This window comes from Streptomyces sp. NPDC051822, from assembly GCF_044452745.1.
Taxonomy (GTDB): domain Bacteria; phylum Actinomycetota; class Actinomycetes; order Streptomycetales; family Streptomycetaceae; genus Streptomyces.
In genome coordinates, this window is record NZ_JBITBZ010000003.1 from 643,886 (window position 1) to 701,556 (window position 57,671).

General features: G+C 70.7%; 45 protein-coding genes and 3 pseudogenes (1 of these 48 cut by a window edge). 23 read left to right on the forward strand and 25 right to left on the reverse strand.

Features of this window, described 5'->3' with window-relative positions; genetic code table 11:
* Positions 1 to 929 precede the first annotated feature (929 nt).
* Complete coding sequence (locus ACIA8N_RS13410; RefSeq protein ID WP_365787950.1) at positions 930 to 1,511, forward strand: DUF6328 family protein; 582 nt, start codon at positions 930 to 932, stop codon at positions 1,509 to 1,511.
* A gap of 90 nt (positions 1,512 to 1,601) precedes the next feature.
* Here ACIA8N_RS13410 and ACIA8N_RS13415 read toward each other — a convergent pair whose 3' ends face one another.
* From ACIA8N_RS13415 to ACIA8N_RS13425, 3 genes are all read right to left on the reverse strand, one after another.
* Positions 1,602 to 1,775 (reverse strand): CsbD family protein, encoded by a 174-nt coding sequence (locus ACIA8N_RS13415; protein ID WP_365787633.1) that lies wholly within the window; start codon positions 1,773 to 1,775, stop codon positions 1,602 to 1,604.
* Positions 1,776 to 1,870: 95 nt separating this feature from the next.
* A complete protein-coding gene (locus tag ACIA8N_RS13420) occupies positions 1,871 to 3,601 on the reverse strand; it encodes a thiamine pyrophosphate-dependent enzyme (protein WP_365787635.1) in 1,731 nt (576 codons plus the stop codon).
* Between the two features lie 32 nt (positions 3,602 to 3,633).
* Positions 3,634 to 5,226: an FMN-binding glutamate synthase family protein gene (locus ACIA8N_RS13425; protein WP_365787638.1), complete on the reverse strand. Its 1,593-nt coding sequence runs from the start codon at positions 5,224 to 5,226 to the stop codon at positions 3,634 to 3,636.
* A gap of 143 nt (positions 5,227 to 5,369) precedes the next feature.
* On the opposite strand from ACIA8N_RS13425, the gene ACIA8N_RS13430 reads away from it, so the two are divergent.
* Both ACIA8N_RS13430 and ACIA8N_RS13435 read left to right on the forward strand, forming a co-directional pair.
* The gene (locus ACIA8N_RS13430) at positions 5,370 to 5,741 is read left to right on the forward strand and encodes a hypothetical protein (RefSeq protein WP_365787640.1); all 372 of its coding nucleotides are present in this window, start codon (positions 5,370 to 5,372) and stop codon (positions 5,739 to 5,741) included.
* A 107-nt stretch (positions 5,742 to 5,848) separates the two neighbouring features.
* On the forward strand, positions 5,849 to 6,010 hold the full coding sequence (locus ACIA8N_RS13435) for a hypothetical protein (RefSeq protein WP_030552721.1): 162 nt from the start codon (positions 5,849 to 5,851) through the stop codon (positions 6,008 to 6,010).
* A gap of 102 nt (positions 6,011 to 6,112) precedes the next feature.
* On the opposite strand, the gene ACIA8N_RS13440 is transcribed toward ACIA8N_RS13435, so the two are convergent.
* Complete coding sequence (locus tag ACIA8N_RS13440; protein WP_365787643.1) at positions 6,113 to 6,367, reverse strand: DUF5133 domain-containing protein; 255 nt, start codon at positions 6,365 to 6,367, stop codon at positions 6,113 to 6,115.
* A gap of 283 nt (positions 6,368 to 6,650) precedes the next feature.
* On the opposite strand from ACIA8N_RS13440, the gene ACIA8N_RS13445 reads away from it, so the two are divergent.
* From ACIA8N_RS13445 to ACIA8N_RS13460, 4 genes are all read left to right on the forward strand, one after another.
* Entirely contained in the window at positions 6,651 to 10,403 is a 3,753-nt protein-coding gene (locus ACIA8N_RS13445; RefSeq protein WP_365787645.1) for a HAMP domain-containing protein, read from the forward strand.
* A gap of 115 nt (positions 10,404 to 10,518) precedes the next feature.
* Entirely contained in the window at positions 10,519 to 13,014 is a 2,496-nt protein-coding gene (locus ACIA8N_RS13450; RefSeq protein ID WP_365787647.1) for a SpoIIE family protein phosphatase, read from the forward strand.
* 55 nt (positions 13,015 to 13,069) lie between these two features.
* Entirely contained in the window at positions 13,070 to 13,438 is a 369-nt protein-coding gene (locus ACIA8N_RS13455) for an STAS domain-containing protein (RefSeq protein ID WP_365787649.1), read from the forward strand.
* A gap of 64 nt (positions 13,439 to 13,502) precedes the next feature.
* On the forward strand, positions 13,503 to 14,678 hold the full coding sequence (locus ACIA8N_RS13460; RefSeq protein ID WP_365787651.1) for a PP2C family protein-serine/threonine phosphatase: 1,176 nt from the start codon (positions 13,503 to 13,505) through the stop codon (positions 14,676 to 14,678).
* A gap of 118 nt (positions 14,679 to 14,796) precedes the next feature.
* Here ACIA8N_RS13460 and ACIA8N_RS13465 read toward each other — a convergent pair whose 3' ends face one another.
* On the reverse strand, positions 14,797 to 15,309 hold the full coding sequence (locus ACIA8N_RS13465; RefSeq protein ID WP_365787653.1) for a MarR family transcriptional regulator: 513 nt from the start codon (positions 15,307 to 15,309) through the stop codon (positions 14,797 to 14,799).
* Positions 15,310 to 15,404: 95 nt separating this feature from the next.
* Between ACIA8N_RS13465 and ACIA8N_RS13470 the strand changes: the two genes are divergently transcribed.
* Positions 15,405 to 16,628, forward strand: coding sequence for a GAF domain-containing SpoIIE family protein phosphatase (locus tag ACIA8N_RS13470; RefSeq protein WP_365787655.1), 1,224 nt, complete (start codon positions 15,405 to 15,407; stop codon positions 16,626 to 16,628).
* A 113-nt stretch (positions 16,629 to 16,741) separates the two neighbouring features.
* Positions 16,742 to 17,227 (forward strand): ATP-binding protein, encoded by a 486-nt coding sequence (locus ACIA8N_RS13475; protein ID WP_365787657.1) that lies wholly within the window; start codon positions 16,742 to 16,744, stop codon positions 17,225 to 17,227.
* 38 nt (positions 17,228 to 17,265) lie between these two features.
* Here the strand turns inward: ACIA8N_RS13475 and ACIA8N_RS13480 are convergent, their stop codons facing one another.
* Positions 17,266 to 17,523: a WhiB family transcriptional regulator gene (locus ACIA8N_RS13480; RefSeq protein ID WP_365787659.1), complete on the reverse strand. Its 258-nt coding sequence runs from the start codon at positions 17,521 to 17,523 to the stop codon at positions 17,266 to 17,268.
* Between the two features lie 267 nt (positions 17,524 to 17,790).
* On the opposite strand from ACIA8N_RS13480, the gene ACIA8N_RS13485 reads away from it, so the two are divergent.
* Together ACIA8N_RS13485 and ACIA8N_RS13490 are read left to right on the forward strand one after the other, a co-directional pair.
* On the forward strand, positions 17,791 to 18,216 hold the full coding sequence (locus ACIA8N_RS13485; RefSeq protein WP_365787661.1) for an SsgA family sporulation/cell division regulator: 426 nt from the start codon (positions 17,791 to 17,793) through the stop codon (positions 18,214 to 18,216).
* Positions 18,217 to 18,398: 182 nt separating this feature from the next.
* On the forward strand, positions 18,399 to 19,256 hold the full coding sequence (locus ACIA8N_RS13490) for an RNA polymerase sigma factor SigF (RefSeq protein WP_399416298.1): 858 nt from the start codon (positions 18,399 to 18,401) through the stop codon (positions 19,254 to 19,256).
* Positions 19,257 to 19,346: 90 nt separating this feature from the next.
* On the opposite strand, the gene ppk2 is transcribed toward ACIA8N_RS13490, so the two are convergent.
* The 3 genes from ppk2 to ACIA8N_RS13505 all read right to left on the reverse strand — a co-directional run bounded on the left by ppk2 (position 19,347) and on the right by ACIA8N_RS13505 (position 21,550).
* On the reverse strand, positions 19,347 to 20,306 hold the full coding sequence (gene ppk2, locus ACIA8N_RS13495) for a polyphosphate kinase 2 (protein ID WP_365787665.1): 960 nt from the start codon (positions 20,304 to 20,306) through the stop codon (positions 19,347 to 19,349).
* Positions 20,303 to 20,746, reverse strand: coding sequence for a hypothetical protein (locus ACIA8N_RS13500; protein WP_365787667.1), 444 nt, complete (start codon positions 20,744 to 20,746; stop codon positions 20,303 to 20,305). Before ACIA8N_RS13500 ends, ppk2 begins: the two co-directional genes overlap by 4 nt.
* 123 nt (positions 20,747 to 20,869) lie before the next feature.
* Positions 20,870 to 21,550 carry a DUF4230 domain-containing protein gene (locus ACIA8N_RS13505; RefSeq protein ID WP_399416300.1) on the reverse strand — a complete coding sequence of 227 codons (681 nt, stop codon included), beginning with the start codon at positions 21,548 to 21,550 and terminating at the stop codon, positions 20,870 to 20,872.
* 298 nt (positions 21,551 to 21,848) lie between these two features.
* Here ACIA8N_RS13505 and ACIA8N_RS13510 point away from each other — a divergent pair, with 298 nt between their 5' ends.
* Entirely contained in the window at positions 21,849 to 22,424 is a 576-nt protein-coding gene (locus tag ACIA8N_RS13510) for a VanZ family protein (protein ID WP_365787668.1), read from the forward strand.
* Positions 22,425 to 22,604: 180 nt separating this feature from the next.
* Here the strand turns inward: ACIA8N_RS13510 and ACIA8N_RS13515 are convergent, their stop codons facing one another.
* Both ACIA8N_RS13515 and ACIA8N_RS13520 read right to left on the reverse strand, forming a co-directional pair.
* On the reverse strand, positions 22,605 to 23,861 hold the full coding sequence (locus tag ACIA8N_RS13515) for an NAD(P)/FAD-dependent oxidoreductase (protein WP_365787670.1): 1,257 nt from the start codon (positions 23,859 to 23,861) through the stop codon (positions 22,605 to 22,607).
* A 299-nt stretch (positions 23,862 to 24,160) separates the two neighbouring features.
* Positions 24,161 to 24,328: pseudogene (locus ACIA8N_RS13520) on the reverse strand (cryptochrome/photolyase family protein); the annotation flags it as partial.
* Positions 24,329 to 24,791: 463 nt separating this feature from the next.
* Here ACIA8N_RS13520 and ACIA8N_RS13525 point away from each other — a divergent pair.
* A complete protein-coding gene (locus ACIA8N_RS13525) occupies positions 24,792 to 25,694 on the forward strand; it encodes an NAD-dependent protein deacetylase (protein ID WP_365781079.1) in 903 nt (300 codons plus the stop codon).
* Positions 25,695 to 25,968: 274 nt separating this feature from the next.
* On the opposite strand, the gene ACIA8N_RS13530 is transcribed toward ACIA8N_RS13525, so the two are convergent.
* Positions 25,969 to 27,396, reverse strand: a complete 1,428-nt coding sequence (locus tag ACIA8N_RS13530; RefSeq protein ID WP_365781077.1) for a pre-peptidase C-terminal domain-containing protein — start codon at positions 27,394 to 27,396, stop codon at positions 25,969 to 25,971.
* A 331-nt stretch (positions 27,397 to 27,727) separates the two neighbouring features.
* Between ACIA8N_RS13530 and ACIA8N_RS13535 the strand changes: the two genes are divergently transcribed.
* From ACIA8N_RS13535 to ACIA8N_RS13555, 5 genes are all read left to right on the forward strand, one after another.
* Positions 27,728 to 28,672: an ABC transporter substrate-binding protein gene (locus ACIA8N_RS13535; protein WP_365781076.1), complete on the forward strand. Its 945-nt coding sequence runs from the start codon at positions 27,728 to 27,730 to the stop codon at positions 28,670 to 28,672.
* 2 nt (positions 28,673 to 28,674) lie between these two features.
* The gene (locus ACIA8N_RS13540) at positions 28,675 to 29,637 is read left to right on the forward strand and encodes an amino acid ABC transporter permease (protein ID WP_365781075.1); all 963 of its coding nucleotides are present in this window, start codon (positions 28,675 to 28,677) and stop codon (positions 29,635 to 29,637) included.
* A complete protein-coding gene (locus ACIA8N_RS13545) occupies positions 29,634 to 30,398 on the forward strand; it encodes an amino acid ABC transporter ATP-binding protein (RefSeq protein WP_399416304.1) in 765 nt (254 codons plus the stop codon). The genes ACIA8N_RS13540 and ACIA8N_RS13545 overlap by 4 nt, the downstream gene beginning before the upstream one ends.
* Positions 30,395 to 31,609, forward strand: a complete 1,215-nt coding sequence (locus tag ACIA8N_RS13550) for a M20 family metallopeptidase (protein WP_365781074.1) — start codon at positions 30,395 to 30,397, stop codon at positions 31,607 to 31,609. The genes ACIA8N_RS13545 and ACIA8N_RS13550 overlap by 4 nt, the downstream gene beginning before the upstream one ends.
* Positions 31,610 to 31,770: 161 nt before the next feature.
* On the forward strand, positions 31,771 to 33,060 hold the full coding sequence (locus ACIA8N_RS13555) for a cyanophycinase (protein ID WP_365781073.1): 1,290 nt from the start codon (positions 31,771 to 31,773) through the stop codon (positions 33,058 to 33,060).
* A gap of 247 nt (positions 33,061 to 33,307) precedes the next feature.
* Here ACIA8N_RS13555 and ACIA8N_RS13560 read toward each other — a convergent pair whose 3' ends face one another.
* From ACIA8N_RS13560 to ACIA8N_RS13580, 5 genes and pseudogenes are all read right to left on the reverse strand, one after another.
* Complete coding sequence (locus ACIA8N_RS13560; RefSeq protein WP_365781072.1) at positions 33,308 to 34,189, reverse strand: MurR/RpiR family transcriptional regulator; 882 nt, start codon at positions 34,187 to 34,189, stop codon at positions 33,308 to 33,310.
* 192 nt (positions 34,190 to 34,381) lie between these two features.
* Complete coding sequence (locus ACIA8N_RS13565; RefSeq protein ID WP_365781071.1) at positions 34,382 to 37,342, reverse strand: hypothetical protein; 2,961 nt, start codon at positions 37,340 to 37,342, stop codon at positions 34,382 to 34,384.
* A 133-nt stretch (positions 37,343 to 37,475) separates the two neighbouring features.
* Positions 37,476 to 37,853 (reverse strand): hypothetical protein, encoded by a 378-nt coding sequence (locus ACIA8N_RS13570; RefSeq protein ID WP_365781070.1) that lies wholly within the window; start codon positions 37,851 to 37,853, stop codon positions 37,476 to 37,478.
* A 121-nt stretch (positions 37,854 to 37,974) separates the two neighbouring features.
* Positions 37,975 to 38,856, reverse strand: a complete 882-nt coding sequence (locus ACIA8N_RS13575; RefSeq protein WP_365781069.1) for a hypothetical protein — start codon at positions 38,854 to 38,856, stop codon at positions 37,975 to 37,977.
* A 292-nt stretch (positions 38,857 to 39,148) separates the two neighbouring features.
* Positions 39,149 to 39,238 (reverse strand): annotated as a pseudogene (locus tag ACIA8N_RS13580) (LPXTG cell wall anchor domain-containing protein); the annotation flags it as partial.
* Positions 39,239 to 40,241: 1,003 nt separating this feature from the next.
* On the opposite strand from ACIA8N_RS13580, the pseudogene ACIA8N_RS13585 reads away from it, so the two are divergent.
* A pseudogene (locus ACIA8N_RS13585) lies at positions 40,242 to 40,646 on the forward strand (transposase family protein); the annotation flags it as partial.
* A 127-nt stretch (positions 40,647 to 40,773) separates the two neighbouring features.
* Here ACIA8N_RS13585 and ACIA8N_RS13590 read toward each other — a convergent pair.
* Positions 40,774 to 41,793 (reverse strand): MASE1 domain-containing protein, encoded by a 1,020-nt coding sequence (locus ACIA8N_RS13590; RefSeq protein WP_399416307.1) that lies wholly within the window; start codon positions 41,791 to 41,793, stop codon positions 40,774 to 40,776.
* A 57-nt stretch (positions 41,794 to 41,850) separates the two neighbouring features.
* Positions 41,851 to 42,753: a PP2C family protein-serine/threonine phosphatase gene (locus tag ACIA8N_RS13595; protein ID WP_365781067.1), complete on the reverse strand. Its 903-nt coding sequence runs from the start codon at positions 42,751 to 42,753 to the stop codon at positions 41,851 to 41,853.
* A 638-nt stretch (positions 42,754 to 43,391) separates the two neighbouring features.
* On the opposite strand from ACIA8N_RS13595, the gene ACIA8N_RS13600 reads away from it, so the two are divergent.
* Together ACIA8N_RS13600 and ACIA8N_RS13605 are read left to right on the forward strand one after the other, a co-directional pair.
* Complete coding sequence (locus ACIA8N_RS13600) at positions 43,392 to 44,231, forward strand: SDR family NAD(P)-dependent oxidoreductase (RefSeq protein WP_365781066.1); 840 nt, start codon at positions 43,392 to 43,394, stop codon at positions 44,229 to 44,231.
* Positions 44,232 to 44,261: 30 nt separating this feature from the next.
* Positions 44,262 to 44,699, forward strand: a complete 438-nt coding sequence (locus ACIA8N_RS13605; RefSeq protein ID WP_365781065.1) for an NUDIX domain-containing protein — start codon at positions 44,262 to 44,264, stop codon at positions 44,697 to 44,699.
* A 69-nt stretch (positions 44,700 to 44,768) separates the two neighbouring features.
* On the opposite strand, the gene ACIA8N_RS13610 is transcribed toward ACIA8N_RS13605, so the two are convergent.
* On the reverse strand, positions 44,769 to 46,157 hold the full coding sequence (locus ACIA8N_RS13610) for a hypothetical protein (protein ID WP_365781064.1): 1,389 nt from the start codon (positions 46,155 to 46,157) through the stop codon (positions 44,769 to 44,771).
* Between the two features lie 584 nt (positions 46,158 to 46,741).
* Here ACIA8N_RS13610 and ACIA8N_RS13615 point away from each other — a divergent pair.
* A complete protein-coding gene (locus ACIA8N_RS13615; protein ID WP_365781063.1) occupies positions 46,742 to 47,878 on the forward strand; it encodes a site-specific integrase in 1,137 nt (378 codons plus the stop codon).
* Between the two features lie 233 nt (positions 47,879 to 48,111).
* Here the strand turns inward: ACIA8N_RS13615 and ACIA8N_RS13620 are convergent, their stop codons facing one another.
* Together ACIA8N_RS13620 and ACIA8N_RS13625 are read right to left on the reverse strand one after the other, a co-directional pair.
* On the reverse strand, positions 48,112 to 51,642 hold the full coding sequence (locus tag ACIA8N_RS13620; RefSeq protein ID WP_365781062.1) for a DEAD/DEAH box helicase: 3,531 nt from the start codon (positions 51,640 to 51,642) through the stop codon (positions 48,112 to 48,114).
* Complete coding sequence (locus tag ACIA8N_RS13625) at positions 51,627 to 52,526, reverse strand: hypothetical protein (protein WP_365781061.1); 900 nt, start codon at positions 52,524 to 52,526, stop codon at positions 51,627 to 51,629. Before ACIA8N_RS13625 ends, ACIA8N_RS13620 begins: the two co-directional genes overlap by 16 nt.
* 346 nt (positions 52,527 to 52,872) lie before the next feature.
* Between ACIA8N_RS13625 and ACIA8N_RS13630 the strand changes: the two genes are divergently transcribed.
* Positions 52,873 to 53,820 carry a Shedu anti-phage system protein SduA domain-containing protein gene (locus ACIA8N_RS13630; protein ID WP_365781060.1) on the forward strand — a complete coding sequence of 316 codons (948 nt, stop codon included), beginning with the start codon at positions 52,873 to 52,875 and terminating at the stop codon, positions 53,818 to 53,820.
* 159 nt (positions 53,821 to 53,979) lie between these two features.
* Here the strand turns inward: ACIA8N_RS13630 and ACIA8N_RS13635 are convergent, their stop codons facing one another.
* The 3 genes from ACIA8N_RS13635 to ACIA8N_RS13645 form a co-directional block, all read right to left on the reverse strand.
* A complete protein-coding gene (locus ACIA8N_RS13635) occupies positions 53,980 to 55,566 on the reverse strand; it encodes a hypothetical protein (protein ID WP_365781059.1) in 1,587 nt (528 codons plus the stop codon).
* A gap of 8 nt (positions 55,567 to 55,574) precedes the next feature.
* On the reverse strand, positions 55,575 to 56,924 hold the full coding sequence (locus ACIA8N_RS13640; RefSeq protein WP_365781058.1) for a restriction endonuclease: 1,350 nt from the start codon (positions 56,922 to 56,924) through the stop codon (positions 55,575 to 55,577).
* Between the two features lie 210 nt (positions 56,925 to 57,134).
* Positions 57,135 to 57,671: the final stretch of a hypothetical protein gene (locus ACIA8N_RS13645; RefSeq protein WP_365781057.1), read on the reverse strand. Its footprint extends 1,656 nt past the window's final position; only the last 537 of its 2,193 coding nucleotides appear in the window; its start codon lies off the right edge, out of view; its stop codon occupies positions 57,135 to 57,137.

The window sequence follows — 57,671 nt, forward strand, 5'->3', positions numbered from 1 at the left end:
CGCCGGCGCCCCGAGCCGGCGCCCCGAGCCGGCGCCCCGAGCCGGCGCCCCGAGCCGGCGCCCCGAGCCGGCGCCCCGAGCCGGCGCCCCGAGCCGGCGCCCCGAGCCGACTCGCCCCGGCGGGCCCGGACCGCCGAGCGGTCTTCTCGCATACTTCGGGTTTGACCCCGGCGAGAGCGGCAAGCCGAACTGATAGGCACCGGAAGCAAGGTGACGGACAGCCGGCCCGCGGAACCCACCCAGGAGGCGCTCATGTCGAACCCGACCCGAGCCCTCCTCCGTGTGGCGCCGTGGGCCGCGCCGGTGGGACCGACCCGGCCTCGCCGCCTCGCCCGCCCCTCCGGTGGCCCCTCGGGACCGGGGACGACCCCCGGGACCCACGGGCATCGGCGCGAGCCGCCGTACCCGGGTAACCCCACGCCGGGCATTACCCGCCCGCCCCGTCGCCCGACCAGCCCTCCGGTGACGCCGCCGTCGCGGCCGCCGGAGGCCGCAGTTCCGTCCGAGAACCCCAGTGCCTCGGGCCGGAGCGGAGAGAACCGCACCTACGCTCCCGCCGTGACCCCCGACGCACCGCGCGGACGGGACGGGCAGGAGGGGCTGCGCGGATGGGCCGACGGGCCCGCCGCCGGTGACCGCGGGTGGCCGCCCGGCGACGACGGGAACGCCCGTCGCGGACGGTGGCGTCACCACGCGCCCCCGCGAACGGCCGGTACGCCGCGGGCCTGACTCCGCCCCGTACCGCGCCGGACGGAAGCCCCCACGCTCGACGGGGGCTTCCGCCGTGCCCGCACCGCTCCAGGGCGCCGCACGTCCGCGCCGCGCCCCCGAAGAGATCCGGCCGGGGACGCCCCGTACCGCCCCGCGACGCGCCGAGCGGCCCCGTGGTGCGGGGCCGCTCCTGCCCCGTGATGCAGAGGAGGATCGTCATGAACGAACGCAACGGCGGTACGCCGGAGGACGAGCCGAGGGAGGCACGGCACGGCGGGAAGGCACAAGTGCCGGACGGCGGCACTGGTGCCGGCACCGGCTCCGGCGGGCACGACGGGCGAGGCGAGACGGAGGAGGAGCGCGCGGACCGGCGCTGGCAGGAGCTCCTCCAGGAGATCCGGGTCGCCCAGACCGGCGTCCAGATCCTCCTCGGCTTCCTCCTCACCGTGGTGTTCACCCCGCTCTTCCACGACCTGGAGCAGACCGACAAGACGATCTACCTGGTCACGGTCGTCCTCGGGTCGCTGGCGACGGGCGCGCTGATAGGCCCCGTCTCCATCCACCGGATCGTGTCGGGGCGGCGGGTCAAGCCCCAGGCCGTCGTCTGGGCCTCCCGGCTCACCTTCACCGGCATCCTGCTGCTGCTCGCGACGCTGACGGCCGCCCTGTTCCTCATCCTGAGGGTGGCGACGCACGACCCGTACGTGCCCTGGCTGGTCTCCGGCGTCCTCGCCTGGTACCTGATCTGCTGGTTCGCCCTGCCCCTGTGGGTCCGCACGCACTACGCCGACAGAAGCTGACCGGAGCACGACCAAGACGACGGAGAGGGGCGGCCCGCCGGATGGCGGGCCGCCCCTCTCCGTGCCGGACGAGGTCCGTCGTCCGTCGGATCAGTGCTTGAAGGCGTCCTTCGCCTTCTCCTTCGCGGCACGCGCGTCGCCCTTGGCCTGTTCGGCCCGGCCTTCCGCCTCGAGACGCTCGTCGTCGGTCATCCGGCCCGCCGCCTCCTTGACCTTGCCCTTGGCCTGCTCGCGCTTGGCCTTCATCTTCTGCTCACCGGACACGAGGGATCACTCCTTCTCCGTGCGACACATCTGACAACAGAACGCCTCGCCGGAATCGGTGAGATCAAACCCATGGAAATCCGGCGCTTCACCGCTCAGCCCGCACCGGAGGGGAGGTTCTCCTTGATCTTGGCGATGGCGAAGCCCCACCCCTGCGACACCGTCGGCTTCCCCGGCACGGCCACCTCCGAGGGGTTGGTCAGCACGTCGAGGAGGACGGGGCCGGGAAGGGCGAGCGCCTTGCGCACGGCGTCGTCCAGCTCGCCCGGCGCGGTGACGCGGATGCCGGTCAGCCCGAGCGCCTCGGCCACCGCGGCGAAGTCGGGGTTGTCCAGTACCGTCCCGAACTCGGGAAGCCCGGCCTGCTCCTGCTCCAGCTTGACCATGCCGAGGCGGCGGTTGTCGAAGACGACGAGCTTCACCGGCAACCGCTCGGAGCGGATGGTCATCAGGTCGCCGAGCAGCATGCCGAGTCCGCCGTCGCCGCAGAAGGCCACGACCTGCCGGTCCGGCGCCCACAGCTGCGCCCCGATGGCCTGGGGCATGGCATTGGCCATGGAGCCGAGGTTGTAGGAGCCGATCAGCCGTCGGGTGCCGCGCATCCGCACGAGCCGCGAGAGCCACACGGTGGCCATCCCGGTGTCCGAGGTGAAGATCGCGTCGTCGGCGGCGTGGCGGTCGAGGGCCGCCGCGAGAGCCTCGGGACGGATGTCCGCCTCCCGGTTGTCGAACATGGCCCGCACCCGGCCAAGGAGACGCCTGTCGTGGGCGGGGTCGGCGAGGCCGGCCTGGTCCTTCTGCCAGTCCGCGTACCGCTCGCGGGCCTCGTCGAGGTGGGAGCGCGACGGGACGGGCGCCAGCAGCGGCAGCAGGGCCCGCAGCGTCGCCCCCACGTCCCCGGCGAGCCCGACGTCCACCGGGACGCGGCGCCCGAGGTGCTCCTCGCGGGTGTCGATCTGCACGATCCGGCAGTCCTCCGGATACCAGTCCCGGTACGGGAAGTCCGTCCCGAGCATGATCAGCGTGTCGCAGGAGTCCATGGCGTGGGCCGCGGCCGGATTGCCGATGAGGCCGGTCTGGCCGACCTCGTACGGGTTGTCGTCCTCGAAGCCCTCCTTGCCCTTAAGGGTCAGCACCATCGGCGCCGAGAGCAGTTCGGCGGCGCGCAGCACCTCCTCGCGGGCCTCCCTGGCTCCGCGCCCGACCAGGAGGGTGACCCGCGATCCTTGGGCGATCGCCTCGGCCGCCTCGGCGAGCGCCGGGTCGTCGGGACGCGTGACGGCCGGGCGCGGCAGCGCGAACCGCGTCGGCCGGTCCTCCTCGACCTCCCGGTCGCCGAGGTCGCCGGGGACGGTCAGCACCGCCACGCCCCGCCCGGTCACGGCCGCCCGCACCGCGGACTCCAGCAGCCGGGGCATCTGGGACGGGGAGGTCACGGTGGCCCGGTACACGGCCACGTCCCGGAAGAGGAGGTCGTTGTCGACCTCCTGGAAGTAGTCCCCGCCCACCTCCGACAGCGGCACCTGACCGCAGATCGCCAGGACCGGAGCCCCGCTCTTGGCCGCGTCGTACAGGCCGTTCAGCAGGTGTACCGAGCCCGGTCCCACCGTGCCCATGCAGACGGCCAGTTCTCCGGAGAGCTGGGCGCGCGCTCCGGCGGCGAAGGCCGCCGCCTCCTCGTGGCGGAAGCCGGTCCAGTCGATGCCCTCCGTGGTCCGGATGGCGTCGGTGAGCGGGTTGAGCGCGTCGCCGACCACGCCGAAGACACGGCCGACACCGAGCTCCGCGAGCCCGTCGACGATCACCTGCGCGACGGTACGAGTCATGGGGTGTCCCTCCACTGTGGACGTCGACCGGTTCACCGGAGGGTGAACCGGTCCGGATGAGCTGCCTTCCAGTCGCCTGCCCACGTGTCCGGAACCGATGCGGGCGACAGGAGCAGACCGGGTTCGAGAGGTTCGTACAGCTCGGCGTGGGACCGCACGGCGTCCGGTCCGACCCGGCGCAGCAGCATGCCGGGCCCCAGCTCCCGGGGGCCGTCGGCACCCATGGCGGCCATGAGTGCGAGGGCGCTCCGGACGGTGGCCTCCTGGAAGCGCCGGACCCGCTCCGCCTTGTCCTGGACGTCGAGGGCGCGGGCGCGCCGTGGGTCCTGGGTGGCCACCCCTACGGGACAGGTGTTGGTGTGGCAGCGCTGGGCCTGGATGCACCCGAGGGCGAACATCATGGCCCGGGCGGAGTTGGTGTAGTCGGCGCCCTGGATCAGCCGCTTGACGATGTCGCTCCCGGTGGCGATCTTGCCGGAGGCGCCGATCCGGATCCGGTCGCGCAGCCCCGTGCCGACGAGGGTCCGGTGCACCGTGGTCAGGCCCTCGGTGAGGGGCAGGCCGACGGTGTCCGCGAACTCCAGCGGGGCGGCGCCCGTGCCGCCCTCCGCCCCGTCGACGACGATGAAGTCGGGCGTGAGGTCCTCCTCCAGCATCGCCTTGCAGACGGCGAGGAAGTCGCGGCGCGCACCCACGCACAGCTTGAAGCCGACCGGCTTGCCGCCGGAGAGCTCCCGCATCCGGCCGAGGAAGCGCACCAGTTCCCGGGGGGTCCGGTAGACGCGGTGGTACGGCGGGGAGACCACCGTGCGGCCCTGGGGGACGCCGCGGACGGCGGCGATCTCCCGGCCGACCTTGGAGCCGGGCAGTACGCCCCCGATGCCGGGCTTCGCGCCTTGGCTGATCTTCAGCAGGACGCAGGCGACCTGGTCGAGCGCGGCCTTCTCGGCGAACCGCCGCGCGTCGAAGCCGCCGTCCTCGGCGCGGCAGCCGAAGTACCCGGTCCCGATCTCCCAGACGAGGTCGCCGCCGGCGGCGAGGTGGTGCTCCGATATGCCGCCCTCGCCGGTGTCGTGGGCGAAGCCACCGCGCCGGGCGCCCTCGTTCAGGGCGCGGACCGCCCGGGCCGACAGGGAGCCGAAGCTCATCGCCGACACGTTGAGCAGGGCCATGTCGTAGGGCCGGGCGCAGTCGGGGCCGCCGATCCGGACCCGGGGCGGCTCGTCCGGCACCGGGCGCGGGGCCATGGAGGGGACCAGGTACTCGGTGCCGGCCCGGTCCAGCTCCAGCTCGGTGCCGAAGGGGTCCTCGGCGTCCGTCCCCTTCGCCCGCTCGTACACGATGGACCGGGTGTCCCGGTCGAAGGGCACGCCGTCGACGTTCCCCTCGACGAAGTACTGCTGCACCTCGGGGCGGATCGCCTCCATCGCGAACCGCAGGTGCCCGAGGAGCGGGTAGTTGCGCAGGATCGAGTGGCGCCGCTGGACGACGTCGTACGACGCGACCGCGGCGAGCAGCAGGGCGGGTCCGGCCGCGCACCACCACCACGGGGACACCAGGACGGCCGCGAGGCCGGTGGCGAGCGCGGTGAGAGCGGGGCAGAGCACGAGCAGTGACGTCACCATGGACGGCCGTCTGTCCCGCACCGGCGCGGTCAAGCGCGCGAGGGGAACGGGCGGGGGGAACGTGCGAGGGGAACGGGCGGGGCGGGACCGGTGGGCTCGGGTCCACCAGGTTTAGCGTGCGGGAGTCCGGCGAGACGATGCCCATGAGTGCTTCGGAGAACAGCGAACGGAACCAGTTCCCCTGGACCGGCCCCTACGCCGTCCCGGACTACCCCTTCCTGACGCGGGTGGACGACCCCGACGTGGACGAGAGGTACGAGCCGGCCGCTCACGGAGAGCCGCGCGTCCTGCCCGCGCCGTTCGCCCAGAAGGCCCGCGCGGCCGCGTACGTGGCACGCGGCGCCGGGAGCGACCTGTGGGCCGCCGCGCGTGCCCACCCGACCGTGACGGCCGGTGCCGCCGCCGGCACGGCGGCCGCGCTCGCCCTCGTGTACGGGTGGGGGCGCCGGGCCGGGCGCCTGGCCGCGCGGCGCGACCTCGGCCCGGTGGCCCTCTTCCTCGAACGCCGCGGCTGAGCGGGCCTTCCCGCCCTCGTAGGAGGCCGGTGCGTGTGTAAGCCGTCCCGGTCGTCCCTCTCCTTTCCGTCTACTTCTCGTCACCGTCCTTACGGAGGTTGATCCGCATGGTCCCCCTGCTTCTGGTACTGCTGCTCGCCCTGCTCCTCTTCGGCGCCGGCTTCGCCGTCAAGGCGCTCTGGTGGATCGCCGTCATCGTGCTCGTCGTGTGGCTGCTGGGCTTCGTGGCCCGGCCGAAGGGCGGCACGGGCCGCTGGTACCGCTGGTAGGCGGCCCCGCGGCGCGCGCCCGCCCCTGGCGTGCGCGCGCCGCCCGTCGGCGTGACCGAGCCCGGCACCTCCGTGCGGAGAGTGCCGGGCTCAGCCGTGTGCTCAGGCGCTCAGCACCGAGTCGTCTGCTCGGGCGCTCAGCACCGAGTCGTCCTCGGGGCGCGCGCCCGGCAGGCGATGGCGGGCCGCGATCAGCGCCGCGTCCACGTCACGCGTACCGGTGGAGACGCACAGCGTGTATGCGAGGTCGTCCATGCGCCGCCGTACTTCTTCGCGGCCGTTCTCGGCCTGGAGCACCTTGAGCGTCTCGTACTCCTCGATGAGATTGCGCAGGACCGCGGGATGGGCCATCAGCACGTACTGCTCCCCTCGTCGTCGGGGCGGGGGACCGCCCGGTTCGACGCCCGTGTACCCCGGTCCGGGTGTCGTATGCCCATCGCTTCGGGGCCGGAGAGGACGGGTTCCGGCCGGATGACCCGGCACCGCCCTCCTCTTGTCGATCACGGAGGGGTAGTGTCGTCATGATTGCCGTACGGCAACCATCGCGGCAGCCGGAAGCCCCCGGGGGAGCGGACGTCCGGCGCGCGGCGTGGGCCGCACGGTCCATGTGCGCACGCTTGGTGGGGAACGAGGATGGGGCATGTCTGAGACGACGACCAGGGGCTCCTCCGGCCGGGAGCACCCCGGACCGGCCGCGGTGGTCGAGCCTGGACTCCGTCAGCTGCTGGCCGGGCTCACGGCCGTGCGGGACGGCGATTTCGGTACCCGTCTGCCGGACGAGGCGGACGGGCTCATGGGCGAGATCTCGCAGGTGTTCAACGGGATGGTCGACCAGCTGTCCCTGTTCACCTCCGAGGTGACGCGGGTGGCGCGCGAGGTCGGCACGGAAGGGACGCTCGGCGGGCAGGCCGCCGTGCCCGGCGTCTCCGGCACCTGGGCCGACCTGACCGACTCGGTGAACGCGATGGCCGGCAACCTCACCACCCAGGTCCGTGACATCGCCCATGTGGCGACGGCCGTCGCCAAGGGCGACCTCTCCCAGAAGATCGACGTGGACGCGCGCGGCGAGATCCTGGAGCTGAAGAACACCATCAACACGATGGTCGACCAGCTCTCGGCCTTCGCCGACGAGGTCACGCGCATGGCCCGTGACGTGGGCACCGAGGGCATCCTCGGGGGACAGGCCGACGTGAAGGGCGTCTCCGGTACCTGGCGCGACCTGACCGACTCCGTCAACTCGATGGCGGGGAACCTCACCGCGCAGGTGCGGGCGATCGCCCACGTCGCCACCGCCGTCGCGGGCGGCGACCTGTCGAAGAAGGTCGACGTGGACGCCCGGGGCGAGATCCTGGAGCTCAAGACGACCATCAACACGATGGTCGACCAGCTCTCGGCCTTCGCCGACGAGGTGACCCGCGTGGCCCGCGAGGTCGGCACCGAGGGACGGCTCGGCGGCCAGGCCAGGGTGCCGAACGTGGCCGGCACCTGGCAGGACCTCACCGACAACGTCAACTCCATGGCGAACAACCTGACCGGACAGGTCCGGAACATCGCCCAGGTCACGACCGCCGTCGCCAACGGCGACCTGTCGAAGAAGATCGACGTCGACGCCCGGGGCGAGATCCTGGAGCTCAAGACGACCATCAACACGATGGTCGACCAGCTGTCCTCGTTCGCGGCCGAGGTGACCCGCGTGGCCCGCGAGGTCGGCAGCGAGGGCCGGCTCGGCGGCCAGGCCGAGGTCGAGGGGGTTTCCGGCACCTGGAAGCGGCTGACCGAGAACGTCAACGAGCTGGCGGGCAACCTCACCCGCCAGGTTCGCGCCATCGCCGAGGTCGCGAGCGCCGTCGCCGAGGGCGACCTCACCCGCTCGATCACCGTCGAGGCGTCGGGCGAGGTGGCCGAGCTCAAGGACAACATCAACGCCATGGTCGGCTCGCTGCGCGAGACGACGCGGGCCAACCAGGAGCAGGACTGGCTCAAGTCCAGTCTTGCCCGGATGTCCTCACTGATGCAGGGCCACCGCGACCTGGCCGTCGTCGCCGAACTCGTCATGGACGAGCTGACCCCGCTCGTGGCCGCCCAGTACGGCGCGTTCTACCTCGCGGAGGAGGGCGCCGACGGCGTCGAGCTGGGCCTCGTCGGCTCCTACGGACGCCCCGCGGGCGACGAGGACAGGGTCCGCTTCCGGCTGGGCGAGTCGCTCGTCGGACAGGCCGCCCGCAGCCGCCGCACCATCGCCGCCGAGAACGTGCCCGCCGACTACGTCAGGATCTCCTCGGGTCTCGGCAGCACGTCCCGGGGCAGCCTCGTGGTGCTGCCGGTCGTCGTCGAGGAGCAGGTGCTCGGCGTCATCGAGCTGATGTCCTTCAGCCCCTTCACCTCCGTGCACCGGGACTTCCTGGAACAGCTCATGGAGACCGTCGGCGTCAACCTGAGCACCATCGTCGCCAACGCCCGCACCGACGAACTCCTGGACGAGTCCCAGCGCCTCGCAGGCGAACTCCGCTCGCGCACCGAGGAACTCCAGGTACGGCAGGAGGAACTCCAGCGCTCCAACGCCGAGCTGGAGGAGAAGGCCGCCCTGCTCGCCACGCAGAACCGCGACATCGAGGCCAAGAACCTCCAGATCGAGCAGGCCCGGCAGGAGCTGGAAGACCGCGCCCAGCAGCTCGCCCTGGCCTCCACGTACAAGTCGGAGTTCCTGGCCAACATGAGCCACGAACTGCGCACCCCGCTCAACAGCCTGCTGATCCTGGCCCAGTTGCTGGCCCAGAACTCGCCCCGCAACCTCACGGCCAAGCAGGTCGAGTACGCCGGCATCATCCACTCGGCCGGATCCGACCTGCTCCAGCTGATCAACGACATCCTCGACCTCTCCAAGGTGGAGGCCGGGAAGATGGACCTCAACCCGGAGCGCGTGCCCCTGCGCAGGCTCCTCGACTACGTCGAGGCCACGTTCCGCCCCCTCACCTCGCAGAAGAGCCTCGCCTTCGCGGTCTCCACGGCCGCCGGCGTCCCCGTCGACCTCGTCACCGACGACGCGCGGCTCCGGCAGGTGCTGCGCAACCTGCTGTCGAACGCCGTCAAGTTCACCGAGCACGGCAGCATCGAGCTGCGCATCGAACCGGCCTCGGACGGCGAGTTGCCCGTGACCGTGCACCGCGGCGGCCCCGTCGTCGCCATCCGCGTCACCGACACCGGCATCGGCATCGCCCCCGAGAACCTGGAGGCCATCTTCGGCGCCTTCCAGCAGGCCGACGGGACGACCAACCGCAAGTACGGCGGCACCGGCCTGGGCCTCTCCATCAGCCGCGAGATCGCGCATCTGCTCGGCGGCGCCCTCACCGTCACGAGCGTGCCCGGCGAGGGCAGCACCTTCACCCTCTACCTCCCGGTCACCCGCACCGACTTCACCGAGCAGCCCGACCCCGCCGCCCCGCCGGCGGACCCCTCGGGGGTACTCACCGTCCCGGCCCCGGCCCGAGGCGCCGCGCTCGCGCTGCCCGGGGCCCCGACCGCCAGGCCGACCCGGCGCCTCCTCGTCATCGAGGAGCGTCCGCGCGGGCTCCTCGCCGTCGTCGCCGAGAACGCGGTCACCCAACTGGCCGCCGACGGCGGGCACACGGGCCGGGCGGACATCGAACTGATCGCGGTGGTCGGCCCCCAGGAGGCCGCCTCCGCGCTCGCCACCCAGCCGTTCCACTGCGTCGTGCTCGACGTCGACATGGCGGACGGCGACGCCCTGCGCTTCCTGGACGCCATGGACGGCGACGAGGCGCTGCGCACCGTCCCCGTCCTCGCCCACAACAACCGCCGGCTCCCCGCCGACGAGGAGGGCGCCCTCCAGACCCTCGCCCGCCGACGTCCGCTGGAACTCCTCTCCAGCCTCGACGAGCTGCGCGAGCGGATCGCCCTCCACCTGTCCGCGGAGCAGCCCGGCGACGTCGTGCCCCTGGTGCGCGGCGACCACTGGGCGCCCGCGCCCCAGGCCATCGACCCCACCCTGCGCGGCAGGACCGTCCTCGCCGTCGACGACGACGCCCGCAACCTGTACGCCCTCAGCGGCATCCTGGAGCTGCACGGCATCACCGTGCTGCACGCCGAGAACGGGCGGAAGGGGATCGAGACGCTCCTGGCGAACCCGGCCGTCTCCCTCGTCCTGATGGACGTGATGATGCCGGAGATGGACGGCTACACGGCGACCGCGCGGATCAGGGAGCTGCCGCAGTACGCGGACCTGCCCGTGATCGCCGTCACCGCGAAGGCCATGCCCGGCGACCGGGAGAAGAGCCTCGCTTCCGGGGCCAGCGACTACGTCACCAAGCCCGTCGACGCCGACGAACTCATCGCCTGCGTCCGCCGCTGGCTCGACGGCGGGGCGGCCTCGTGACCGTCCCCGCCCGACCGCCCCGCGCTCCCCGCCCGGCCCCGGAGCGCCGGACCGGCGCACCCCGGCCCCGTCCCCACGGCGGCCCGGGCACTGCCCCGACCGAGGAGTCGCCGACGTGAGCGGCCACCGCTTCCCGGGCGGAGACCCGTCCGCCGGCCTCCCCGAGGCAGGCGCCGCCGCGCCCCCGACCACCGGCACCGCCGTCCCGTACCCCGCCGACGGCGCGCCGGTCGTCCCGTACCCCGCCGACGGCCGGCTGGCCGCCACGGTGGAACGGCTGCGCGGCGAGGTGCGCGCCGCGCAGGCGGCGGCCGAGGGCCGCGCCCTGATCGAACTCGCCAAGGGGGTCATCGTCGAGCGCCTGGGCTGCGGCCCCGCCCAGGCGGCCCGCCAGCTCGCGGAGCTCGCAGACCGGGCCGGAGTGTCCCGGCTGGAGCTGGCCGCGGACATCATCAACCAGGCCGCCAGGGACCGGATGGCCGAGGCTGCGGACGAGTTCGTGAGGACGGCCGTCGGCGAGCCCGCCGCCACCGCCACTACCGCTACCGCCACCGCCACCGACACCTCGGTCGCCGTGCGGCTGCGCACGGCGGAGAGCGCGGCGCTCAGCGCCGGCGACACCCAGTCCGTCGCCGAGTCGCTGCTCCGGCACGCCCTTGAACCCCTGGGCGCCGTCGCCGTGGCGATCTGGACCACCGGCCCCGACACCTCGCTGAGCCTGCGCGGCCATGCCGGCTTCGGCCTCGACGAGGCGGCCCGCTGGCACTACGTGCCGCCGGGGGTGACCACCGCGGCCCGCCAGGCGCTCACCGGGCGCCGCACCGTCCGGTACACCTCCCTGGCGGCCGCGGGCATCCCCTCGATCGGCCGCGCGCGCCATCCCGACGGCGGCCGCGTCGTCGTCCCCGCCGGGACCGGCGGCCGCATCCACGGCGTCCTGGAGATCTGCTGGGCCCGTCCGCTCGACCCCCTGCCACAGGCCGTGGAACGCCAGATCGAGGCCCTCGCCGAGCTCTGTGCCCACACCCTGGAGGCGCTGCCCGAGGCGTCCCCCGGTGGCTCCTCCGGCCCCGGCGGCTTCCCGGTCCCCGGCGGGCACGGGGCACCGGCCCTCGCCGAACTCTCGGACGGGCTCTACGACCCCGCCCTCGTCCTCACCCCCCACCTGGACGAGGCGGGGAAGCTCGTCGACTTCCGCATCCGGCACGCCAACGCGCACTTCCGGGATCCGGCCGGACGGCCCCGCGGCTCCGTCGACGGGGCCCTGCTCCTGGAGGCGTACCCGGCAACGGCGGACGGCAGCGAACTCTTCGATCGGATCGAGCGGGTCTATGCCACGGGGGAGCCGTTTCGGGCCCGCCGGGCCCGGCTCACGGCCCTGGTGGACCAGGTGCCGCTCGCCTCGCTCGCCGACATCAGCATCAGCCGGTACGGCGCGAGCGTCCTGCTCATCTGGCGCGTCGAGGACGAGTCGGCGCGCCTCGCCGGCCTCCTCCAGCACGCCCAGCGCCTCGGCCGGGTCGGCGCCTTCGAGGAGGACGTGGTAGCCGGGGACATCACCTGGCACGGCCAGCTGTACGAGCTCTTCGGACGCATGCCGACGGAGCCGCCGGTCGCCCTCCGCGACCTCGCCGCCCACGCCCACCCCGACGACGCCGACACCATCCGCCGCTTCCTCCAGAGGGTGCTGCACCAGCGGCAGGTGGGCTCCACCGCCTTCCGCATGCTCCGCCACGACGGCGTCACGCGGCACATCCGGGTGACCGCCGAACCCGCCCTGGGCACCGACGGCGGTCTCCAGGCGGTCCGGGGCGCCTACCAGGACATCTCGGCGCAGCACTGGACCGAGGTCGCCCTCACGGCCACCCGCGACCGGCTGGCGGCGACGGAGGAGGAGGCCGAGGAACGCAACCGGCTCACCCTGCAGCTCCAGCACGCCATCATGCCGCCGGCCAAGCCGCCGCTCGACGCGCCGGGACTCGACGTCGCCGTGCGCTACCGTCCCGCCGAGTCCGAGTCCCTGGTCGGCGGTGACTGGTACGACGCGGTCGTGCTGCCGTCCGGGAAGGTGCTCCTGTGCGTCGGGGACGTCGCCGGCCACGGCGTGGAGGCCGCCACCGGCATGGTGGTGCTGCGCAACGCCCTCCGCGGCCTCGCCGTCACGGGCGCGGGCCCGGGTCAGCTGCTGTCCTGGCTCAACAGCGTCGCCCACCACCTCACCGCCCATCTGACGGCCACCGCCGTGTGCGGCATCTACGACCCCGGGAGCCGCACGCTGCGCTGGGCCCGCGCGGGACACCTCCCGCCGGTGCTGGTCCGCGGGGACGAGGCGTTCGACCTGCCGCTCCTGCGCGGGCTGCTGCTGGGGGCCCTCGCGGAGGCGGAGTACGAGGAGTCGGAGCTGCGGCTCGAACCCGGCGACACGCTGCTGATGTACACCGACGGGCTCGTCGAGCGGCGGGACACCGCCGTCCACGATTCCGTCGCCCAGCTGCTCACCGTCGCCCGGCAGCCGTCCGACAGCCTCGAACGCCTGCTGGACCGGCTGCTGGCGCGCAGCAAGTCGGACACGGACGACGACACGTGCGTGGTCGGTGTCCAGGTGTCATGACCCCGTCCGTCCGCCCCGGGACCGGCCCCACCCCCCCCCATGGAAAGCAGGGAACATGTCCGAGCGAGAACCGAACCTGAACGTCGACGTCGAGATCCGCGACGACCGCACGGCGGTGCTGACCGTCGAGGGCGAGCTGGACATGGAGACGGCCGGCCGGCTGCAGGACCTTCTGACGGAACAGTTCGGCCAGGGACGGCGCCGCCTCGTGCTGGACCTGTCCGCCCTCGGCTTCATGGACTCCTCGGGCCTGAACGTCCTGATCAGGGCGGTCAACAAGGCGCGGGAGACCGGCGGCGACCTGTATCTCGCCGCGCCGACCCCGGCCGTGCGCCGCATCCTGGAGATCACCGGCGTGACGACGACGATCCCGCCCCACGACGGCGTAGCGGACGCGCTGGCCGCGGCCGGCGGCGCGAGATAGCGGACGGGTGGCCGGTCCCGTGCACGGGACCGGCCCGGGGAAGAGGAAGAGGAAGAGGAGGACCGTGCACGAGATCGCCGAGCTGGAGCAGGCGCTCCGCCGGGCGGCTCCGCACCGGCTCGTGGAGGTCGTCGAGGACGCCCTGAGGGAGCACTGCGGGGCACTGCGGGTGGAACTCCGCCTGGCCGACTACGCTTTGCGCACGCTCCAGCCCGTCGGGCACGACTCCGGGGCCGATCCGTCGGTGCCGATCCACGGCAGTCCCCAGGGACGCGCCTTCGGCGCCCAGGAGCCGCACGTGGTCCGGGAGTCCGGGGCGCTCCGGGTCCACCTGCCCGTCACCGTCCGCGGGGACCGGCTGGGGGTGCTGACGGCCGAGCTGCCCCCGGAGGCCGACCTCGTGCCGCTGCTGCCGGGGCTCGCCCAGGTCTGCGAGGCGCTCGGCCACGAGATCCTGGTGGCGGAGCGCGACACGGACCTGTACGTCCTGGCGCGGCGTGCGACACGGCTCACGCTCGCCGCGGAGATGCAGTGGCAGCTGCTGCCCGGACGTTCCTGCGCCCGTCCCGAGTTCGCCCTCGCCGCCCATCTGGAGCCCGCCTACGCCATCTTCGGCGACAACTACGACTGGTCGGTCTCGGACGGCCGGCTGACCCTGACGGTCACCAACGGCATGGGGGAGGGCATCGAGGCCGCCCTGCTGACGAACCTCGCGATCAACGCGCTCCGCAACGCCCGCCGGGCCGGCCTCCCGCTGGCGGACCAGGCGGCGCTGGCGGACCAGGCCGTGTACGCCCATTACCGGGGCGAGGCCTTCGTGTCGGTGCTGCTGCTCTGCTTCGACCTGGCCACGGGCGAGGTGGAGGCCGTGGACGCGGGATCGCCCCGTCTGTGGCGGCAGCGGGGGCAGGCGGTGGAGTCCATCGGCTTCGAGGCGCAGCTGCCCCTCGGCATGTTCGAGGACTCCGTGTACGTGCCCGAGCGGTTCGCGGTGCGGCCCGGCGACCGGCTGCTGTTCGGCAGCGACGGCGTGTACGCGGCCGTCTCGCCGGCGGGGGAGAGCTACGGGGACCGGGCGCTGGCCCGCGCGCTGCGAGGGACGCGGCTGCTGCCGCCCACACACGTGCCGCAGGCGGTGCTCCGGGAGCTCGCCGTCCACCACGGCGGCATCCCGCTGGAGGACGACGCCCTGGTCGTCTGCCTCGACTGGCACGGCACCGCGTCAACAGTTGCTGCGTGACAACTGTATCCTTGGGGCAACACCTGGCGGGTGCGCGGAAGTACGCCGTCAAGGACGACCAGAGGTGGCAATGAGGACATGGGGTGTGCGCACGGCCGGAGCCGGCGTCGCGCGGGGATCAGGCCGAACTGACGTCCTTCAGCGGCGTGCGGGCGGGTGACGAGGCGGCCGCTCCGCCCCCTCCCACGGCCTCGTGGAAGCCGGTGAGCCCCCGTAGCAGCGCCTTGCGGCTCGTCGGTGACATGTCCGCGATGACCGCGAGCAGGGCCTCCTCACGCTGGGCCCTGAGGTCCCGCAGGTACGCCTTGCCGTGCGCGGTCAGGTGCAGCTCCAGCTGCCGGCGGCTCACGGGGCTGGGCAGCCGCTGCACGAAGCCCAGCGCCTCCAGCCGGTCGCACATGCGGCTCACCGAGGGCGGTGCGGAGCCGAGCAGCTCGCCCAGGGTGCGCAGGCTGATGCCCTCCTCGCGGTCCAGGCTGTACAGCACGCGCAGCTGACTCGCCGAGACGGGTGTCGACGACACCATGTCGCGGCCGCGCTCCCACAGCACCTCCAGCAGCTCGATGAGCTCCCGGGCGGACTCGGCCGTCCGCTGCGGTTCCCGCGGCGGCGGGGCGGGGTTGCCGTTCATGCCTGCCGACCCTCCTCGGACGTCCCGGGCCGGGAACAGCGGCCTTGCGACGGACCGGTCATCTCCACATCTCTCCAGAAGGCGGTACGGATCCGGTGGATCGACACGCGACAGTGGGAGGCGCACTGCGCGGGGCGGCACCACACCTCCTCCTGGACTCCCTCCGTACCAGTCTGGCGCACCAGCACGCCGCGACCTCCGCCGACCTGCTGCTCGTCGACTACGGATTCACGACCCTGCGCCCCGTGGAGCCCGTCCAGACACCTGCCGGGATGCCGCACACGCCCGTGGACGCGGGCCCAGCCGGCCGCGTCTTCCGCACCCAGCAACCATATCTTTTCCGTGATGGCGGGCCCACGGCGACCGTTTACCTGCCCGTCACGGTCCGCGGCGACCGATTCGGCGTCCTGGTCGTCGTCCTGCCCGCGGACCGGTCCACCCCGGAGACCACCGCGAGCCTCGCCCCGGTCGCCGAGGCCCTCGGACACGCCCTGCGCGTCGCCGACCGCCACACCGACCTGTACCGCCGCACCCGCAGGACGCACGCCCTCAGCGTCGCCGGGGAGATGCAGTGGGACACCCTGCCGGGCCGGGCCTGCGCCGGACCGGCCTTCGACCTCCACGCCCACTGGGAGCCCTCCTACACCTCCGGAGGACACCTCCTGGACTGGAGCGCCACCGACCGGCACCTGGTGATCGTCGTCGCCGACGGCGCCGGCCCCGGCACCCCGGCCGCCCTGGCGAGCACCCTCGCCCTGACCGCGATCCGCAACGCCCGGCGGGCCGGCCTCGACCTGGTGACCCAGGCCAGCCTCACCGACCAGGCGCTCTACGGGCAGTACCGCGGCGAGCACCCGCTCTCCGCCCTGCTGCTCCGGCTCGACCTGACCACCGGCGAGGCCGAGGTGGTGGACGCCGGGTCGCCGACGCTCTGGCGTGTCCGCTCCACCGTGACCGAGCGCATCGAACTGGACCGCCAACTGCCCCTGGGCATGTTCGAGGACACCGTCTACACCCCCCAGCCCTTGCGCCTCCTGCGCGGCGACCGGCTGGTCTTCGTCGCCCACGGCACCGGAGAGCCGACGGCCGGCGACGGGCACGAGGCGCCGGACGGTCCCGTCGCCCGCGCCCTCGCCGGCGCACGCCGCCGGAAGGGCGCGGACGTCCCCCGGGCCGTCGTACGGGCGCTGCGCGGGACACCCCGTGGCGCGCCGGACGCCGTCCTCGTACTCTGCCTCGACTGGCGCGGCCACGAGGCCGGAACCCCGGGCGAGGGACGGCGCGGGGTGCCCACCCCGACCGCCCCTGCGTCCCCTTGACGCGCTGTCGGCGGGTGTGATCCGCGCGCGGGCGGTGTGGAAACCATGAAGAGGGGAAATGCGGGTACGAGGAAGCCCAGCCGCCGACCCAGGACGAGGGGAGTGTCAGCGTCATGACGGACGCGATCACCGCGGAGCGCGCGGTTCCGGAGCCCCTGCTGTCCGCGGGTGCCCTCTACGACGACGCCTCCGGCGGCGGGGCGATCGCCTCTGCCCGCGCCTTCACGGCCGACTTCCTCGCGGCCGCCCCGATCGTGCTGCCCGGACCGGTCGTTCAGGAGCGCGTCGAGCTCGCGCAGCTGGTGGTCAGCGAACTGGTCACCAACGCGATCCGGCACACGGCCGGCCCCTGCCGGCTCCTCCTCGAACTGGGCCGCGACATCCTGGAGATCTCGGTCTTCGACCAGGAGGCCGCCGCCCCCGTGCCCCGCGGCCACGACCCCCGCCGCATCGGTCAGCACGGCGTCGAGATCGTCGTCGCCGTCTGCGAGAGCGTGACCGTGGAGCCCGCCCCCGAGGGGAAGCGGGTCCGCGCCCGCCTCTCCCTCCTGCCGGAGTACGCCGACACGGCGCCCGCGCCGGACCGACGATCGCGCTGACGCCACGCCGACGCACCGGCACCTGACCGGCGGGCCGGTCACCGGCGGTTGTCCGCCCTGAGGCGGGCCCGGCGTGCCAGCGAATGCCGCTCGGCCTCGGTCAGGCCGCCCCACACGCCCGAGGGCGGGTGCGGTTGCGCGAGGGCCGAGCGCAGGCACGGTTCGCGTACCGAGCAGCGCCCGCAGACCCTCTTGGCCTCCTCCGCCTGGGCGAGGGCGGGGGAGCCGGTCCCCACCGGGAAGAACAGATCGGGGTCGACCTCCTGGCAGGCCGCGGCCGTACGCCAGCTGTCCATGTGAGCCTCCTGGCACGTGAGTAGGGATTCGTGTCCCCGTTCGCCTGACCGTTCGTCCGTCCGTGAAACCCGGGTGTGACGGCGGCATCCCGAGCGGTGTGCCTCGAAGGGCGCGTGCATCGCGGGTCCCTGACGGACTTTCACGTTCTTCACCCGATCGCGACACCATCGGCACATCCAGCACGGCGGCACGAGGTGTAACAGGGGCGGGACGGGTCAAGCGGACACCGCACCCGCTCGCTGACAGCCTCTCAGCCGGAGGAACCCATGCCCCAGCACCCCGTCGCGCCGCTCCCCGCACCCCGCGTCCTCACCCAGCCCATGGCCATGGAACTGCTCACCCCGGACGTGGCGGTCCCGATCGACACCACCGTCGGCTACGACTCCCGCGACCCGCACGCCCTGAGCATCACCTTCCACCTTTTCGACGAGGACCCGGTGGTGTGGCGAGTCGACCGCGAGATGATCCTCACCGGATCGCGCCGGCCCACCGGCCACGGAGAGATCCGGCTCGGTCCCGCCCCCCACGGCGGACTCCTCCTGCGGCTCGGGCCGGCGGGACAGCGCGCCCTCGTCAGGTGTGAGCAGGAGGCACTCGGGCGCTTCGTGCGCGAGACCTTCGTCGCGGTGCCGCAGGGCACGGAGGAACGCCACATCGACTGGGGACCGCTGCTCGCGTCCCTGAGGCGCTGAAGTGCGCTACGCCGGACCGCCGTACGGGGCCGACACCCGTCCGCGTACGGGGTCCGCGGAGCGGCGCGACCAGTTTTGAGGTTCTGTCTGAAGTTGATGGGCGTGGACGTGAGAAGTGCGGGTAGGCGAGCACCCTCAGGGCTACGCGTCCCGATGAGGAATACACGTGAAAGGGGAATGGTGTGACGGTCACCACGATGTCGACCACGGGAGTCGAGTCCGGAGCGGGGACGCTGCCGCAGATCCCGGACACGTTGGCGGTCGCGCCCAAGGACGCGAGGGTCCTGTCGAAGGTCTTCTTCCAGGAGCTCGCGACGCTGGAGGAGGGGACGCACGAGTACCAGTACGCGCGCAACACCCTCATCGAGATGAACATGAGCCTGGTCCGCTACGCCGCCGGGCGGTTCCGCCACCGCGCCGACGAGATGGAGGACATCGTCCAGGTCGGGATGATCGGCCTGATCAAGGCGATCGACCGGTTCGAGCTGTCGCGGGAGGTCGAGTTCACCACCTTCGCCGTTCCCTACATCGTCGGCGAGATCAAGCGGTTCTTCCGGGACACCTCCTGGGCGGTACACGTACCCCGCCGGCTCCAGGAGGCCCGGGTGGAGCTGGCCAAGGCGACCGAGGAACTCAGCACCCGCCTCGGCCGGACGCCGACGGTCAAGGAGCTGGCCGACCTGATGAGCCTCACCGAGGAGGAGGTCACCGAGGCGCGGCTGGCCTCCAACGGCTACAACTCCTCGTCGCTGGACGCCGCCCTCGGCGGCGAGGACGAGGACGGCGACGCCTCGCTGGCCGACTTCATCGGCAGCGAGGACCCCGCCATGGCGCTGGTGGAGGACTTCCACTCGCTGGCCCCGCTCATCGCCGACCTCGACGAGCGCGACCGCCGGATCATCCATCTGCGGTTCGTCGAGGAACTGACCCAGGCTCAGATCGGTGAACACCTGGGCTGCTCGCAGATGCACGTTTCGCGGCTGCTCGCGCGCACCGTGAAGCGCCTGCGCGAGGGCCTGCTGGGCACCGGCGCCGGCTGATCCGGTTGGTCCGGCTGATCCGGCCGGCCGCACGGCTCCAGGGTTCCCGCACCGGACGCGTCTGCCGGTGCGGGAACCCTGGAGCCGTTCTCATGCGGGCGGGTGCTGGCCCCGGCCCACCGGAGGCCCGGCCAGCGGCGTGGGGGAGAGCGCCGACGGCTCCTCTCCCGGTTCCAGGAGGGTGTCGGCGGCCCCCACGATCAGGGGATCGGGCCGGCCGACGACCTCGGCGTCCTTGTTGGCGTAGTCGACCCGCCACAGCAGATAGCGCATCGCCTCCAGCCGCCCCCGGCGCTTGTCGTTGCTCTTGACGACCGTCCACGGCGCGTCGGCGGTGTCGGTCGCGCGGAACATCTCGATCTTCGCGGCGGTGTACGCGTCCCACAGGTCGAGCGAGGCCAGATCCGTCGGCGACAGCTTCCACTGGCGGACGGGGTCCACCTGCCGGATCGCGAACCGGGTGCGCTGCTCAGCGCGGGAGACCGAGAACCAGAACTTGACCAGGATGATGCCGTCCTCGACCAGCATCGACTCGAAGGCCGGGCACTGCCGGAGGAAGAGCGCGTGCTCCTCCTCCGTGCAGAAGCCCATGACCTTCTCGACACCCGCGCGGTTGTGCCAGGAACGGTCGAAGAACACGATCTCGCCGTGCGCCGGCAGGTGCGGGACGTACCGCTGGAAGTACCACTGTCCCGCCTCCCGCTCGGTCGGCTTGTCCAGGGCGACGATCCTCGCCCCACGGGGGTTGAGCCGCTCCGTGAAGCGCTGGATCGTGCCGCCCTTCCCCGCGGCGTCCCGCCCCTCGCAGATCACGACCAGCCGGGCCCCCGTCTCCCTGACCCAGCGCTGCAGCTTCAGCAGCTCGATCTGCAGGACCCGCTTGGTCCGTTCGTACTCCCGGCGGCTGACCTTCCGGTCGTAGGGGTAGTTCTCGCGCCAGGTCCGGATCGGTCCCCCCTGCGCGTCCAGCAGGACGGGCTGCTCCGGCTGGCTGGTGTCCACCCTCAGCCCGGCCAGCAGGTCGTCGGCGGGGTCGTCGGCGTCGCTCATGTGTCGGCTCCTTCGGCCGGGGCGTGGTCGGGGTGGCCGGGAGTGCGGCGCTCCCGCTGGAGCCGGGCCTCGAAGCGGTGCTCGTGACCGCCGGCAAGGGCCGAGACCGCGGTGCGCTCCAGTTCTCGGAACGGCTCGTAGTAGGTCTCGTTGTAGGCGTCGACGATCTGGTACGTCCAGTGGCCCGGCATGACGTTGCGCCCCAGGATCTCGGTCTCCACCCGGTCCGCCCAGGCGTGGTGCCCCGCCCTCCGCAGCAGCCCGACCGCCCGGTCGAGCTCGAAGTCCGCGGTGCCGGTCAGCTGGTGGAAGCCGTACAGATGGCCCCGGGCGCGCTCCACGGTCTCCAGGGCCTTGGACAGCGAACCGAGGGCCTCGACCGTGGGGGCGTCCGGGGCGGCGGGGCCCGGGCCGTCCCGGTCGTCGTCGTGAATGCTCATAGGGGCCCCTTGCCCCGTCGGCGCACCGGCACCAGCGTGACTGCCGACACATCACCCGGACGGCACGGTCGGGCCGGACGGCGCCCCGCCCCGCGGAACACCCTCCGGCCCGGCGGATCCCGCTCAGACGAAGGTCACGGTCACCCGCTCGAAGCCCAGGCCGCGCAGCAGTTCCCGCAGCATCGCGGCGGTGTTCCGTTCCGCCCGGGACGTCAGGTCGGACTCGCGGGCCGCGTCGCCGATGCGCCGGGCGGCGAGCACGTGGACGGCCTGCTCGCTCGCGGGGTTGTCCGAGAAGAGGTCGCCGATCCGGTCGAGCAGACCGCGCTGCTTCGACACGGCGTACGACCGCTCCGGATCGAGGGCCGGATCGGCCGGCCGGGCGTGCGGCAGCCGGAGGGTGGCCTCGGTCCGGTCGGCGTCGACGGTCACGGCGTCGTCCCCGAGGCCGCCGAACTCGACGTAGGCGGCGACGCTGCCGATCGCCACGTACAGGGTGCGGGTGCCGCGGATCGCGTCGGGCAGGAACCGCGCGTCGTGCTCCAGGTCGACCACCACCTGGTAGGTCCCCGCCGCCCCCTCGTACCGGCTCAGGTCCTGGACGGACTTCAGGACGGCGGGGCCGGAGCGGTCCTTCACGTCCGTGCCGAAGACGTCCAGGCCGGGGACCCGGAGGAACTGGCCGATCAGCATGAGGGCGACGGCGAGCACGAGCAGGACGACGGCGGCGAGGGGCCACCTCCCTCCGGGGCGCTTCCACGAACGGCGGGTCGGCGGGGGTCTGTTCTCGGTCTCTTCTCCCATGCGGGCCGGATGCCCGAGCCCGCCGCTTCCACACCCAACTCCGCAGAAAACGGGCTCTGTTGGGGCCCGAGGGGAGGGTGGTTCGGAGGTGAGTGCCTCCGAGGACCGCAGGGCATGCGGTCCCCCAGCGGGGGTACGTGGGATCCGTTCACGCGAGGACGCCAAGGGGAGGAGACGGCTCATGTTCGGTCGGAGAGCGTCGAAGGGACGGGGCGGTGTCCCCGCCGGAGGGGACGGCGGGGACGGGGGCGACGGGAGAGGTGGGGGAAGTGGGGGAGACGCGGGGGGTACGGGCGGCGTGGCGCCGGCCGGCGGGAGCCCTGAGCGCAAGGACCGGGACACCGCGGCGCCTCGGGCCGCAGCCGCGGTCGCGGTCCGGCGCGGCCCGGGTCGGTTCGTGCGGGCGCTCGTCGCCCTCACGGCCCTCGCGGGCATGGTGGCGTTCGCCGTGGTCCTGGCCCGGCTGACGCTGGAGGCCTCGCCGACCTCCGTGCCCCTCACCCACAGCAACCTGACGCCCGGGCGCTCGATCGAGGCCTACCTCGGCCGGCCCGCGTTCGTGGACACGGTCAAGCAGCTCGGGGGCAACATCCTCCTCGGCGTCCCCTTCGGGCTCCTGCTGCCGCTGCTGTCCCGCAAGGCCCGCGGCTTCCTCCGTGTGGCGCTCCTCACCGCTGCCACCATGCTGCTCGTGGAGCTGGTGCAGGGGGCGCTCGTCACGGGCCGCGCCTTCGACATCGACGACGTCCTCCTCAACACCACGGGAGCGCTGCTCGGCTACGTGACCGTCGGCCGGCGGCTGGGCCGGGCCGTGCACCCCCGCACCCGCCCCCACTGGTGGCAGCGCCGGCGCCGGGCCCGTACCTCGGGATGACCAGCCGGGACGACGGGCTCCGGCGCAGGACCGACCGAGGGAGTACCCGCCGGGGCGTGGCCGCGGGGACGCCCGTACTGAGGGACGCCGGTGCCCCTCGAAACGATCCTTTACCGGCCGGCCCACTCCCTGTCCTGGGGCCGAGAAGCCGCCGCCTCTGCCCCACGAGGGGGCGGTCTCTCAGACCGCCCCCGCCCGCAGGTCGTCCAGGACCGCGCGGGCCGCCCGCCCGCCCGAGGCCAGCGCGCCCTGGACCGAACCTGTCGCCCGATGATCCCCGCACACGTACCGACCGGGTGCCCACCGCACGGACCGGGACAGCGGCATCGGGCCCGGCATCGCCGGCAGCGCGTCCTGGACCGTGACGCGGTGGACCGGCTCCCAGTCGGCCGTGTCCGCGCCGTACACCTCGCCCAGAGCCGCGAGCACCGCCGCCGTGTCCGACGGTCCGGGGGAGCCGAGCACCGACGTGGACACCAGCGCCCGGCCGTCGGCGGCGAATCCGGGCTGGACGGCGGTGAGGACGCAGGTGTTGAGGAACCTGCGCGCGGAGTCGACGACCAGCACGGGCTCGTCCAGGGGAGGCCGGTCGGCCGCGTGGTACAGCGTGGTCACGGTCCTCCCGTCCGGGACGGGAAGTCCCGGCAGCAGCTCGGCCGCCACCCGCTGCCCGGTGGCGACGACGACCGCGCGGGACCGCACCTCGCGCCCGTCGGCGAGGACCACGCCGTCCGGCCCCAGCGCGGTCACCACGGATCCGGTGCACGGCACATTCGGCGGCAGCCGCGCGGCGAGCTGGGCGGGCACGGCGCCGATCCCCTCGGCCGGGAGGCACAGGGTGCCGCGCAGCATGCTCCGCCACACCAGGTGGAAGAAGCGCGCCGAGGTCTCCAGCCGGTCCTCCAGGAACACGCCGGAGAGGAACGGTCGGAAGAACGTCTCCACGAGCTGCGGCGACACCCCCGCCGCGGCCAGCGCCTCCCGCGTGGTCCCGTCGGCGCCGCGCCGCAGCACGGCCGCCGGCGCCAGCGCGTCCCGCGCCGACAGGACGGAGAGCGCGAGCAGGTCGCGGCCCGACGCGAGCCGCCCCGGCAGCAGGTCCCGGGCGTCGCCGGGGCGGCGGCTCGGATCCGTGAACCGGAGCGGCCCGCGCTCGGTGTGCAGGAGAACCCCCGGTGTGAACGGTCGCAGCCTCAGGGGCTTCAGCCGCACCCGCCGCTTCACCTGCGGATACGAGGTGTTGAAGACCTGGAAGCCGCGGTCCACGGTGAAGCCCGCCACCCGGTCGGTGCGCATCCGGCCGCCCACCGCGTCACCCGCTTCCAGGAGCACCACTCGCAGGCCCGCCGCGCACAGGTCGGCGGCGCAGGCGAGGCCCGCGGCCCCCGCTCCGACGACCACCGCGTCGTACCGTGTTTCGCCCGTCGTCCTCTTCATGCCGTCCTCTCCACGTGTCCGCGAGGTCGCCCTGCCCTCGTGCCGTGGCCCGGGCGCGCGCCCCCGGCGGGGGCGCGCGAGCGCGCGGAGCCGTCAGGGCGGGCCTGCGCCCCGCTGCCGCTCCTTTTCGAGGAGGGCGGACAGGTCCCGCAGCCGGTCCGGTCCCGCCACCTGCCGGGACATCCGGCCGTCAACGGGCAGGCGTCCTCGCCGACCCGCCGGTCGGGCCGGTAGGGGCACGGCCCGCACAGGTCGCTCATGCGCCGGAGCGCGTAGCCGCCGAGAACCGTCGGGCGCGGGATGGCCCACAGGGCGAGGCGGGCCTTCGCCCTGTGAAGGCGCCGACGGCGAAGGACGGAGCGGGCTTCGATCATCACCACGGGGGCGCCGGGCGCGGGCCCCTCCGCGCCCGGCGCCGGGAAGGCAGGCCTCAGCCGGCCCCCGAAGATCCGGTGCGTGTCCGTCATGCCTCCTCCGTCCGCCTCCGGGACGTCCTCGACGACATCCAGGTCGTGCTCGGCGACCTCCGGGCGGTACCCGAGGACGTCGGGCACTCCCCGACGACGACCGGCCTCCCGCACGCCTCGTCCTTCTCTTCGCCCCGGGCGCGCCCGCCGGATGCATCGATGCCCGGTTCGGGGCGCCCCGCCGCCTCCGTTGTCCGCTCGGCGGCGGAACTGGACACGAGTCCAGCGACCCCGCCGAAGAACCGCAGGCCCTCATGCCCCCTTCCGGGAACCGGAAGGACGTACCGCGGTCGCCCTGGGCGCGGCCCGCGGGCCGCGCCCAGCCAGAGCAGGTTGTGCGCGCTCTCCCGGCTCGGTGGCGGGGCGTGTGCCCTGACGTCCGCGACGGGAGGCCTTCGGTGGCCATCGGCTCCGCGGGGTCGTGGCCCGTGCCGTTGCCAGGCCCGTTCCGTACGCTGGCGGCATGCGCATGCGTCCCACTCTGAGCTGGACTCCGCCCCAGGATCTGCCGCCAGGCATCACGGATCCCGAGCCTGTCGCCGAGGTACTGAGGGCCGGCGGTGTGCTGGTGCTCAGCGGGGCGGGCATGTCCACGGAGTCGGGCATCCCTGACTATCGGAGTGAGGGCGGGAGCCTGCGGCGGCATACGCCGATGACCTACCAGGAGTTCACGGCCAGCGCCCGGGCCCGGCGCCGGTACTGGGCGCGCAGTCACCTCGGCTGGCGCACGTTCGGCAGGGCCCGGCCCAACGCCGGGCATCGGGCTGTGGCGGCGTTCGGGCGGCACGGTCTGCTCTCGGGTGTGATCACCCAGAACGTCGACGGCCTGCACCACGCCGCCGGCAGCGAGGGTGTGGTGGAGCTCCACGGAAGCCTGGGCAGGGTCGTCTGCCTTTCCTGCGGCGCTTCCGGCTCGCGCCGGGAGCTCGCCCGGCGGCTGGAGGAGGCCAACGCGGGGTTCGCGCCGGTGGCCGCCGGACTGAATCCGGACGGCGACGCCGACCTCACCGACGAGCAGGTCGGGGACTTCTCCGTGGTGCCCTGCTCCGCGTGCGGCGGCATCCTCAAACCGGACGTGGTGTTCTTCGGCGAGGCCGTTCCGCCGCAGCGGGTCGAGTACTGCCGAGAACTGGTCGACGCGGCGACCTCGCTCCTGGTCCTGGGCTCCTCGCTGACCGTGATGTCCGGGCTGCGGTTCGTGCGCCAGGCGGCCCAGACGGGGAAGCCGGTGCTGATCGTCAACCGGGACCCCACGCGGGGCGACCGGCACGCCGTCGCCCGCGTCGCTCTCCCACTGGGGCCGACCCTGACCACCCTGGCCGGCCGACTGGGCGTCCCCGTTGACGGCGGGGCACCGGCGGCCTGAAGCGGCGCGTCCTGCTCTCGGCGGAACCGCCATCGGGACCGGCCTGAACGCCGACGCCGGTTCGCGCGGCTTGCGGTGGCGCATCTGGCGAGCGTCACGCCGGCCCCCGTCCGCTCGGCCCGCCGGTCCGTCGAGAGCACCCGGGAGTGGGGGGTCAGTTCAGCGGTTGTCCGCAGTGGACCGCGAAGGACCCGGCCCGGCGGTGCCGGGGCGGGTCCGCGAGCGGGGCGGCCGGTCTTCACACCGGGCGTCTGTCGAAGATCCGACGCTCTCGTCAGCTCTTGGTCAGGGTGCAGGTGTACGTGGAGGTTCCGCTGCCGCTGTAGGCCTCCACATCGACGTAGTACGTGCCGGTACCGGAGGTGGTTCGGGTGAAGGTGAGGGTTTCGTCGGTGCCGGCGCCGTCGTTGACGGAGCGCTCGAGGGTGCTGCCGGCCGAGTCCAGAAGGTAGACGTCGGCGTCGTACGCGGCAGGGACGGCGCAGTTCAGGGTGGCGGTCCGGCCGCCGGCCAGAGCGACCTTGAAGTAGTCGCGGTCGCTGGTGGACTTCATGCTGCCGGTCAGGGTGCCGGGGGAGAAGAGGGCGGTGGCGTCGTCGGCCGTGTCACGGGTGTCGTTCGGCTCGCTCTCGGCGAGCGTGCTCCCGCCTTGGCTGCCGCAGTTCGTCAGGGGCGTGCCGTTGTAGAGGTTGGCGTCGGTCACCCCGTTGGTGACGCTGCGCAGGTAGTAGCCGCAGGCGGGCCGGTTCTTGAAGTCGAACGTGCCGCCCGGCGTCAGCCGCCAGATCTTGAAGCCTGAGTACGTCAGGGGCTTGCGGTCGACGGCCTGCTCGGGTTGGTGGTCGGCGAGGACCACGTAGGCGTCCTTGCCGTACTGGGTGGCCATGCCGTTGCGGTCGATGAACAGTGAACCGCCGCCCTCCTCGACGCCGACGCCCCAGGCGGCGCCTCCTGTCGTGAGGCCGTCCTTCACCGCGCGGGCGAGGAACGCCATGGTGCGGCCCATGCGGTCGCGGGTCACGAAGTGGGAGTCGTTGACGACGCCGCCGTAGTCGGCCCACTGGAACATTCCGGTGGTGAAGCTGATGTAGCGGTCGTAGGGGTTGGCGAGTGCTTCGGCGCTGGTGACGCTGCCGTTGCAGGCGTCGTAGACGACGGGGCTGTTGATGTGGTGCCCGGCGCTTCCGCCGCCGGAGCCGCCGCCCTTGGCGACGACGGATTCGACGGACGCCTCGAGCGCGGTTCCCTTCCAGGCGGCGTACCGGCATTGGTCGCCGCCGGCGAAGTAGACGAACTCGGCGTTGCGGACGTCCGTGTTGACCTGACTGTTGTTCCCGTCGGTGGACGCGGTGAGCGTCCACGTCGTACACGAGTTCACGCCGGTCAGGCCCGTGACGGTGTCGCACTCGGGGGTCTTGCTGCCCGAGGTGGGCGCCGAGCCGGCGAGGACGACGACGTCGATGCTGCCGGTGCCCCCGCGGATCTCGTCGATGGCCCGGGTCATCGACGCGGCGACGACGCCGCCGGCGCCGTTCATCGTGAAAGCGGGACCGTTCCACGAGGCGCGACTCACATCCGAGGTGCTGCCCAGCCGGATCCTGTCCGCGGCCGCTTGGGCCGGCTGCTGGCTCGTCGTGGCTGCGGTCAACGCGATCAGGGCGACGGCGAGTGATGCGGTCTTGCGTGAGAGACGTGGCGTCATCTGCGCTCCAGGAAGAGGGATGCGTGCGGCGCCGCGGACGGACGACGTCAGGACGGCGGTGTCCGACGCGGCTGGTGAGGTTGGTAGCGGAACATACAAGCCATCCGTCAGAAGGGAAAGATGTAAGGCCGCAGGGACTTCTCCCGTCCGAGAGAGTGCCGAAATATGGGTTCAAAAGGACGTCAAACCCTGCGCAGAGGCTTCAGGGTGCCGCGTTACAGCAAAGTAACGTGAGTTACATCTAGCCAGGAACCTGATTGATATGTAACTTCTCTGCTGTGGCCGACGGCCAGAATCCGCCGGCGAAGAATCCTCGAGAGGATCCACCCCGATGAACACGCGTCTCGCCCACCGGGCAGCGGCCGCCGCCGTGGCGACCACAGCGCTCATGTCCCTCTCCGCATGTGGGGGCGACGGCTCCGCCCCCAAGGCGGCCGACAAGGTCTCCGTCGCCGGTGTGGAGATCAAGAAGGACCAGTCCCTGCACGACATGCTGCCCGAGGAGATCAAGAAGGCCGGCAAGGTCAGGGTGGCCACCGACGTCCCCTACCCGCCCTTCGAGATGTTCGTGAAGGAGGGCGGGAGCGAGCTGACCGGCCTGGACTACGACCTGGGACAGGCGCTCGGCGGCAAGCTCGGTGTGACGTTCGCCTTCACGCCGCAGAAGTTCGACGGCATCGTCCCGGCCATCCAGGCCGGCAAGTTCGACGTCGCGATGTCGGCCATCACCGACAACAAGGACCGCCAGAAGGTCGTGGACTTCGTCGACTACTCGCAGTCCGGATCGGGCATCCTCGTTCCGGAGGGCAACCCGGCCGAGATCACCACGTTGGACACCCTGTGCGGACAGAAGGTCGCGGTACAGGCCGCGACCAACCAGCTCGACCTGCTGAAGGGGCATCAGGAGGCCTGCGTGAAGGCGGGCAAGGGGAAGATCGACATCCAGACGTTCCCCAAGGACTCCGACGCCCAGCTCGCCCTGCGCTCCGGCAAGGCGGTCGCCCAGGTCCTCACCAAGCCCGCCGCCGGCTGGGTCGCCAAGACCGCCGATGAAGGCAAGGCCTTCGACCTGGTCAACGACCCCGAGGCGCCCGGCGGCTACAACGCCTCGCCCAACGGCATCGCCGTCAGCAAGGAACTGCCCGAGCTGACCGACGCGATCCTCAAGGCCCTGCAGGCCCTCCTCGACGACGGCACCGTCGCGGCGATCTACAACCAGTACGGCGTCGCGTCGATCGCCGTCCCCAAGGCGACCAAGAACGCGGCGGTGGACTAGAGATGATCGGCACCAAGGCACCCGCCGCGACCGTCCCCAAGGGTGATCCGCACGTCCAGGACCTCGAAGTCGTACCTCTCCGCAACTACGGCCGCTGGATCGCCGCCGTCGCGTCGCTGCTGGCCCTCGTCGGACTGATCGGCTCCCTCGCCAAGAACGACAACCTGCGCTGGGACGTCGTCGGCACGTATCTCTTCGCCGATCTCATCTTCGACGGACTTGCCACCACCCTCTGGCTGACCGCCGCCGCCATGGCCCTCGGCCTGGCCCTCGGAACGCTGATCGCCGTCATGAGGCTGTCCACCAGCCCCGTGCTCCACGGCCTCGCCACCGCGTTCGTCTGGGTCTTCCGCGGCACCCCGCTGCTCGTACAGATCATCTTCTGGGGTTACGCGGCAGCCCTCTACCAGTACGTGAAGATCGGCGTCCCGTTCACCGACATCACGTTCTTCCAGGCGGAGACCAACTCCCTCCTCACCCCCGCGATCGCGGCCCTGCTCGCCCTGGGCCTCAACGAGGCCGCCTACGCCTCGGAGATCGTCCGCGCCGGCATCCAGTCCGTCGACCCCGGCCAGACCGAGGCCGCGCACTCGCTCGGCATGCGCCCCGCACTCACCATGCGACGGATCGTCCTGCCCCAGGCCATGCGCGTCATCATCCCGCCGATGGGCAACGAGACCATCAACATGCTCAAGATGACCGCCCTCGTCTCGGTCATCTCCGCCCACGACCTGATGTCGAACATCCAGGACGTCTACGCCCAGAACTACCAGGTCATCCCCATGCTGGTCGTCGCCAGCCTCTGGTACCTCGCCCTCGTGACCCTGCTCAGCGTCCCCCAGGCATGGCTGGAGCGACGCTACGGCCGGGGCACCACAGGGGCGGGGCAGGTCTCTCCGCTGCGGCGCATGCTCGGCGGAGCCGTCGAGCGGATCGGCAAGAACGGCAAGGAGGAGAGCCGATGAGCACTCCCATGGTGCGCGCCCAAGGCGTGCGCAAGCACTTCGGCAGGCTGGAGGTGCTCAAGGGCATCGACCTCACCGTGGAACGCGGCCAGGTCTGCTGTCTCCTGGGCCCCTCCGGATCCGGCAAGTCCACCTTCCTCCGGTGCATCAACCACCTGGAGAAGGTCGACGGCGGCAAGCTCACCGTCGACGGGGAACTGGTCGGGTACCGGCAGCACGGCAACAGGCTGCACGAACTGCGCGAGCGCGAAGTCGCCGAACACCGCCGGGACATCGGCATGGTCTTCCAGCGGTTCAACCTCTTCCCGCACATGACGGCCCTGGAGAACGTCATGGAGGCCCCCGTCAGGGTCGGCACCGTCGCCAAGAGCGCCGCCCGCGAGCACGCGCAGAGCCTCCTCGAACAGGTCGGCCTGGCGGACAGGGCGCGCCACTATCCCGCTCAGCTGTCCGGCGGACAGCAGCAACGCGTCGCCATCGCCCGCGCGCTCGCCATGAGGCCCAAGCTGATGCTCTTCGACGAGCCGACCTCCGCACTGGACCCCGAGCTCGTCGGTGACGTCCTGGACGTCATGCGGCAGCTCGCCGCCGACGGCATGACCATGGTCGTCGTCACCCACGAGATCGGCTTCGCCCGCGAGGTCGGCGACACCGCCGTCTTCATGGACGAAGGCGTCGTCGTCGAAGCCGGTGACCCCCGTCAGGTACTCGTCGACCCGGAGCAGGACCGCACCCGCGCCTTCCTGTCCAAGGTCCTGTGAGCGCCCCGGTCCGCCGGCAGGAACTGGCCACCGAACTCCTCGACCTGGCCCGCGCCCACCGCTCCCGCTACCTGCGTGATCTCGAGACGCTCGTCTCCATCGACTCCGGGTCCTACAGCGCCGAAGGGGTCGACAAGGTCGCCGACTGGGTGGAGCGGCGCCTGAACCGTCTCGGATTCGACGTCGAACGCGTCAGCTTCCCGCCCGAAGCGGGACACCGGTCAGGCGACGCGCTGATCGGCCGCAAGCGCGGCACGCTCCCCGAATCCCACGGTGGCCGCAGGATCCTTCTCGCGGGCCACATGGACACCGTCTTCGAGGACGGGACCGCCGCCACACGGCCCTTCCGGACGAACGGCTCCCTCGCCCACGGGCCCGGGGTGAGCGACGACAAGGGAGGCCTGCTGGCAGGCCTCACCGCCCTGGAGGTCCTCGCCGAGCACGGCACCGAGGCGTACGACGAGCTGGTCTTCCTCGCCACACCCGACGAGGAGATCGGCTCACCGGCCAGCCGCGGTCTCATCGAGCGCACCGCCCGGGGCACGCACTACGGTCTCGGCCTCGAATGCGCCCGGGAGAACGGTGACGTCGTCATCGCCCGCAAAGGCGTCGCCGACTTCCGCCTCACCGTCACCGGCAGAGCGGCGCACGCCGGCATCGAACCCGAGCGCGGCGCCAACGCCGCCCTCGCGGCCGCGCACCTGATCGTCGCCCTGCAGGCGCTCAACGGCCACTGGGACGACGTCACCCTCAACGTGGGCGTGGTCCGTGCCGGGACGCGCGCCAACATCGTCTGCCCGGAAGCCGAACTGCGCGTCGAGGTGCGAGCGGCCACCACGGCCGACGTCCAGCGCGTCAGGCGGGCCATCCAGGAAGCCGCGGACCACCCCGCGGTGCCCGGCACCGGCGTCGTCGTCGAGCAGCTGGATCTCTGCCCGCCGATGGAGGACACCGCCGCCTCGCGCCGCATGCTCGACAAGGCCCGGCAGGCGGCACGCGCGGTCGGCGTGAAACTCGGCGCCACGGCCACGGGCGGGGTCGGGGACGCCAACCTCATCGCCGGAGCGGGAGTCCCGGTCCTGGACGGCCTGGGGCCCATCGGCGGCGCCGACCACACCCCCCAGGAATGGCTCGACATCTCCAGCGTCCCTCAGCGCGTCGCCGTACTGGCCGCGCTCGTCGCCTCCCTCGGCGACGCCCGAAACCCCTGAACCCCCTTCCGGTCGGCCGAACCCCTGAGGCGTCTCGAACGCCTTGCCCATGGCTCTTCACCCGCCCCGCGGAACCCGTGCCGCATCTGCCCGCGCAGAGCCGGCGCCGGCACGCGGGTGAGGGGCTCGGTCCGTCCGCCATCCGATCCACGGAGGCACTCATGCGCGCATCCTCAGGTCCCGCACGCCGCACTGTTCTCCTGTGCGGCATCACCCTCACCCTCCTCGCCGCGACGCCCGTCGCCCAGGCCGAGCCCGAACGCCCCGGCCGCAGAGCAGGTTCACTCGTCCTGATCGGCGGAGCACTCAAGGAGAGCAACACGGCGGTCTACGGCGAGATCATCCGGCGCGCCGGCGGCCCCGCCGCACGCATCGGAGTCATCACCGCGGCCTCCGTGCCCGAGAGCCAGGACCCCGACGCCGGCGACCCGGAACGGTGCAGCAACTCGGTGTGCAACGGGGCTTACTACGCCGATCTCTTCAAGAGGCACGGCGCGGCCGACGCCGAGTGGGTGCCGCTCGACATCGACCACGTGGCGAACGCCGACTCCGACGCCGTCGTCGCCCAGGTCGAATCCATGACCGGCTTCTTCTTCGGCGGCGGCGACCAGTACCGCTACATCACCACCCTGCTGCGCGGCGACGAGCACGCGGACTCCAGGGTCCTCGCCGCCATCCGTGCCAAGCTCGCTCAGGGAGCGGTGATCTCCGGCTCCTCCGCCGGCGCGCAGATCGCCTCCGGCCGCGACATGGTCAGCGGCGGCGAATCCTACGAAGGCCTGAGGGACGGCAGCGCCCCCGGCTACTTCGACGACCCCACCAGGCTCGGGTACATCCCCCGGGGCGGCTTCGGGTTCCTCCGGTCCGGACTCATCGACACCCACACCGGGGCGTACGGGCGGGAGGGCCGGGCGTACCGCCTGGCCGCCGACACCGGCCACGACCGCGTCTACGCGCTGGAGGAGAACACCGCCCTGGTCGTCGACGACCCCGGCAGTCGGCGCGAGCGGATGACGGTCCTCGGCCCCAACGGCGTCGCCGTCCTGGACCTGCGCGACGCCCGTACCCGCACGGGAGCCGCCGGCTGGAGCATGCGCAAGGCCCGCTACACCTACCTCACCCAGTCGGACCGCTACCACCCGCACACCTGGACGGCCCATCCCGCTCAGGACAAGCGGCGCCTGCGCCCCACGGGCACGACGACTGTCCCCGTCAACAACGACGTCTTCTTCTCCGCCTCCAACCCCGTCGGCACGCCGTACTCCTTCCGCACCACCGCGCGCGCCCTCGCGTCGACCCGGGCACAGAACACCGCGGCCGCCACCACCTTCGAGACCGACCCCCGCTTCACCGTCACCTTCACCAAGGCCGACGGCTTCAGCGCCTGGACGAACGACGGCGCCACCCCGCGTACGCTCGTCGATCTGCAGATCGACATCGCACCACGATGACCACCCGGCCAGGGCCGGCCCCCACGTACCGGCCCTGTCCCGGCCGTCCGCCAGACCGTCGCCACCGTCGCCGAACGCGCGGGCGTCAGCGCTCGAACTCTCCGTCGCCACTCTCGGCGACGACGCCCACCGGCACAGGGAACAGAGCGAGGAGACCGCCCGCCGCACAGGCCGCGTGTGACGTCCGGCGCAGGGCGTCACCCGCGCGGCACCGGCGGGGAGGCGCCCGCGAGCGCCGCCTGCCCGGTCAGAGCAGGCCGGTGCGGCGGGCCACGCTCTCGGCGTGCTTCATCCGTTCGTGCCCCTCGCTTCCGACCCGGTCGAGCACGGCGGCGACCAACGACTCGATGAGAGCCAGCGCAGGCGTGAGACTGTCGTAGGGAGAACCGGACGTCACCTGGGTGATGAGAACGACGTCGGCATGAGCGGCGGCCGGCGAGAGCCACGGGTCGGTGAACACGATGACCTTCCCGCCACGTTCGCGGGCCAACTCGGCGATGACGGTCTTGTCGGCTTCGTAACGCCGGTAGTCGAAAAGCACGGTGACGTCGCGACGAGTGAGCTGGGTGAGGAAGGAAGCCCGTTCCACATCCCTGTCGGGCAGGAAGTCCACTTGATCGCGAAACTGCGTGAGATGCAGGCCCAGGTACTGGGCCAGCAGATGCGTGAACCTGCCGCCTGCCACATGAACCCGGCGCCGCGGATCGCTCAGAAGGTGCACCGCGTCGCTGAACTCCTGCGGAGCGACCTCCTTGAAGGTCTGTGACACGGCCTGCTGCAGGAGCGCCAGGCGCTCTTCGAGCCGAGGGCCGGACGCCTCTTCCGAATGTTCCGGCACGCTGCGTCGCTGAGACGATTCGGCGGTCTCGTACAAGGTGATGGGCGAAGCGGTACGCGCGTCGAGTTCGGAGCGCAGAGCGGCCTGGAGGTCGGGGAAGCCCTTGTAGCCCAGACGGGACGCGCAGCGCAGCACCGTGGGAGCGGAGACCGAAGCACGCTCCGCGATCGTGGCCACGGTCTCGAAGACCGCTGCCGGATACCCGGCCAGCAGGACCCGCGCGACCTTGCGTTCGGCCGGGCTGAGATCTCCCAGCCGGCTGCGGATCTCATCGGCCAGCGTGAGACTCATGCTTTTCCTCCCTGCGGTGGACAGACCGCTGTCGGCTCTCTCCGCCTTCCGTGGTGACGTAGCGCACACCTCAGTTGTGTCGAAGAACCCGGACGTACAGACAAGGCTTTCCCGTCCGCTAAATGTATCGCCTGTTACGTGGAAGGTGCAGGGGCCCGGTACACGTCCCGGCGGCGCCCCTGCCGGCGGGTCTCAGGAGACGTACGTGGTGCCCGTCGTCCAGATGCTGTGGCCGGCGGCCCAGTTCTCGGCGAACCGGCGGGCGGGATGGGACAGGTGCGGTACGAGCTCGTCGAGGTTTCCCTCGGGGCGGCGTCGCGCCCCCAGGAGCAGGGCCATCGACAGAGGGGCCCTGACGTCCTCCGCGAAGGCGTCGTCGAAGATCTCCACCAGGCCCATGCAGAGGTAGAGCAGTCCGGTGAGGTGGACGGGGTCCGTCGGGTGTTCGTCTCCGGCCCGCCCGGCGTACAGCGTGCGGAAGACCCGGTCGCAGCGCGCGGCACCGGTGGCGTCCCAGTAGTCCAGGAAGCGGCTGTCCAGCCGGGGCGCGTCGAGGTTCACCAGGGTGTCCATGGGGTTCCCGAGCACGTGCGTCAAGTCGCCGAGCGCCGTGAGGGCCCGCCGGGACTGCTGGACGTCCGGTTGCGGGGCGCCGAGCACGTCGAAGATCCAGGCGGCGGGGGAGAGGGGACCGAGTCCGTAAGGGATGCCCGCCGTGTCGATCATGACGGACAGGACGTTGCTGTGGGTCGCGTCGGGAGGCCCGGCGGCCTGGCGCGCCTCCGGTCCCGCGAGTGTCCTGATGGTCTCCGTTCCCGTGTAGAGGGCGAGGGCCCAGCCTGCGGCGGAGCGCCGCACCGCACGGCTCGCGATCCGGCGCACGCTCGTCCGGGAGGCGAGGGCCGACCGCACGGGGTCGGCGTGGACCCGGACCTGGCGCTGTGCTTCCGGGTCCCCCGGCAGCCGGTGGGCGTGGGTGACGAGCCACGCCAGCGGGAAGCCGTGCGAGGTCTCCTGGTCCGCCTCCAGGTCCAACCGCTCCTCGGCGACCTCGCGGAACGCGGCCCAGGCCGCCTCCGGGTACGGCCCGGACGGAGACAGGAAGGTCGCCAGCTCGTTCGCGCCGGTGGACAGGTAGCTGTCGACGGCGAGCTTGATGACGAGCCGCATGGTGGGGACGCTGATCTTCACGACGTCGAGCCAGCGGGCCATGAACTCGACCAGCGTGCGCAGTCCGTCGCCCTCGACCGTCCGTCCCCGTTCCAGCAGACGCGTCACGACGCGCGTGCTCCCCCCGGCCCACTTCTCGTCGGCCAGGTTCATGCAGATCTGGGCCAGGATCTCCCACCGGCCGCCCGTCAGTTCGGGCAGGAGGTGGTCCGCCAGCAGTTCGGGCGTGCCGCTGTTCCGCGCCAGGTGCAGGGCGCCGAAGTACTCCTGGAGGCTCTGGTGGGTGAACCCGAAGATGCCGGAACCGTCCAGTTCCCTGCCCAGCTCCGTGAAGATCCAGGCCCGGCCGCGGCACAGGCCGACGAGGTCGTCGGCCAGACGGCGCGCCTCGTCGAGGGAGGGGACGGACTCGTCGGCCATCGCCGCCGTGGCGACCAGCTTCACGTCGGCCTCGGGCATGCCGGCCGACCACTGGGGGTCGGTGAGCGACCGGTAGGCGAGGGCGGCGAGCGTGTACCGCACGGTGTCCAGGTCCGTCCCGCTGTCGACGGGCAGCCCCTGGAAGTTGTCCCAGTCGGTCAGCAGGAGTTCCGCGCACTTCCGGTACAGCTGGGCACGGCTGCGCGGGATGAAGCGGTGCCCGCGGTACAGCACGCAGATGTAGGCCAGGAGAAGCGGGTTGCAGCGGAGGTCCGGGACGCTCGCGCTCTCCCGCATGAACACGTCGGCCACCCGCTCGGGGGCCTCGGGCAGACGGGGCCCCACCGCGAACCACTTCGCGACGTACGCGCGGACCTCGCCGCCGTCCAGGACGAGACCGTCGTCGAACGGGCGGATGCGGTACTCGTGGAAGGTCGCCGCACTGAGTCTCGCGGCGTTGTATCCGACGATGCGGGAGGTGGCGAGGACCCGCGACAGGGGGTAGAGCCGACTCGCGGTCTCGATGATCTCGGACGACCGGCGCCGCAGGCTCTCCGACGGCACCTCGTCCAGACCGTCGAAGAGCAGCAGGGCCGAACCGTCGAGGAGCAACTCCTCCACGAGCCCGTCCGGAACCTTGATCTGGTACCGGTGGGACAACTGCCCCTCGATGACGCCGGTCAGGGAGAAGCCCGCGGTGGTGAAGTCGACCTCTCGCATCACCACGTAGAACGGGACCGCGCGGCCCCGGCGGAACAGCAGCGAAGCCGACAGGGCGCTGCTCGTGGATTTCCCGGCGCCGGGGTCGCCGAGCAGCACCGTCCGGTCGACGGCGTCGAGGAAGCCGGCGAAGGAGACGGTTCCCTCGGCGGACCCGTCGGCCAGGCGGGGTTCGACGAAGATCTCGCTGTAGTGGATGCGGCGCCGGTTTCCCAGGTCGGGCAGCGGGATCTCCTCGTGCAGGGAGAACGCCTCGCGATACCGCCGGGTCCACTCGGCCCGCTCGTCCGCTTTCGGCCTCCCAGGCCGGGACAGCACCGCGAGGTACGCGTCGAGCGAGTCGACGGTCGTCCGCGCCGACGTGATGCTCGCCCAGTCGATGCCGTGCGTGTCGTCCTTCTGCACCGCCCTCAGTCCGCTGACCAACTCCACGCATCTACGGCGCAGATGGGTGAAGAGCAGCTCCGCGTACGTGTTCATGGCGGCGACGTCGGTTTCCGGGAACCGGTCCCTCAGAGCGGTACGCAGCGCCGGCCGCACGGCAGCAGCCGCGCGCGGTCCGCCTTCGACGATCTCGACCGCGACCAGGTGCCGTGCGATCGCCCGCGCCTCCGGGCCTGAGAGGAAGCCGAGCACGGCATCCCGGGACGCGCCGGCGGGCGGCTCCTCCAGCGGACCGGTGGGGACGGCGGAAGATGCCCCAGGCACGTGGATACCCGCCAGCGCCTCGGCGAGACTGCGTCCACCCCGGCCCCGGCGGACGAGCTCGCGCTCCACCCGGCTGATCAGGCGCTCCGCGGCCTCCCCCGCCAGCGGGCCCTCGACTGCTGCCTCGATCCTCACGCGTTCCCCCTCATACCGAGCGCGCTGTGGCACCCGCGCGATTCCCCTGCAGCGTGCGCCGCTCTCATGGCCTTGCGTTCCCTCGTGTCGGAGAGGTTCCGACGTCGACCCGTCAGGTGGGAATCCCGTCCGCTCAGAACCCGATCGGCACCCCCAGGAAGCCCGCCACCGCCTGTGCGGCGCCCGTGGCCAGTACGGGAGGCAGATACGTCCGCGCACCCTGCCAGACCCGCTGGGTGAGACTGCGGACGCGGCCCGGATCGGGCTCCCCGGATGCGAGTTCCGTCCGCAGCGCCTCGGCGTCCATCAGGACCGCCGTCCGGTCCTGCGGCGACAGCTCCGCCGACCGCGCGGCGGCCAGCACCTCGTCGGCGAAGGCGGCCAGCTGCCGGGGGTCGTAACCGAATGTGTTGTGCTGGACGTTGCCCTGGCCCATCTGGGGGGCGCCGCCGTGGACGGTGACGTTCCAGGTGTTCTGGACGTGCGGCCGTGGCTCGTTCGTGTCGGTCATGTCGATCCCGTCGCTTCCTCGGAGTCGTGTCGGTGGTCGGAGAGGTCCCACGATGGAGAGAGGAGGGCGGCGGAGCCGCCGAGGCGGCGGGGTGACCGCCGATGGGGTGCGGGCGGGTGGTTCACAGCAGTCGTTCCAGTGCCAGGAGGGCCATCGGCGTGTCCGAGGACTCCAGGTTCCGCCGGAGGCGTTCGAGGAGATCCCGGACCCGGCTGGCGGTCACCGGACTTCCTTGTCGCGCCGCCCGCTCCAGTTCCCGCGCGTCTTCGGCGATCTCGCGCCGGACGTCCGCAGGGGCGCTGATCGCGCCCGTGGAGGCCATGCCGCGCAGTTCCCGGGCGAACTCCGCGACCCGGAGCGGGTCCTGAGCGTCGTTGTGCTGGACGTTGCCCTGGCCGATCTGGGGAGCGCCGCCATGGACGGTGACGTTCCAGTTCTGTTGGATCCCGCTCGGCTGCCGGCCGGCCAGGTATCCCCTGACGTCGGTCCGGTCCGTCCACCCGCACAGTCGGCCCTGCGGGGTGAGCGTGATCGCCGTCGGCTCACCGTCGAGCCGTTCCACCGTGACCAGCCCTTCCTCCTCCAGGAAGACGACGGCCCTCGTGACCTCCTCACGGGTGAGCACGGTGTCGAGGACCTGGACATGCCCTGACAGGAGGAAGTCCGCCAGCTCCAGGCGGTGTTCGGGAAACGCGTCCGCGCCCGCCGTGACGAGTCCGTTGACCGCCATGTCGTACCGGACGATCGGCCGGTCCCGGTCGCGCAGCAGCCGTTCGGCGTGGACGACACCGGCCGGGGTGATCTGCCACACGCCCTGGTGCGAGCCGCCCAGGGGTCTGATGAGACCCGCCTGACGGAGGTGGGCGGTCACCATACGGAGCCGGGGGACCCCCAACTCCCCCCAGCCTGGCAGTTCCTCGACGGCGAGGTGCTCCATCGGGTCGCTGGGATTCCTCTTGTACATCGCCACGAGCAGCAGGGCGGACGCCCGTTCCGTCTCCACCGTGTGATCGTAGGCCGCCCGTCGTCCGCCGGCCCCGGGGTTCACGGAACGGATGGGAACCCACCGGAACGGTGCCGGACGATCGGGGCGCGTTCATGATCCTGACATGACCCACGGCAGCCGGCCCGGTTCGATGGGGGATACGGGCGGCGACCTGCGGGGTGAGGCTGTCGTCCGGGCTGTAGCGGGTCCCGCGAGCGTGACCCGGGCGAGCGCGTGGCGCCGCGCCCGCCCCTTCGACGCGGAGGCGCGGGCGCGGCACCACGTCAGGGAGTCCGGGCGGACCGGACCGTCAGGAACGCCTGCGACGGGCAGCGAAGAGGAGGCCGCCTCCGAGGGCCAGGACCGCCGCCGCGATACCGAGGGGGACCAGGGGATCGGAGCCGCCGGTCTGCGCGGGAGGACCGCTCCCGCCGTCCGCGGTCCGGCCGGAGCCGCCGTCGTCCTCGGTACCGCCCGGTCCTTCGACGCCGGCGAGGCGTCGGTTCCGCCGGTGCTGGGCGGCGTGCCGGTGTCGCCGGGCTGCCTCTCCTCGGCCTGGGCGTCGCCCTGCCCGTCACCTGAGGTGGGATCGGCGGTGCCGGGCCCGCGCCCTCGCCGCACGCGGGCCCGTCCTCGTGAGCGAGTACACCGCGTCCGTCACCCGCAGCCAAGGCCAGCTGTGCACCAAGCCGGGCCTGCTCTTCCTGCCCGAACACCACGATCTGGACGGACTTCTCCGCCTGGCCGTCACCCAGACCTCTCCCGCGCCGATGCGGGGGCCCTGGATCACCGAGGCCTACCGTACGACCCTCGACGAGCTGGCCACCCACCCCGCCGTCCGGCGGATCGCGGGCGCACCGACCGGCACCCACCGCACCGGACTTCCCACCGAAGGACCCCCGGCGGCGCTCCTCACCGTCACGGCCCACGACCTGCGCGCCCACCCCGAACTCCTCCGGGAATGCTTCGGCCCGGCATCGACCGTCGTCACCTACGCCTCCACCGAGGACCTGCTCACCACGCTCCGGGAACTCCCGGGCAGCCTCACGGCCACGGTGCACGGCCAGGAGGGCGCGGACGAGGAACTGTCCCGCGACATCTCGTCCGTCCTGCGCGCCGGCCGCCTGATCTGGAACGACTGGCCGACAGGAGTGGCGGTCACCCGTGCCATGCACCACGGCGGCCCCTGGCCGGCCACGACCAACCCGCTGCACACCAGCGTGGGCGGCACCGCCGTCGCCCGGTGGCTGCGCCCGATCACGACAGCTCAATGCGCAGTTGTTCCCCGCCTCGGATCACGAAGGCTGAACTCGGTCACGCCGATGGTCGTCGAGCGCTTCTTGGGCGAGTTGGGGGCAGGCGGCAGAGGCGGAGCCAGGAAGCGGGCCGCAGGAGCCGGGCCGCGCGGGCTCCTGGCCGAGCGGGGATGCGCGGACCCCGACCGTCCTGGCCTGCGGCTGCGGACCGTGGCGGAGTGTTTCGCCCATGCCCGGGCCGAGGCGTCGAGCTGCGGCTGGGCGGCACAGAGGTCCAGGTCTGACGACCCGCAGCCGGCCGCGCAGACGCCGGGCGTTCGTCCCGGGCAAGAAGAAGCAGAACGCGATGAAGGCCACCGTCGTTGCCGATGCCCGGGGCCGCACGCTGTGGGCCGATGCCCTGCGAACTGGTCGGATGCCACCGTCGAGCACGCGCTCGCCGACCACAAACGCTGGAAGCAGCTGACCCGCTGGACCCACCGGCGCGAAGTTCTGTCCGACACCAACCGGGCCATCGCCGGCCTCGTCTCCGACCGCAACACCACCACCTGACAAAACCACCAGCTCAGGACCATGCATCTCCAACGTAAACACGCACCAGCTCGTCGGCGCCGGACACTTCCCATGCCTTGCAGGCGTTGTACGGCTCCTGATCCCCGCGTCGGCTCCGGCGCGGGTGTCACGGATCCCGGTGCCCGCCGGGTGGGACTGCCCGGCTCTCGGCGGTGCCGTGTGGACCCGGTGAGGGCTCGCCCGCCGCGAGGTGCTCCAGGACCTCAGCCAGTTCCTGGCAGGCGCGGCGCACCGACCGGCGGGTCGCACGCTGCTCGGTGATGACGGAGGCGAGAAGCAGGGCGGTCAGGGCGGCGGAACCGTTGAACGCCTGGAGCTTGACCATGATCTCGACGTCCGTCAGGTGGAGAAACGCGCCCCGCCCGGAGGTCGCCTCGAAGGTGGCGAGCACGGAGGCGAAGAGCGCGCACAGCATGCTTCCGGCGAGCTGGAAGCGGAGCGCTGCCCAGATCAGCAGGGGGAAGATCAGGAAGAGCATGCTCATCGGGCTGAGGACGGCCAAGGGCATGAGGACCAGGGTCGTCAGCCCCAGAAAGGCAGCCTCCTTCCAGCGCCGTACCCGGAACCGTCCGGCCGGCCCCGCGAGGACGAGCAGGAGCGGGGCGACGAGCAGCACCCCCATCGTGTCGCCCACCCACCAGGCCAGCCAGACGGGCCAGAACTCGCTCTCGTCCAGGGAGCCCTTCGCCACCTGCAGTCCGACCCCCGCGGTCGCACTGATCAGCATGGCGCCGAACCCGCCGAGGAAGACCAGGGAGAGTCCGTCCCGCAGCCGCGCCATGTCGCGCCGGAAGCCCGCCCGTCTCAGCAGCAGGAAGGCGCAGAGCGGCGCCACGGTGTTGCTCACCACGGTGACCACTGTGGTGGGCCCCGGAGCGGTGAGGGAGGCGATGACGAGGAAGGAGCCCAGGGCGATCCCGGGCCAGACCCGCGCGCCGAGCAGCAGCAGGGCGGCGACGGCGACGCCGGTGGGCGGCCAGATGGGGGTGACCACCACGCCTTCGACGACGAGGCGGCCCATCAGACCGAGTCGTCCGGCCGCGTAGTAGCAAACCGCCACGGCCAGCGACATCAGAGCCGCCTCCGTAGTGGACCGGAACTGCCGAGTATCCAACACGTCAGCCATCAGACACCGGCCAGGCCGCCACGACCGGGCAGGGACCCCTGCGTGTCGGGCGCCGCCTTACGGCACAGGCCCGGGCCGGTCCGAGGGGCGACCCGGCTCGAGGCGAGCCCCCTCTCCCCGCTCCTCGGCCGCCGACCGGGCCGGACCGCCGTCATGGCCGACGACCAGGACGGCCGCGTCGTCCTCGTGCCCCACCGTGGCCGCCAGCTTCATGACGGCGGTGGCGAGCGCGTCGACGTCCAGCCCGGCGACGGCGGTGATCCCGGCGAGCCTCGTCACCCGGTCCAGACCCTCGTCGACGTGGAGCGAGGGCCCCTCCACCACCCCGTCGGTCAGGAGGACGAAGACACCGTCGGCGGTGAGCCGGTGGCGCGTGGCCGGGTATTCGACGCCGCGGAGCACACCGAGCGGAGGCCCGCCCTCGCTGTCGTCGATGCCGGAGCGGCCGTCGGTGGTGGCCCAGATGTGGGGGATGTGACCGGCCCGGGCGCACTCCAGGGTGCCGGCAGCGGGGTCGAGCCGCAGGAAGGTGCAGGTGGCGAAGAGGTCGGCGCCCAGAGAGATCAGCAGGTCGTTGGTGCGACCGAGCAGCTCTCCCGGGTCTCCGGTGACGGAGGCCAGCGCGCGCAGTGCCACGCGGACCTGTCCCATGAAGGCGGCGGCCTCGATGTTGTGCCCCTGCACGTCACCGATGGACATGCCGATCTGCCCGCCGGGCAGGGAGAAGGCGTCGTACCAGTCACCGCCGACGTTCAGCCCGTGGTTGGCGGGCTCATAGCGGACGGCCAGCCGGGCGCCCGGAAAACTGGGCAGGTCCGAGGGCAGCATGTCGCGCTGCAGGGCCACGGCGAGCTCGACGCGGGAACGCTGCGTCTCGGCCAGCTCCCGCACCCTGGCGGTCAGCGACCCGAGCCGGACCAGAAGGTCCTCGCTGTTGTCGGCCGGCCGTCTGCGGAACATCGATCACTCCGACGTCACGACAATCCCCGCATCAGTCCGTCACGTCTCCAACACGCGGGACCACAGGGAACCACCTCGGTACGAACAGGTCCTTCCCCACTCTGCCCGGAGGGGACGGCGTCCGCATCTCATCGGCGGAGAACGCGGCGGATCCCAGCGGGGCCACCCCACACCGCCGGAAACGAACAGCGGCTCGGCAAGATCGAGGGCAGCGTCCCGCCCCTGACCTCCGTCCGGACCGGGCAGGCCGGCGCCGCGGACTCGCCGGGCGGTCATCCGCCGCACCCGGCGCCCGGTGCCTGCCTGACCTGGCGGCAAGGCACCGGGCGGCCCCGAGGAAGCCGGGCATGACCACGAACCACACCCTCGTCCCCCGGGCGTGAAGCGTTCTGCGCCGGTCCTCCTCACCGCCGACGCGGCCGTCGGCCTGCTCGGCGCGCTGCCGGGCACGCCGGCCGGTCTTTCGGGCGCCGCTCAGCACACCTTCCGGTAGGGGATGCCGGGCAGGTACGTCCGCCACTCGGCGGGCGAGAGCGTCCCTCCGGCGCGGCGGCACACCTCGGTGACCGCCCGCGCCGGGCCGCGGCGAGGACGGAGCCATCGGGCGAGAAGGCCACGGCGGTGGTCTCCTCCGGTTGGTGAAGTCGGCCAAGCCCATGGGCGACCACATCGGCGACACCCTTCCCAAGGCCGTCAAGCAGATCTCCAAGGACCACAAGAACAACGACCTGGTCCCTCTCTGGGCCACCCCCGGGCTGGCCCTGCCCGCTCCGGACGCGGCCGCCGATGTCGCCACGAGCCTGCGCGACGGCATTCAGGCCGCCATCGAGATCCGCCGCCAGCTCCTCGAGGGAACCCCCGACCTCGCCGCCTTCGAACGCGCGGGCAGCCCCGGGATCGCGGTCAACGCCGACCTGACCCATCCGGGCTCCGTCCGGACCATGGCCGACCTCGTCAGCGCCGCGATCGGACCCGTTGACATCCTGGTCAACAACGCCGGCGCCTACCCCCGCGTCGCCTGGCAGGACACCGACGAGACCGCCTGGAACTACTCCCTCGACGTGGACCTCACCGCCCATTACCGCACCTGCCACGCGCTCACCCCCGGCATGGTCGAACGCCGCTGGGGCCGGATCGTGAACATCGGCAGCGTCAACGCCCGCGCCGGCCGCACGAACCTCGTCGCCTACAGCACCGCGAAGGCCGGGCTGCTGGGCCTGACCCGCTCTCTCGCCCGGGAACTGGGCCCTTACGGGATCTGCGTCAACACGGTCCTGCCCGGAGCCATCCAGGTCGAGGCAGAGAATCCCCCCGCCAGGCACCGTGCGCGGCCGGAGGACCAGATCAAGCGTCAGTGCGTCCCGCGCCGTGGCCGGCCCGAGGACGTCGCAGCCTTGGTGGCGTTCCTCGTGGGACCCTCCGCCTCGTTCATCACGGGGCATTCCGTCCACGTCGACGGCGGCCGGCTGCTCCACTGAGACCGTCAACAAGCAAGGAGACGAACCGAAATGATCGAACGAGTCCGCGCCGTCCTCGTCACCGCCGACGACACGATGCTGGTCATCCGCCGAACCAAGCCTGGCATCCCCGAGTACTGGGTGCTGCCCGGCGGCGGCGTCGAGCCCAGTGACGAGTCCCGGGAAGCCGCCCTCCACCGGGAGATCCATGAGGAGATCGCGGGAAAGGCCGACATCATCCGCCTCCTCCACACGATGGAGACCGACGACGAGCGCCAGCTCTTCTACCTCGCCCGCATCGCGACCTGGTCCTTCGACGACCGCACCGGCCCCGAATTCAGCGCCGAAGGCCGCGGCGAGTACGCGCTGGAGGAGGTCCCACTGACCCTGGAGGGGCTCGACGGCATCGACCTCAAGCCCGAGGAGATCGCCCACGTGCTGAGGGGAGCCATCGGCGCCGGAAGCCTCGGAGCCGAGGCGTCGCTCTGAGCCGGCGTGTACGTCGTCCTGCCGCAGGGACCGGCTCTGAGATGAGCCGGTCCCTGCAGCCTTCCGAGGTCAGCGCGGGGCGCCCGGACGCGGCTCCTCGTCCTGCCCCGGCAGCAGCCGCAGGGCGAGGACCGAGCCGTCGGAGTGGACGGAGACGGGGCCGCCCCAGTCCTTGTCGAAGGTGAGGCGGGGGCGGACGTGGCGGCTCGCGTGGACGAGGGCGCGGTACTCCTCGACGTCACCCCGGGCGAGCAGACGGAAGACCTCCGCGTCCACGCCGGAGAACGCCTTGACGCGAGGGCCGTTCAGACGGAAGACGTGGTCGGTGCCGACGTACTCGTTGCCGAAAAGGGTGTGGGCGGCGTCCTGGATGCTCATGCTGGCCGCGTGCTCGAGGCCGGTGAACCGTTTGCGGCCCTGCCGGTCGGTCAGGTGCCGGGCGGTGGCGTGGCCGGATCCCGTGAAGGCCATGAGCCCGGCCGCCGTGGTGTGGGCCAGTGACTCCTGGAACCAGGCGTAGTCCTTCGCCTGCACGTGGCAGCCCCGTACGGGTTCCGGTGCCACCAGGCCCTCGGTCGGCGAGTGGATGTCAGGCATCACGTTCGACTGGAACGGTGGGGCGTTCAGGTTCGGCTCACGGCCTTCCGCCGGGGACAGCCGACCTCCGCTGCCGAGTGCCTGGAGGGCGTTTACGGTCATCGTGCCGCCGTCCGTCGGGAGCTGCGTGCTGAACAGCAGGCTGGGGGTCTCGTTCCAGGCGCCGATGTGGACCGCTTCGGCGTGGGCCGAGGCGGAGGCCAACTGCTCGGCGGAGGTGGCGGCGTCGCTGTGGTTGCCCTTGCATGCGAGGGGGATGACGAGGGACGGCTCTTCCGGCCGCCAGACCTCGGCAAAGTACTGGGGGCGGTAGCGGTATTTCACCTTCTCGCCCTTGTCCCTGGTGGTGAGGGCCCACCCCGCGCGTAACGCCGTGTCGGCGGGGACGATCGTCACCGCGTGGTCGGGGAAGCGGCTGCCCAGCATGTGCTCGGCGAGCGTGAGCGCGAAACCGATGCCGAGCTCGCCGGACTGCAGCGACTTGTAGTGGTCCGCGATGCTGTGGCCTTCGTCGGTGAGGCCGAGGAAGGAGTCGCGACCGCCGGCCAGGGCCTGGGTGTACTTGAGCGCGCCCCAGTGCTCCGCCAGCCCCCGGCCCGCACCGCGCCACGACAGGGCGGTGGCCCGGGCGAGGGAGTGGAGAACGTCCCAGAGAGTCACTTCGAACTGCCGGGGCAGCTCCGTCTGCGGGATCGGGGCGAGGTCGGGCTTCCGGCGGAGCGGCTCGTCCTCGTTCTCCTTCCGCTTCTCGTCGTCCGCAGCGATGGCGGCCTTCACCTTGCCGACGAGCGTGTCGTCGGAGTGGACGGAGATGTTCGATGGCTGGGTCAGGTTCTGGAGCACTTCCTCGGTCGGCTTCAACAGCTCTCCTTCACGGTGTGCGCGGGCGGTTCGCCATCGGGCTGGACCGTACGGAGAGGAGGAGAGGCGCACGCAAGTGCGCAGGGGCGCGTGACCTGGACCTTGGCCTGAGCGGGCTGGTGTCGACGCCTGGTTCGCGAGCTCCGCGCTGCCGAGAGGCCTCCCATATGCCTGATGGCTCATCAGGTAAGGCAGCATTCGGTCAGCATGAGTCCCCGAGCGTTCCGGGGCAGTGGTTCCCAACCGGTGCCGGTGCCTAGGGAAAGCCCAGGTAGAAAGCCGTCCAGCCCGACCCGAGCGATGTTCCTCACAAACATCGAACGGGGGTCTCGGTGTAAACTCGGGACCGCCCTTGACCTGCAGAAAGCAGGCAGGGAGCCGTCTTCGAGGAGTCCACAGTGCTGCGCACTCTGTTCAAGTCCAAGATCTGACTATTTGGCGTCGCCGCAGGTCAGGGCATCATGTGCCCCCCTCAGGTCAGCAAAAGGTCAGCATGCGTCCGCATGGTGTCCCCGTTTGCTGACCTTCGACCTACAGTGCGGCGCCTGAGCATGATTCTTGGGCTGGAACGGATGGTTCGCGACATGGCCCGACAGCTCGCCCGCGGCATGGGGTCCTTCTTCAAGGACTGCGGCTGCGCCAAGCCCACCCGCTGCCCTCACCCGTACTCGATCCGTTTCCGCGACGCGCTCGGTAGGCAGCGCGAGGAATCCGGATACGACACGCAGGACGACGCGATCGAACGCCTCACGCAGCTCTACGCGGAGAAGAAGACCACGGCACCCTCCGTTGCGGCGGCCCGCCGCGAGCTGGGTCAGCAGACGGTCGAGGAGTACGCGAAGCAGTGGCGGCCCCGGCAGCGCAGGATGACGGACTACTCCACCGGCTGGCACGTGGACAGCTCGATCAACGTGCACATCGTTCCGCGTCTGGGAGCGCGGAAGCTGAACTCGGTGACGCCGATGGTGGTGGAGCGGTTTCTGGACGGGATGGAGGGCGATGGGGTCGGCCGGGGTAACCAGGTGAACATCTTCCGGGTCCTGAAGACCATTCTGCGGGACGCGTATGCCAAGGGGGCGATGGCGGACGACCCGGTGAAGGGCGTCCAGGAACCGGAGTACGTGCGCGCGCAGGTGGCGATCCCGTCCCTCGCCTACGTGAAGCATGCGCTGCTGGTCGCCGACGAGGACCTCGCGCTGGAGATCGTCATGATGGCGGGATGCGGTCTGCGTAACGGTGAGGCGCGGGCGGTGAACGTCGACAACGTCGTGGCTCGGGACGTGTACCGGGTGCGGGAGCAGATTCATTCCAACACGCTGAGGCCGGCGAAGCTGAAGCACCGCAGGGTGGGGGAGTTCCGGGAGGTGCCGCTGCCGCGGTCGGTCCGGGAGGCGATCGAGCGGTACGCGGAGAAGCACGGCACCACGAGGGACGGCTATCTGCTGCGTGGGCCGGGCGGCCATTTCACCGAGGGCATGGAGCGGCGCCGGGTGAGGAGGCTCTTCACGAACCTCCCGCCGGAGGAGGGGGTGGGGATGTACGGCTTCCGGCACTACTTCGCCTCGAACGCGCTCGGGAACGGGATCCCCATCACCGATGTGGCGGAATGGATGGGCCACAAGTCCATCGAGGAGACGTACCGCACCTACCGGCACCTGATGCCGGGCAGTATCACCAAGGCCGCCCGGATCCTGGACGCCGGCCTATGGGAAGCGGCCTGACTTCCGGTTTTGAGAGAACAGCAGGATTTCGTCTGCTGGTCGTACAGGGTGCATGGTCGCTTGACCTGCGGAAATGTCCTCCACCTGGCATCTCCCGTCCGTCGTGGACCGGGAATGGTCCGGATCTTGCCGAGTTGTTGCCTCCACCGGCAGAGGCGGCACGCCCAGAGCGCGGGTGCCGTCGTGAAGAGTCTCGGGTCGTCGTTGCCCACCGCATCCGAATGGTGCCGCGGTCACTGGTAGTCAGATGTGGAAAGGTGGATGGTGAGCTCGTCGCCAGTGAGTGTGAGCTCGGTGTCGAGGTGGCTGTCCTGCAGCGCAGATACGTCGCTGTGACTACTGGCTGGGATGGTCGCGACAGGTTGGTCCTGGAGCAGAAGGACCAGCGCGGCTGACTCGCTGCGATGTCCGATGACGACAGCCCCAGAGGGGGCGGGGGAGCCCTCGATGAGTGTGACCTTCAGCCTGGCCGAGCCAGTTTCCAGGACGGTGTTGAGGAGGCTGCCGCTACGGACGCGGACATACTCCAGGAGGTCGGCGACCTCGTACTCGGTGGCGTTGAACAGGGTGAGCCAGCCGTCGATGTGAAGGGAGGTGAGCCATGGGCGCAGATCTGCGGTCGAGATGCTCTCCTCCTCGGCGAGGCTTCCGATCTGGTGGGCGAGCCGGCGGGAGGTGATGCCCGAAGTCAGCAGTTGCAGGGCTTGCTCGGTGTCCACGCCGTGGCGGAGATACCAGGCGGTGTCAGTGCACAGGCGGATCGCCGTGCCAGCGGCCGCAAGTCGGCGGTTCACAAGGTTGACGAGGGCCCCGAGGGTCCATGACAGGGCGTGCTCGAAGGTTCGGCTGATGTTAGCGACGGCTTGCTCGAGTGCCCATTCGCGGCTGGAGTGAGGCAGCCAGAGCGTGGCCAGGTCCGGGATGGGGATGCCTGACAGCCAGCTGTAAACGGCGCCCTCAAGGGGCACATCTACCCTCTCGCCGCCGGTGGCCGCGCTGGCGAAAGTCCAAGCTCTGGCCTTGACGACCTCGGGAAGCTCCAGGAGCTCGTCGAGAGCATGGTGCTCGGAAAGGTAGCCCAGCGTGTCATGAAGTGACCACTCATCGACTTGCGTCGGCTGTTCGAAGATCAAGCCATGATCTGGAGGGGACGTGACTTCCGTGGTGAGGGGCAGGGCGATCCCCTCGGCAATGCTGTCGAGGGTGCGGGCCGTCCCGATGCTGGTACCGGTCGTGGTCCACCGTCGGCGTGCTGCCGAATCGGTCAGCTCGTATCTTTGCGCGACGGCCGTTGCCAGGGCCAGCCACCGTCCACGCACATCTGGCTCGAGCTGCTGCATTCCAAGAAGGCTTCGAACAGCCACGAGAGGGTCGGCATCGGTGAGGGTGGGAATACGGGACAGGGCGTCGAGGGTGAACCACACGTAGGCGACGAAGTCGGCGACCAGATTTCCGGCGAGCTCGAAGATTGCGTCGACGCTCTCGCGGATCAAATCCTCGCAGGCGGCCAGTTCCGACATCGCCTCGGAGTCAAGGAGTGCGGAGGTCACCTCGAGGGCGTCGTCACCTGGGGTCATGAGATCGAAGTCGGCGCCCTTGGGGAAGGCGGTGCTGTGGCGGGTGAGGAAGATCCATCCCTCGCTTTCCCGGCCTGCTCGGCCGGCCCGTCCGACAGCGTTGAGAAGCTGGGCTGAGGTCAGCCGCTGCTGTTCCTCGTAAGCCAGGCGGTCGTCGCCAACTCTCGTGTTGATGATCACGGTCCGCACTGGCAGGTTCACGCCGTCGGTGAGCGTGCTGGTCGCAGTTACGGCGATGACCTTCCCGGTGCGCAGCGCCTCCTCGATCGCGTGGAGAACATCGTCGGGCAGGCTGGCGTGATGGTAGGCGACACCCTTGCGGGCGCAGTCGACGAGAGGGTGTTCGGACCCGAGGGTATGGGCGAAATATTCCGCTAGCGGTGCGGCTTCGGGCCGGTCATCGAGATGCTCGGCGATCGCGAGAGCTGTGTTCCGAGCCTCCTTCTGTGTACTGCCGATCATCAGGACGCTTCCCGCTCGGGTGAGATGAGCCGCCGTCAGGGCGAAGAGCTTGATGTCCGGTGTGCCGCTCAGCTTGTTGGTGGCGTTCCAGACGCCGGGCGTATCCTCGGCGTAGTGGCGTACGCCGAGTTCTTTCGTGACCATGACGGCTGGCTTCGCGGTCGCGGTGGGTCGCAGGCTCAGCCGCGCAGCGACCGGCACGGTCGCCCGGGTCAGGCCAGGGTGATTCTTGCTTGCCTTCCGCGGTTTGCGGACCACTTCATTTCTCAGCAGGGTGGGGGAGATCAGGCCGTGGAGTCGGCGGGGGCCCCGCCATTGGTCGGTGAACACCACCTCCGCCGCTGGGCGGCCTGGGTCCAGCCACGATGCCAATACAGCCCGGTTTCCGACGGCTGCTGAGAGCAGGACCAGCCGAGGGCTTGCGGGGTGGGCTTGGCAGTACGCCAGCAGTCCTTCGAGGAGGAAGCCACGCTGTCCCTGGGCGAGGTGGTGGGCTTCATCGACCACGATCAGTCCGACATCGTTCAGCGCCGCGTCCGGATCGCTGCGCAGTGCGTGCATCAGCCTCTCGGGCGTGAGGATCTCGACATCCTCAGCAGTGCTACGACCCCGACCAACCGGGAAGTCGGGCTGCTCGGCTGCCAGACGCCTGCCAAGGAACCGAAGCCGGCCACGTAGAGCCTCACGCATCTCCCGTCCCAGGCTGCGCAGAGGCGACACGTACAAGACGCGGCCCGGCTCCTGGGCGAGGTGTGAGCAGATCACCAGCTGAGCCATGAGGGTCTTGCCGGCACTCGTGGGAACACTGATCAGGGATCTACGGGTTGCCGGATCCAAAGGGTTCCCGGACTCCAACTGCAGCAACCTGCGCTGGGGCGGCCACAGTGTCATTACCGGTGGTTCAGAGAGCGCAAATGTACGGGCGACAGCCGGGGGAGTGCTCGGAGGCAGCAGAGCGTAAAGGCCGTTCGCAGCAAGCTCTCCAGTGAGTTCCAAAAGGTGCGAGGCCACCCAGCGGGCCCACAGGTCACCCGAACCGGCACTGTGGTCCACCACCGACCGCAGATTTGACTGCGCACGCTCCAGGTCATGCAGGCCGCCGAACACGAGGTGGCGGTGAAGGTGGTGGACGGCCTCGATGACCGCCTCGGCCGGCCCGTACATGGTCCCGCGCATCGAATCTCGTCGAGTCAACCGTCGCAGCTCATCGAACTGACGGCGCCAGACCCGCACAGCGTGGGTCAGGGCGGTGCGGTTCAGCCCGAGGAAGGCAACACCACCTTCAATGGCCAACGTGTCAATGTGGGCGGGCAGGTCGGCGTCGGTGTTCACCAAGTGCCGCACTTGGTGGAAGACGGCAGTAGCGTTGGGATCCTGCTCGCAGCGGCGGTAGCCGGCCTGCGCGGCGAAGGCCAGACGAAGCCGCTCTGAGTCGCCTCGGTCGTCGGAAGCGAGTGCCAGGTCGAAGACGTGGGCGCTGACGGCGAAGGCGTGCCGGATCTGAACCGGGTCGTACCCGTTGCTGTCAGGCGCCGCAGCGGCGACCCCATGCAGGTACCAGGCGGTACGCAGCAGCTCGTCGGGGAGCTCGAAATGGGCAGAGCGGACCGCCGCGATCTCTACGTTCGAGATCAGAGACACGAGCTCCTCGGGAGACGGCATCATGCCTTCTCGGTACTCGCCCATCGCCTGGGCCAGGACGTTTCTGTCTACAGTGCGGTCCACACGTATTCCCGGACGTCGTCGGCGAAGGATTCGAAGTTGTCGATGGCCACGATCCGGCCGCAGAGCGCGCCAGGGTGCGTATGGGTCGGGAGGTGCTTGTGCGCGGTGTGGAACGCCTTGGAGGGCGCGAAGTCGACTGCGACGCTGATTCCGGCGTTGCTGGTGGGCTCGGCCTTGGCCCACTGCCGGGGCAGGGTGCTCACGAAAATCCGGGTGTCGGCAGCGAGATGTTTGTCTGCCCACGAGAAGGCCGCCAGGTAGACGTGTCCGAAGTCGTTGAGCTGTTTCACAGCCTTGCGGATCGTGGGTCCGACGTCGTCGCTCTTTTCTGAAGTGAACTTCTTCATCTCCCAGAGGCGAAAGATGAAGCTTGTGGTGTTTCCCTGGAGGCGGTGGATGACGATTCCGTCGCCACCACTGTCCGTGGAGGTGGGGCCAGGGGAGGAAAGGAACTCCACGCTCTCGCCAGCGTTCGACGGAGCCTCCTTGAGCGTGAGGTACCACAGCCACTCGCTGACGTAGCCGGCAAGACCGTGGTACTTCACGTCGGCGTCACGCTCCCGGCCTGCAGCATCGAACACGGGGTAGGCGTAGCCGTGGACAATGATCCGGTTGGGCCCGTCGAGGGGAGTGCCTGACAACGTGGCCTCGCGCCAAACCTGGTAGGACTCGGTGTCAAGCCCAGTACGGCCAGCCATGATCGCGTCGGCGACAATCCACGCGGCAGCAGCACGTGCTTCCACCGTTGGTCCAGCCACCGTCACCAACTCCCAAGGACACTCCTGGTGCGTGCCCTGTGCCGCCCGCGCGATGAGTGCGCTGAGAGTGCCGCCCGCCGCGTCAGCTGCCCTCTGCGCTACCGCAACAGGTACGTTCGGTGCCATGGGTGCCCCCTCCCAACCGTGCGGATGGAACATCCGACCGCCGATTCGGATTCTAGGCGGCACCGAGACGCTATGTGCCCAACGGCCGCGGTAGTGGGACCGCGCATGGCCAAGGGGGTTGCGGACTGGTACCCGCTCGTACCGAGGGCTGGGGGCGGGTCGTCCGGCACCGTATGTTTGCAGGGCTAACGGGTCACAGCCCATGGCCGGCGGCTGCTGGGTGTCCGGTGGTCGCCCGTGGGCAAGCGAGCGGCGACGTGGTCGGCATCGACTGGTCGCTCGGAGGGTCGGACGTAGATGCTGGCGCATGTCGATGTTGTGCCGTCAGGATCAGTAGCCTGAGTCCGTGGATGATCCTCAGTCTTCTCAGAGCATGTTCCGGGAAACGGTTGTGGTGCCCGACACGGATCCATCGCGGCCGATGGCTATGCCGTGGGAGCAGTACTCGGACACGGCGCTAGCGGAGTGGTACGCGCTCCTCAGCCGTGATCCCGAGGAGGTTGATGTCCAGAGCTTCCTTGAGCTGCACCCAGCCATGATCCCTGGGGGCAGCGGTGACATCGGGCCAGGCGGGCATCACGGCTCAGATATGGGGGCTGTGTTCCGACGGCCGAAACTTATCGGCGGTGGTCGTGCGTTCGAGCCAGATTTTATGTGGGTGACGAGATCCTCCGGCCTCATCACGCCAATTTTGATCGAGATTGAGAAGCCTTCAAAACGCTGGTTCAGGAAGGATGGGAGACCGACTGGTGAATTCACGGAGGCTCGCGATCAACTCAACGACTGGCGTTCTTGGTTCGCTCGCGAAGGAAATCTAGCGCTGTTTCGAGAGACGTTTCTCTTCCTGGGTGAGAAATACAGGAACCGGCCCATCGAGCCGCAGTACGTCTTGATCTATGGCCGCGAGTCTGAGTTCAAGCGCGGTGGCGGTCATGCCAACCCGGATGAACTGAGATATGAGCGAGACCAACAGCGATCGAGGGACGAGTCGTTCATGACATTCGATGCGCTGCGCCCTCGCTACGATCACTCGATTTCCATGACGCTTTCCATGACATCGCGTGGCCCGGAAATTCATGCCTTCTCGCCCGTCTACGGGACGGGAACGCATATTGGTGAAGGCGCTCTACTGTTGGGTGATCCGCAGGCTGGTCTTGCCCGATCGGCCATGATGTCCGACGAGCGTCGCAAGTACCTGGCCCAGCGCTGGGAGCACTGGCGGAGCCGTGAGCGTCACAGGATCGATGCTCCTGTCCGTGGGTATCTTCGTGCTCGTCGGCCGGGGATTGAGTGATGCCGATGTGAGTTGCTCGGCGAGTGAAGGCGGCCCTGTGGTCTGTGTAAGCCGACAGAAGGTGCACATCGACTAAGCCGAAATCAGGGCGCACGCTCTGGTGGCGAGACCGGTTGCCTACGAAGGAGTCGGGTCAGGCGCTGACGGAGGCGAGGTCGCTTAGAACCTCGCTCTGCCAACACTGCGATTGTTAATGGCGCGGATAACTTCTGCGGCTACGCTGGCGAAGGTTGGGTTGCCCCGATAGGACGCAAGTAGGTCGAGAGAAGAGCGGTCGCCTACGCGACCGAGCAGGCGAAGCGCAGTTGTTGTGCGCTCTTGAGGGCGGGGATAGGGGAAGAGGGAACTGAGATGGTCTGGCGCGCTGAGCGCGTGATGCAGGATGCTGCGGGCTTGTGCTGGGAAGGTGTCCAGAATTCGACCCAGCGCAGTGGTGCCGATATCTCGGGCGAACTGGGCGACGTACTGGTACTGATGCAAGGGATCAACCGCCGCGCCCAACAACGGTCCTGTGAGCTGTTCCCACAGTGGCAGGCATTGCGCGCGCTGGTCATCTGCGGAGAGGTCCGGGCGGTGGATCCAGAACAGAATCTGGCCATAACAGCGCCACGCTTCGGCATCAGCGCCATGATGATGTTTCAGGAGATGGGGAGGGGTGGGCAGGTGGGCGGCGCAGCCTTCAATCCCAAGGAGATGACAGCTGATGGCGCCTTGTGGAAATGGGTCGCGCACGTCGAGACGGGAAGCCCAATACTGCAGGGCAGGAAGCGCGGCAGGATCGCCCGCTTGAAGTAGTTCTCTGAGCAGAACGTCGGTGAACATACCGGCGTCGCCTTCGCTTAGAGCCAGGATCGTAAGTGCCTGGCGCGCAGCCGGCTCCAGGGTGTCGAGAGCCTGGATGAACGGTGCAGCGATAACTTCCTCGAACTGACTTTCCATGATGCGCCTGGCGCGAGCGTGCGGGTCGGACTGATTCGGATCGATGAGGAGTAGCGAGATCTCCTCGGCGATGTCGTCGAGCGCGTAAGGCGACGTGATCTGGTCGTATACGTGCAACGCATCAACGAGCATGGTGGAGACAAACACGTCGTCGGTGTGCAAGGTGGTCAGCAGCTCGGAGACTTGAAGGATGGCTGCCTCGTCAGCGCTGCTGCGGATGCTCGTGAGCAGATCGAGGCCCGCGAACTGCAGGTGAGGTGCGTCACTAGCCCAAGCTCGGGCGAATAGGGCGGGCGCGAGCGCGGCGGTTTCGGCGTCAGCGGGGTTCCGAAGCACACTGCAGAGCAGGACCATCAGCCCGACATCGTCGGAGCGCAGCGAGTCGAGCCAAGGCTGCAGCGCGGATGACGCAAGAGGCTGGTGCAGGCTCCGTCCTGATCGAGGCCAGGCGAGATGTGCCGCATGTGTGATGAGCGCAGCAGGCAGCCGTGCGTCGTCGGCAGGCGATATGGGCCCGTGCAGGGTTGCGGCGATGAATGCAGACACCGGCTTTCGACGGCGTGCCGAGTAGCGAGTAGCGCCGCGCCTGAATGCCTGGTCGGTCTCTCGGAGAAGCCGGGCTAGTGGCTCCAGCAGGCGCCCATCACGGCAGGTGGCACCGATGGCGCTGAAGACCGCCTGCTCGTATGCGCTCCAGGAGGAGCCTGGCTCAACTGTGTAATTGAAGTCGGAGGCGAGCACTACCTGACAGGCGCTTGCTACCTCGGCGCCCCTCTCCAGGAAAGTCCGGGCCTCGGCCAGAACCACCTCATCAGCTATCGAACCGAGCAGGCCCCGCAGCGCTTCGGTGAGTATCTCGCTGCTGGCCGGTAGCTCCCGGAGCAGTCCACCAACTGCTGGGTCAAACGTGCCGCGAGGGACAGTTCGAAGGCCGTACCGAATGGCGCAAATCGCTCGTCGCTGAGCGCATCCGTTTCCGGGCTCACGGAGTACAAGCACACCAACGACCTGCGCTGCTGCGTATCCGGTTCAGTTGTCTTCAGGCGGGCACCACGCAGTGCCTCCGGTACGCGCACGAATTCCTGGCTGCTGGACAATACGGTTGCTTCGAGTACGCGGCTCCACGAGCTAATCTGGTGTACCAGCCGTTCCTGCAGTTGGGCGGGACATTCGTTGATCCCGTCCACGAGCAACACGATCGGCACTTTCTGAAGCTGGGCGGCCTGCAAGAGAGCCTGCAGCCCAGGCCGGCTGAAAGGGGCCACACACTCCTCGAGTGTGTCCTGCAGGCGACCTTCGTAGATGCCTGCCCGCATCAGGATCGGCAGCCACCCTGCCTGCGCCAGCCCAAGAGTCGTGTGGCTGAGGATGTGGCTTTTGCCGGTACCTGGGCCTCCAGCTACCTGCATGTGGCGTCCGGGACGCAGCCAAGTTGCAAGGTCTGCCGACGACACCTGCTCTGGCCCATCCTGTTCCTTCAAAGTCATTGGAACCAGGCCGGGAAGATCGCTGCTCAAGTAGGCACCCAACTGTTCCAGATAGTCCTCCAGGAGCCCCGCATCAGCCACGTCGCTACGGTCCGGTGATTCCTGGTTCGACAGGGGACGACAGAACACTCGCATGGTGTCCTCGCCGAAGAACCGGCGCACCAGATCCGGCAGAGCAAACAGCATGTCGGACAGCTGTTGCTGGCCCCATAGATCGATCGCCAAGCCGTGGTACTGATCGCGCAGCCTCGCCAGCTCTAGATCGATCCGGGTGTCGCGGACGTCCGCCGTTGTCACAATCACCAGACGACGTGCGTCGAAGGGGCGTTGCCCATCGGTGTAGGACTGCACAGCCTTACGTAGATCGGTGGCGACGAACTTTTCGTACCTTTTCGCTTGATAGACCGACGCGGTCTCTGAGGCGAAGAACGCCACCACGTCGACCCCATTCTGGGCTTGGCCACCCCGGCCGAAGGGCCTGGCCTCCAGAGCATGGTCCGCCCGGACTGCCAAAGCTACAACCAGATGCTCCAGAGCTTCCCAAGACAACTCGTGCAAGCGAAGCAGCAGCGGTGCTGTGACCGTCAAGGGGTACGAAGAGGGCCGTGCCACGTCCTCGATCGCAGCGTCGTCGGACTCGAGGACGGTGCGTTTGTCGTCCTTGCCCCTGCTGGACACAGCGCCTCCCCTTCCTCTGGCCTCAGGACGATCCTTGCTGAGTTTGCCACGCCGTCAACAGATAGCAGAAAGAGCCCTGAAGCAGCCGGGCATCGAAGGGGACTGCCGTCCTCGATGGTCAGCAGGCTCTGCGGCCGGGTCCTTCACTCGCTGGTGCTTCGTATGCCTGGCGGGGGGCGGGCGCAGTCGGCGGACGCAGCGGTCGTTTGATCAGTTGGCGTTGTTCCTGGGGCACGTCCCGCAGCTGGTTCGGCCGCGTCTGACACTGGTCAAGGTCACCGCGGCTTTGGCCCCGCACGCACAGCGGCAGTGCCACCGGTCGGTGGTTCTTCCGGGATAGGTCTCGAGTGGCTCAAACCCGGCCTGGCGCACCTCGGCAACGGCCTTCGCCGGATCAGTTCGGCCGCCGGCCCGGGGGCACTTCTTGCACCCCGTCGTTCCTGACCGGACGAAGGACAGACGTGTCGTGACCTCGTTCCCGCAGGAGCAGCGGCAGTTCCATGGGTCTGTGGTCCGGCCTGGGTAGGGAACCAGCGGTTGGAACCCGGCTGCTTGCATCTCGGCTGCGGCTCGCTCGGCGTTCGACGACTTGGCGGAGCAGAAGCGGCAGCGAGTTCCTCCGTTGCTGACGTTGGAGTAGGTGGGCGTGCTCTCGCGGCTGCATGTGGTGCAGCGGCAGTGCCAGGGGGTCTGACTGGTGCGGTAGGGCTCCAGCGGTTCGAACCCGGCCGCCCGCATCACCTTCTC

Bases quoted from the DNA above. Each gene is read 5' to 3' on its own strand.
- ACIA8N_RS13455 (WP_365787649.1), top strand. From the start codon at position 13,070: ATGTCCGAGCGAGAACCGAACCTGAACGTCGACGTCGAGATCCGCGAC.
- ACIA8N_RS13605 (WP_365781065.1), top strand. From the start codon at position 44,262: ATGATCGAACGAGTCCGCGCCGTCCTCGTCACCGCCGACGACACGATG.
- ACIA8N_RS13485 (WP_365787661.1), top strand. From the start codon at position 17,791: ATGCCCCAGCACCCCGTCGCGCCGCTCCCCGCACCCCGCGTCCTCACC.
- ACIA8N_RS13500 (WP_365787667.1), bottom strand. From the start codon at position 20,746: ATGAGCATTCACGACGACGACCGGGACGGCCCGGGCCCCGCCGCCCCG.
- ACIA8N_RS13410 (WP_365787950.1), top strand. From the start codon at position 930: ATGAACGAACGCAACGGCGGTACGCCGGAGGACGAGCCGAGGGAGGCA.
- ACIA8N_RS13615 (WP_365781063.1), top strand. From the start codon at position 46,742: ATGGCCCGACAGCTCGCCCGCGGCATGGGGTCCTTCTTCAAGGACTGC.
- ACIA8N_RS13570 (WP_365781070.1), bottom strand. From the start codon at position 37,853: ATGACCGACACGAACGAGCCACGGCCGCACGTCCAGAACACCTGGAAC.
- ACIA8N_RS13535 (WP_365781076.1), top strand. From the start codon at position 27,728: ATGAACACGCGTCTCGCCCACCGGGCAGCGGCCGCCGCCGTGGCGACC.
- ACIA8N_RS13545 (WP_399416304.1), top strand. From the start codon at position 29,634: ATGAGCACTCCCATGGTGCGCGCCCAAGGCGTGCGCAAGCACTTCGGC.
- ACIA8N_RS13525 (WP_365781079.1), top strand. From the start codon at position 24,792: ATGCGCATGCGTCCCACTCTGAGCTGGACTCCGCCCCAGGATCTGCCG.
- ACIA8N_RS13625 (WP_365781061.1), bottom strand. From the start codon at position 52,526: ATGGCACCGAACGTACCTGTTGCGGTAGCGCAGAGGGCAGCTGACGCG.
- ACIA8N_RS13530 (WP_365781077.1), bottom strand. From the start codon at position 27,396: ATGACGCCACGTCTCTCACGCAAGACCGCATCACTCGCCGTCGCCCTG.
- ACIA8N_RS13435 (WP_030552721.1), top strand. From the start codon at position 5,849: ATGGTCCCCCTGCTTCTGGTACTGCTGCTCGCCCTGCTCCTCTTCGGC.
- ACIA8N_RS13505 (WP_399416300.1), bottom strand. From the start codon at position 21,550: ATGGGAGAAGAGACCGAGAACAGACCCCCGCCGACCCGCCGTTCGTGG.
- ACIA8N_RS13445 (WP_365787645.1), top strand. From the start codon at position 6,651: ATGTCTGAGACGACGACCAGGGGCTCCTCCGGCCGGGAGCACCCCGGA.
- ACIA8N_RS13475 (WP_365787657.1), top strand. From the start codon at position 16,742: ATGACGGACGCGATCACCGCGGAGCGCGCGGTTCCGGAGCCCCTGCTG.
- ACIA8N_RS13425 (WP_365787638.1), bottom strand. From the start codon at position 5,226: ATGGTGACGTCACTGCTCGTGCTCTGCCCCGCTCTCACCGCGCTCGCC.
- ACIA8N_RS13560 (WP_365781072.1), bottom strand. From the start codon at position 34,189: ATGAGTCTCACGCTGGCCGATGAGATCCGCAGCCGGCTGGGAGATCTC.
- ACIA8N_RS13540 (WP_365781075.1), top strand. From the start codon at position 28,675: ATGATCGGCACCAAGGCACCCGCCGCGACCGTCCCCAAGGGTGATCCG.
- ACIA8N_RS13465 (WP_365787653.1), bottom strand. From the start codon at position 15,309: ATGAACGGCAACCCCGCCCCGCCGCCGCGGGAACCGCAGCGGACGGCC.
- ACIA8N_RS13515 (WP_365787670.1), bottom strand. From the start codon at position 23,861: ATGAAGAGGACGACGGGCGAAACACGGTACGACGCGGTGGTCGTCGGA.
- ACIA8N_RS13555 (WP_365781073.1), top strand. From the start codon at position 31,771: ATGCGCGCATCCTCAGGTCCCGCACGCCGCACTGTTCTCCTGTGCGGC.
- ACIA8N_RS13480 (WP_365787659.1), bottom strand. From the start codon at position 17,523: ATGGACAGCTGGCGTACGGCCGCGGCCTGCCAGGAGGTCGACCCCGAT.
- ACIA8N_RS13595 (WP_365781067.1), bottom strand. From the start codon at position 42,753: ATGTTCCGCAGACGGCCGGCCGACAACAGCGAGGACCTTCTGGTCCGG.
- ppk2 (WP_365787665.1), bottom strand. From the start codon at position 20,306: ATGAGCGACGCCGACGACCCCGCCGACGACCTGCTGGCCGGGCTGAGG.
- ACIA8N_RS13590 (WP_399416307.1), bottom strand. From the start codon at position 41,793: ATGGCTGACGTGTTGGATACTCGGCAGTTCCGGTCCACTACGGAGGCG.
- ACIA8N_RS13420 (WP_365787635.1), bottom strand. From the start codon at position 3,601: ATGACTCGTACCGTCGCGCAGGTGATCGTCGACGGGCTCGCGGAGCTC.
- ACIA8N_RS13430 (WP_365787640.1), top strand. From the start codon at position 5,370: ATGAGTGCTTCGGAGAACAGCGAACGGAACCAGTTCCCCTGGACCGGC.